This window comes from Pseudomonas psychrophila HA-4, from assembly GCF_000282975.1.
Taxonomy (GTDB): Bacteria; Pseudomonadota; Gammaproteobacteria; order Pseudomonadales; family Pseudomonadaceae; genus Aquipseudomonas; species Aquipseudomonas psychrophila_A.
In genome coordinates, this window is the sequence record NZ_ALJC01000073.1 from 1 (window position 1) to 50,414 (window position 50,414).

The window sequence follows — 50,414 nt, forward strand, 5'->3', positions numbered from 1 at the left end:
GAAGCGGCTTTGGCCCAAGCGTCAGACTTGTTGCGCTGCGCGGGGGCTTCGGCCTGTGAGGCGGGGAATGGGTTGAGCGGGCATGCGCGCCATCTTGTGTTGTCGGCCATGCACCTCGTGGAGCTGGCCAAGGCGTATGTCGATAAATCGCTGGATGGTTTAACGACGCACTAAGCAGCACGCACATGCCCGCGTAGCAGTTGCCGAGCCTTGCGAGGCTGCGTCCGGCGGCGCAGACGTCGTCAATGGGCTATCGCGGTGCACCCGTTAAATCCGGTACGCAGGATTTACGATCGCTTCGCAATCGGACGTAGCCTCGCAAGGCTCGGCAACTGCTACAGGGTGTATATGTCAGCGGAACACCAAGCCACCATCAATCAGCGGCGCTTGGCCGGTCATGTAGTCGGCGTCCGGGCTGGCTAGGTAGGCGACGAATGCCGCGACGTCTTCTGGGGTTTCAGCCCGGCCCAAGGCAATCCCATTAACGAATTTTTCGTAGGTTGCACCAATCGGTGCGCCGGTGATTTCGGACATGCGTTTGTCGATGTCGACCCACATGTCAGTCCCCACAACGCCCGGGCAGTAAGCGTTGACGGTGATGCCGTGCACCGCCAGTTCTTTGGCCGCCGCTTGGGTTAAGGCACGTACCGCGAATTTGGTGGAGGAATAAACCCCCAGCAAGGCATAGCCTTCATGGCCAGCGATGGAGCTGGCATTGATGATTTTGCCCTTGCGCTTAAGTGCCTGGAACTTGGCTGCCGCCGCCTGAATGCCCCACAGGGTGCCTTGGACGTTGATGCGGTAGATCCGCTCGACTTCTTGCGCGGTGACGTCAGCCAGCGGTTTAACCTGCGAAATGCCCGCGTTGTTGACCATGATGTCCAACCCGCCCAGCGTGCTATGTGCATGCTCTACGGCCTGGAACACTTGTTCGCGGTCACCGACGTCGGCCACAAAAGTGCTGGCTTTACGGCCCAGTGCTTGGACTTCTTCGGCCACTTGGCGCAGTTTGTCTTGGTTAAGATCGACCAGCGCGATGTCGGCGCCGTCTTTTGCGAGTCGCAATGCGATGCCGCGGCCAATACCCTGCGCCGCGCCTGTGATCAATGCCACCTTTCCAGTGAGTTTCATTCGTTGGGCTCCTTTCAACCGTTAGCAATCATTGCAGGCTTGAACCATAGACCAAGCCTGCTTCGGGGCTATTGATGCAGCGCACGATCTCGGGCCGCCAGCACCGCTTCGTGCATGGCCTCGCTGAGGGTTGGGTGCGCAAAAATCACGTCACTCAACTCAACGTCCGTGGCCTCCAGCGCTTGGGCGATGCCAAACCCCTGGATCTGTTCGGTCACATGCGGCCCAACCATGTGGGCACCGAGCAGTTCGCCGGTGTCCGCATCAAAAACCGTTTTTACGAAGCCTTTGCTTTCGCCCATGGCCAACGCTTTGCCGTTGGCTTGGTAGTCGAAGCGCCCCACGGCAATGTTGTGTCCGTTGCTGCGCGCAGCCGCTTCGGTGAGCCCCAGACTGGCGACTTCCGGTCGGGCATAGGTGCAGCCGGGAATGCGGTTTTTATTCAGCGGGTGTACGCCGTCGACCCCTGCGAGTTTTTCGACACACACCACGCCTTCATGGCTGGCCTTGTGGGCTAGGCACGGGGCGCCCGCCACGTCGCCAATCGCATACAGCCCGGCTACGCTGGTTCGGCACCATGGGTCGGTTTTGATAAAGCCTTTTTCAAACTCGACGCCCAACGCTTCAAGCCCCATGTCTTCAGTATTGGGTTGGATGCCCGCCGCCAGCAGCACTTGAGCCACCTGCACGGTCTGCTCGCTACCATCGCTGAGCGAGAGCGTGCAGTGCAGCGCGCCCACCTCGCCTTGTACCGCGCTGACGCGGGTCTGGGTCAGCACACGAATCGCGCGTTGCTCGAACTCGCGTTGCACCAGGTTCGCGACCTCGTGGTCTTCGACCGGCATGATGTGCTTGGCCACTTCGACCAGCGTGACCTGGCTGCCCAGGTCGCTGTATAAGCTGGCGAACTCCACACCAATGGCACCAGAGCCAATGACCAGCAAAGACGGCGGCACGCTGGTGGGCACCAGCGCGTCGAAGTAGCTCCAGATTTTTTGCCCGTCGGCCGCAAGCCCTGGCAACGGCCTCGGCCTCGCCCCGGTGGCCAAAATGATATGCCGCGCCTGATACACCGCCTCGCCCTGCTCACCACTGACGGTGACCACGCCTTTGGCGCTGACACGGCCACGCCCGTCGATGACAGTAACCGCGTTTTTCTTCAGCAAATAAGCAATGCCCGTGGTCAATTTGCGCGACACGCCACGGCTGTGGGCGACCAGTTGCGCAATATCAAACTGGATGTTGTCGGCGCTGAAACCAAAGGTGTCGAGGTGCTTCAAGGTATGCCCGACTTCAGCGCCCTTGAGCATGGCTTTGGTGGGGATGCAGCCCCAGTTCAGGCAAATGCCGCCCAAGTGCTGTTGTTCGACCAGCGCCGTGCTCAGCCCCAATTGGGCCGCGCGGATGGCGGCCACGTAGCCGCCAGGGCCGCCGCCGATGACGAGTACATCAAATTTATCGGTCATGGCGGCTCCTAAAGCATCATCAGGCTTGGGGTCTGCACCAGACGCTTGAGTTCCTTGAGGAACGTCGCCCCCAGCGCGCCATCAATCACCCGGTGATCACACGACAAGGTCACGGTCATTTGCGTGCGTACAGCGGCTTGACCGTTGTGCGCAACCACCCGTTGCTCGCCCGCGCCAATGGCCAGAATTGCACCTTGGGGTGGGTTGATGATGGCGTCGAATTGGCTGACGCCGAGCATGCCCAGATTGGAAATACTGAACGTGCCGCCCTGAAACTCCTCAGGCTTGAGGTTGCCCGCTTTGGCTTTGGTCACCAGGCTGAGCATTTCTTGGGAGATGCTCGACAGGCTTTTGCGATTGGCCTGACGCACGATGGGCGTAATCAAGCCTCCGGGCAGGGCCACGGCCACCGAAATATCGGCGTCGGCAAAGCGCAATACGGCCTGACTCGCTTCGTCGAACTGCACGTTGACGTCAGGCACTTTGATCAGCGCCAGCGCACAGGCTTTGATCAGCAAGTCATTGACCGACAGTTTGATCGCCGGGGCCGAGGCGTTGATTTCACTGCGCAGCGCCAGCAGCGCTTCAAGGTCTAGATCGGCCTGCAAGCGAAAGTGCGGAGCCGTACGCTTCGACTCTTGCAGACGGGCCGCAATCGCTTTGCGCATGCCGTTCATGGGCAGCACTTCGGCGTGCGGTGCTTGCGGGGTTGCTTGAACAGGCGCGGCCACCACCGGGTTTTGCACCGCGCTGACTTCCAGCACATCGGTCTTGCTGACGCGGCCACGGCTGCCGGTGACGCGGCAATCGTTGAGGTTGACGCCCAGTTTGGCGGCCAAACGACGCGCCACCGGCGTGGCCACAATGTGACTGTCATCCGCCCGCGAGCGCGCAGGGCCATCGGCTTTGAGCGCCGGTTGAAGCGTCGCGACCTTACCGCCGTTGTCCTTAACGGCGTGCTCAATGTCACTCACGCTGATTCGCCCTTGAGGGCCTGAGCCGCTGACACGGTTTAAGTCGATGCCCAGTTCTTTGGCCAAACGTGTGGCGTGCGGCGTCGCAAACACTGCCTCGGCACTTGCGCCGAGTAAGGCCTGCGGCACGTGCCAGCCGTGAGTGGTTTTTGCCGCCTGAACCGGTGCCGACTCTGGCGCTTTCGCTGCGACCGCGGGTGCGCCAGATGCTACCGGAGCAACCTCTGGCAGCGGGGCCGCAGCGGCAGGTGCTGCACCACGCTGAGCAATAAAGGCGTCAATCTCGGCATCGCTGACCGACGCATCGGCCACCACACCCAACAACCCGCCGACCGGCAAGGTTTGCCCTGGCTGCGCCACTTTGCGGCGCAGCACGCCATCAAACGGTGCTTCCAGCACGTTGGAGATTTTGCTGGTCTCGATGTCGCACAGTTCCTGATGCTGTTTGAAGCTGTCGCCTTCTTCAATCAGCCAATTATTGAGGGTGCCCTCTTCCATCGACAGGCCCCATTTAGGCACCTCGATGATTTTGATCTCGCTCATGTTCAGGCCTCCATCACTTTACGTACGGCGGCCTCGATGCGGTCGGCGCTGGGGATCCAGGCTTGTTCCAGCACGGGCGAGAACGGCACCGGGGTGTGTGGCGGGGTGACCATGATGATCGGGGCTTTGAGCTGATAAAAAGCTTTGGTGGCGATCAAGGCGGCGAGGTCGTGGGCAAAGCCCAAGCGCGCAGCCGACTCGTCGACAATCACCACACGGCCGGTGGAGGTCACGGATTCGAGAATGCCGTCTTCGTCCAGCGGCGATACGGTGCGCGGGTCGACCACTTCAACCGAGATGCCTTCGGCGGCCAACTTGTCGGCCACTTGGTTGGCTTTGTGCACCATGGCCGCGAGGGCGATGATGGTCACGTCGGTGCCTTCGCGGGTGTAGTTGGCCACGCCAAAAGGAATGGTGTAGGGCTCTTCGGGCACTTCGCCCTTGATGTCGTAGAGCGCTTTGTGTTCGCAGAACACCACAGGGTCGTCGTCGCGTATGGCTTGAATCAACAAGCCTTTGACGTCATACGGGGTCGACGGCACCACGACCTTAAGGCCCGGCGTGGTGGCGAAAATATGGTACGGCGACTGCGAGTGCTGAGCCGCTGCCGAGAAGCCCGCGCCAATCATGCCGCGCACCACCATCGGTGCCTTGGCCTTGCCGCCGAACATGTAGCGAAACTTGGCCGCCTGGTTGTAAAGCATGTCGTGGCAGACGCCAAAAAAGTCCATGAACATCAGCTCAGCCACAGGCCGTAAGCCAGTCATGGCCGCACCGGCCGCCATGCCGATAATGGCCGACTCGGTGATCGGCGTGTCGATGACCCGCGCCGAACCGAACTCGGTCCACAAGCCTTTGGTCACGCCCAACACGCCGCCGAACGCTTCGCCTTTGCTGCCCACTTCTGCGGTACCGGCCTGCCCGCCGCACACGTCTTCGCCGATCAAGACCACGCGATCGTCGAGTGCCATTTCCTGAGCCAGGGCTTCTTTGACCGCTTCACGATAAGTACGAATTGCCATGGTTTGAATCCTCAGTAAGACACGTAAACGTCAGTCAGCAAGCTTTCTACCGCAGGGAAATCTGCCGCGCGGGCCTTGGCCACGGCGTCGTCGACCAAGGCCTCAACCTCGGCGTCGATGGCGAGCAGTTCTTCTGCGGAAATTTGACCGCTAACGTGTTCACTGAAGATTTTCAACGGGTCGCTTTCTTGGCGCAGACGCTCAACTTCGCCATCGGCGCGATACAGCATCGGGTCGCCTTCAAAGTGGCCGTACCAGCGATGAGCCACCGCCTCGATTGCAGTCGGTCCGCCACCGTTGCGCGCCCGCTCGACGGCCACTGCGACAGCTTCATAGACGGCGAAGAAGTCCGTGCCGTCAACCTTGACCGCAGGCATGCCGAAGCCTGCCGCACGCTGGGTAATGTTGCGCCCACCCACCGCATAGTCGTGGCCGGTGGCTTCGCCGAAACCATTATTTTCGAACATGAAGATGACCGGCAATTGCAGCACCACGGCCATGTTCATGGCTTCGAATACCAGCCCCTGGTTCGAGCCGCCATCACCGGTAAACGATACAGCCACCCCGCCATTGCCTAAGGTTTTGGCGGTCAGGGCCGCACCAATGGCCAAGGGTGGAGCGCCGCCAACAATGGCGTTGGCACCGAGCATGCCTTTGCTCAAATCAGCGATGTGCATGGACCCGCCCTTGCCTCGGCAGAGCCCTGAATCCTTGCCAAAGATTTCCGCCATCATCCCGTGAATGTCACAACCTTTAGCGATGCAGTGGCCGTGACCACGGTGGGTCGAACCGATGTAGTCGGTGTCTTTAAGGTGCTCGCAAACCCCGACGGCAATCGCCTCTTCACCGCAATAAAGGTGAATGAATCCGGGGATATCGCCGGTGGTGTTCTCTTGGTGGAGGCGCTCTTCGAACACGCGAATTTCGCGCATTTTGCGATAGGCCTTAAGCAGTTCTGACTTGCTAAGCGACATGGGTTCGCCCTCTTGTCTTGGCTTTTTTATTGGGGTTATCGAACACCTGACGGCGTACGACGATGGCGTTCCCTTACGGTAAGAGTCTAAAGTCGCAGCCATAACTACCCGGATGGGGGGGCGCAACACCTGCTTGCGGGGGGGTACTCTTTACACACCCCAAGGGCAGCGTCAGCCAAACGCTAGAGGGATACATAACAACAATGACCCAGGCTAAATTTTCCACTCCGTTTAAGCGTCAGACTGCCTTTGGTCTTGACCACGGCTTACCGCTGATAGGCACCAAACTGGTACCGCCCCGCTCGGCCGGAACGGTCTTGGCGCGCACACGTCTATTGGAAAAAATCAATCTGGTGGAAGAACGCTGCATGGCGCTGGTCTGCGGCCCTGCCGGGTTTGGCAAAACCACATTGCTGGGGCAATGGCGCCAGCGCTTGCTCGAACAGGGGCACAGCGTAGCCTGGCTCAGCTTGGATGATCAGGACGACAACCCGCAGGTCTTTCGCCGCTATTTGCTGGCAGCTTTGAGCCAAGCCAGTGGCCAGCCGCTGGAGCAGGTCGATGGCTTGGCAGACAGCGTGGCGCAGGCGGACAGCCGCTTTGTCCGCGAGCTGATCAACCTGATGCAACACCGGCAAAACGCTCTGTATCTGGTATTGGACGACCTGCACCTGATCAACCACCCCGCCATCATCAGCGACCTCGAACAATTGCTTCAACATGCCCCGGACTGCTTTCACGTGCTGGTGGGCAGCCGCAGTGTTCCAGCACTGCCGTTGAGCCGCTTGCAGGCGCGCAATCAGTTGCTCGAAATCGACACTAACGCCTTGCGTTTCAACGTTGAAGAAACCCAAGACTACCTGGCAAGCGCCAACCCCCAGCGTTTTCCCGCGTCCGAGTTGCAACGGGTGCTGAACCTGACCGAAGGCTGGATCACCGGCATCCAGATGGCAGCGCTGGCGCCCAACGATCCGTTACGCAACCTCAACCGCCTGCACTTGGGCAACCGGCAGATCGGTCGTTACTTGTATGACGTGGTGTTGGCTCCATTGCCGGTGCCCTTGCAAGAGTTTCTGTTGAAAACGTCAATTCTCGGACGTCTGACGCCGTCGCTGTGTAACGCGGTCACCGGGCACGAAGACGCCCACGAGCGGCTGGCCGAGATCGAGCGGCACAACTTGTTTCTATTTTCGTTGGACAGCCAAGGGCACTGGTTTCGCTACCACACCTTGTTTGTCGAAACACTCAATGAGCGGTTGCAGCACAGCGATATTGCCGTGGTACACCTGCACGAGCGCGCCAGCAACTGGCTGGCCAAGCACCAGTACTGGGCCGAGGCGATCCGGCACGCACTGGCGGCGGGCAAGCTTGGCAGTCGCGACGACTGTGCCAATCAGGGCGCGCAATCGCTGGCCGAAGAAGGCGATGTCGGCACGCTGGTGCGCTGGTTGCAGCAACTGCCTGACATCGCCAGCCAACCGCTGGATGAACAGCGAATCGACCTGCAACTCAATCTGGCCTGGGCCTTGGGGCATCACTTTCATTTCTCGGCGTCTAGGGGGTTGCTTGATAGCCTGCGGCCCTTGTTCAACACCTCGCAGCCAAGCACTAGGCTGAGCATCAAATACCACGTCATTGGCGCCATTACCGAGGCCTTTGCGGAAAATATCAGCCAGAGCATCGAGCGCGTTGAGCCGTTGCTGGCGTACGTGCCGTGCGGTGATACGTGGGTCGACGGGTTGATCTGCAACATCCTCAGTTATGACTACATGACCCAAGGCCATTACCCACAGGCGCAAGCCGTGCAGCGCCACATGCCTTGCCCGACCACGCCGTCACACAACCTCTTTGTCACGGTTTACCGCGCTTTCGTCCTAGGTCTGAGCCACTTTCGGCAGGCAGACCTGCACAGCGCCGAGCAGTATTACCGCCAGGCACTCACCCCCGCCGAAGACCTGACAGGCCCGCAATCGAGTGGCAGCGCCACACTCGCAGCGCTCTTGGCCGAGTTGCTGTATGAACGCGGCGACTGGCCGGCCCTGCAAACACTCGTGGCGCAGCGCCTGAACCAGATCGACGTCATCGCCCCACTGGATGCGCTGTTTGGGGCGTACGCCAGCCTGGCACGTCGCGCCCTGCTGATGAACGACCCGACCCAGGCACGCTACCTGCTGGAGCACGCACAACAACTGGCAACGCTACGCCGCTGGCCACGGCTACAAGCTTGGTTGCTGGTCGAGGAAATACGCATTCACTTGGCCTGCGAGCAACTGCCACAAGCGCTGGAGTTGCAGGCGCAATTTGAAACCCTGGACCCGCTCACCGCTCATGCCGACATCAGCCGTGCTCGTACCGAGGCGCACTGCCATATTGCCGCCGCGCAAGAGCAATGGTCTGTGGCGGCCACATTGTGGCAAGGCTTGCTGGATAACGATGAACGCAAAGGCCAATTGCTGCGCGCTGCCCGCAGCCGTGCGGCATTGGCCTGTGCGTTATGGCCGGATGATCAGGCGAGCGCCGTAAAGACCTTGCAGCCTCTGCTTAATTTGGCGTGTCGGCAGAACCTGCGACGCAGCCTGCTGGATGCCGGTGCGGCCATCCCCGCGCTGCTCGAAGCGCTCTTGAAAAGCGCGCGTGGCGAGACCGCCGATTATGTGCGCAGCCTGCTCGAAGACACCGCCCCGCACATGCGTAGCGACAACAGCGCCAACCCTGAGCCGAGTTTGAGTGAGCGCGAGCGGCAAATCCTGCAATTGATTGCCCAAGGCCAGGCCAACAAAGAAATAGCCCGCAGCCTGGATATTTCAGCAGAAACAGTGAAATGGCATCTCAAAAACCTGTTTTGCAAACTGCATGTGACCAGCCGTATTCAGGCGATCACTCGGGCACAGAAACTTAAGGTATTGGATTAGAAGCCTCTGTAGGCGCGAACTTGCCTCGCGGCCTTTTGATCTTTAAACCCTCACGACGAGGCAATGAATTAACACATTTCTCTGTTAGTCAGTGGCTGTCTCTCTTCTACGCTGACGTCTATCAAGACAGGAGGTCTTGACTATAAAAAAGGATAAAAACATGAGTCGCCCATTCATATGCAAGCTGCATGACGCGTACAACATCAACACGGTAACTACGATGAGCTTCGCAGTGACTAGAAGGCTCTGGGACAACGGCAGCACACTGACTATTGCCTTTGTCAGCGACCCTTCAGACACGTTGAGACGCGCCATTATCTCGGCAGCCAGCCAATGGCTGCCTCACATCAATCTAACCTTTGACTTCGTTGAAGGTCATGAAGGCGATATCAGAATCGCAACCAACACGTTGGGTATTCATAAGTCAGTGCTGGGCAACTATGCGCTACAGATTGATCCGTCAGAACCAACCATGACTATCGGTGAAGATGAAAACCAACCGAGTTTCAATGCGACCGTATTGCATGAGTTCGGGCATGCTTTAGCGGCTGCCCATGAGCACTTGCACCCCGATTCCGATATACCGTGGGACAAGCCAAAAGTGTATGCCTATTACAGAACTCACGGATTAACTGACGAAGAAACCGACCGTATGGTGTTAAACAAACGGCCTCATTCAAGTGTGACCTACACCCCTTACGACCCAAAATCGATCATGCATTACTCGGTCCTCAATGAATTAACCCTCGGTGATTTTGAAATAGCCGAAAACACCGAAATCAGCCAACAAGACATTGCCCTGATGAAGCTTCTTTATCCCAAAAACGTTACCGAGACGCAGTGAAAACCGCGTTGAACGGTCGAGCATCTTGCACCATCGATGCCGTGATCCAGCCAAAGAATCACCGTATCCGCCAGGCCTGCTGCCAGATACGGATTGCCATCATCGACTGCCAGTACGTAGCGCTCCAGTATTTGCACCCAACTTTAACGTCCGTCGGTGCCACTTGGCTCAATCGCTTGCAGCTCGAGATCAAGGTCATCGCCAAACTGCGCGAAGCACCTGATGCCTAACCCCAGAACCCTGGTTTAACCGTCAGTGCCTCACGCAGTTGCGCAATGCTGACGCTGCGGTGTTCAGGGTCGAAACTCAGTGCCTTGCGCACGTACGGCCAAGCGTGCCGCGACAATCGCTTGGGCCGTTTTAGTTTTATTTTAGGCCGCATATCGCGGGCGGCGGTGGCTTGCATCCGGTTGAATGGATGCTTGCCACTGGCCAGTTCGTACAGCAAACAGCCCAGCGCATACAGGTCTGCTACGCGGGTCAGCGGCCCCCCTTCAAGGATTTCGGGTGCCGCGTAGCCTGGGGTCCAGGCGTTGACGCGGCTACGGCTCACAGACGCCAAGCCGCTTAATGTGCCCTCCTCCGCTTGCCCCAAGCCAAAGTCGAACAACCGGATACCGTCTTCACTGAGCAAAACATTGCTCGGTTTGATGTCGCCGTGCAGCACGCCTCGTTCATGGGCATGGCCCAAGGCATCCAGCAGCGGCAAAGCAATGTCGCGCAACTCATGCCACGCCATCCCCAAAGGTCGTTCACACAACAAACGGTCTAGGGTCGGGCCGCGCAACAGTTCCATCACCACAAACACCCGTTCATGCTCCGTGTCGACCTCAAAGCTGTACACGCGCAGCACGTTGGGATGACGCAAGTGCCGTATCAGCGCGAACTCATTGAACAGCAACGCGCTGGCGTCCGTTGAGTGTTCGTACGCTTCGCTGAGCACTTTGAGCGCGACGCAAGGCTGTGGGTCTGCGAATTGCTCATGCAGCAGGTCGCGCGCCCGATACACCGCGCCCATGCCACCCGCGCCCAGCAACCGTTCGATTCGGTAACGCTTGCCAAGCACGGTGGGCATTGCGCGAAAAACGGGAGTTGCCTGCGGCGTGTCCTCAGACCTTTCAAGGTCGCTCATTGACGAATTACCACCGCGCTCACGTTGTCACAGGCAGCACCGCGCAACACGCCATCAAACAAACGCGCCAGCGCAACCTGCGGTGAAATCAGGCTCAAGGCATTACTTAATTCGCTGTGACTAAGGCCTTGGTATAGACCATCGCTGCACAGCAAAAACACGTCATCGGGCAACACCTCAAGCTCGACCACACTCAGGTTCAAATGCTCGCTCGCCCCAATTGCACGGGTCAGAGCACGCGAACCCGGATGGGCACGCGCCTGCTCAAGACTCATGTTGTGCTCATCCATGAGTTGCTGTTGCAACGAATGATCGCGCGACAGTTGGTACAACTGCTGCCCACGCCATAAATAACAACGGCTATCCCCGGCCCAGACACACGCAGCACGCTTGCCCTCGAGCAGCAGCGCCACCACGGTGCTGCCCATGAGGCTGTCGACCTGCTGATCACTGACGGTCAGTTCCTGGCCCATCCGGCGGTTGAGCCAGTGCAGGCATTGACGCACCGCCTCAAGCCGCTGATCAAAGGTCTGTGGGTGTGTCAGTTCGCCCAAGCTGTCGACAATCAACTGGCTGGCAATATCGCCAGCCCGATGACCGCCCATGCCATCTGCCACCGCCCAGAGTCCGTGCTCCGGGCAGTCGAGAATGGCATCTTCATTACGTGCCCGAACCTTGCCTTGGTCGGTACCCGCCGCGCTGCGCCACTGTGGGGCTGCGTGCATCACAGTTGCTCAGGCAGACGGAAGCTGCGCAGCACGTCCATATCGAACGGGTTGGGGGTGCGTTGGCTCATCAACAGGTAATTGGCACGCAGCCCGCCGACTTCTGCTTTAAGGACCATCACATCGCGACCGCTCAGGTAATCCATCTGCATCAGGTCCAGTACCCGGAACAACGACCAAGGCCCGGTGCTTTTTTCTATGCCAACTGGGCGGCCGACCATTTTTTCCATGACCAGACTGGTGCGGCCGTTTTCAGCTTCGGTGGGCCACTGCAAGGTGACTGGCACAATCGGACCATGGCGGTACTCAATTGATTGGTTGCCGAAACGAAACTCGGAACGGCTGACACTGGAGTCCAGGCTGTAAGGCTCAAGGGTGAACTGGACCTGCGGCTCTGCCGGATTTTGCGCAAAGAAGCTTTGGCGAATCACCTGCACGGCGGCCATTTGCTCAAAGTAGGTTTTGGCCATCGGCAAGCCTTGGCCGTCTATGCTGCGCAGCCGGTAATTACCCGCCTCACCGCTGACGAAAGGCCGCATGTACCCATCAAAGAAGCGCTCGCTGATGCCTTGTGCCCGAAAGAACTCGCGAAAGTCATTCAGCGCCACGTCGCTGCTGCTGTGGGCGCTAAACGGGTAACGCTTTTTGATCGCCCGCACATAGAAGCTGTACAGCTCGCGCTGATAACGCTGATTGACGAATTGATACGAATCGTTAAGCACCAAGCGCCACGTGTCATCAGCCAGGCCGTTGAACCAGCCGTTAAGCGGACTCGGCAAACGCTGCGACGCCTGACGCAGTTGGCTCAAGGCATCACGTTGGCCGCTCATGCGCAGCTTGGCCATTTCAAACGCGGCTTGATCCGGGGCACTGGCGCGAGCCAGGCCCGCCAGTTGCAGTTGGACTTCATTGAGCCCTTGCAGGGCCGGTGTGAGGTCGGCGGTCGGACCATCGTTTTCATCCAGCAAGCGGTGCAAAGGTTCGAACCGACGCTGCAAGGCTTTTTTCGCGGTGTCCGGCAGGTTGGCTGCCACTGCATCCGAGACTTTCGCCGCCGCGACAGTCGCGACCTTGCCAAGCGCCCCCAGTTTAGGCGCAGCACTGTCATCCGCCGCCGGCAGGGCTTGCAGGTCTTCAATAAGGCTCGGGAAGCGGGTGTTGGCGCGCACTTCGAGTAACAGTTGCACCACTGCAGAATTGGCCGATGTCAGGCCTGCAAACTGTTCTGCGCCTTCACCGGCCGTGTCGAACGGTTGCAAGGCCAACTGGCCGACTGCTTCGCTCCAGTAGGTGGCGTAATCGCGAAAGTACAGTTGCTCAAGCTCAACCATCAGCTTGCGCATGTCCATCGGGCTGATGCTGTTGCCCTCGCCCAGCACCCAGTTGTCACGCAGGATTTCGCTGACCAGAGTGGCGCCCTGAACCGAGAAATACTGTTTGTAACCTTGCTCGGTATAGAACCCAGGGATCGCATAGTCGGCCCCGCTGAACACGCCGCCTTGCGGGCCAAGATGCTGGTCGAAACTATAAGGCGACAACGTGTGGGCCTGGTCCCGCAGCATGCGGTACACCACAGACGCCAACGTCTCATTGCGCAATGCCTGACGCGCCTGGGCTATCAGCGTGTCATTGAGTGGGTACTGAAAAGTCTGACCCAGCAAGCGGGCGAAGTGTTGATTCAGCCCATTCTGCACAGCGGTGTTGCCCGGATAACGTGCCGACCAGTCGGTGGCCACCCATGCCCGCAACCAGGCGTTGTCCCGTCGCTCGGGCATGCCGAGCATCAGGTACGCACGCACACTGTTGAGCAGCCGATCGCGATTATTCAGGTTGGCGCGGATCTGGCTTTCTAGTTGCTGTGCAACACGCGGCAGTAACAGCACATCAAGTTCACGTTCGTAGGCCTGCAAGACCACCGGATGACTCGCGCCGCCCTGATACAGGCCGGTACGTTCATGCAGTGCAGTATTGGTCAACGACGGGTAAACACGCGTGGCGGCGTATTGGGTGTCGAGGGTATTGAGCACCGCTCGGGCATCATCACGCGGGCTCAGTAACGAACGCTGTTTGGCCCCTTGCTGGGCCAATTCGCGCAGTGTGTCCAGACGATCAAGGTTGGATGAAAAGCTGGAGGTCCACACCAGCCCCAACCCGCTCAGCACCGCCAAAGCCCCGCCGTACATGGCCCGCTGACCCCAGCTGATTCGCCGACGCTCACGTTTATCCAGACCCGCCAGTTGCGCCTCGGGGAAAATCACCCGGCTTAGCAGGTGATTAATAAAGTGCGAGCGCCCACTGTGCAGGGTCGGCAGCACCTGGGATTTCACCCCAAATTCTGAGCCAACTTCGGCGGTGGAAGAGTCCAACTGTTGTTTCAGGTGCGGTGCGCTGGTCAGGTAAAAGCCCCGCAGCGGACTGGCACGCTGGTAACGATTACCGGTAAAGGCCATGTCGACAAACAGGCACAGACGCTCACCAATGCTGCCCAACTGGTGAGGAAAATCGAGAATCCGCCCACGACGCTGGCTGTCACGCTCTTGGTGCATACGCGTGATGACCTGACTGTTGAGACGCCCCAACAACGCTTCAAATTCCGTGCGCAGCAGCGACACATCTGAACCGCTCTGGCCTTTGGCAAAGCTGGCGCCGAAGACCTGATCGCTTTCTTCGCGGCTCAGTTGCTCGAAAAACTCGGTGAAGCCCAGCAGTTTGTCAGCCTTGCTTAGCACCAAATAAACCGGCACCTCGATGTGCAAGGTTTGATGGATGTCTTGCAGTCGCACACGAATCTGTTCAGCTAGGTCAGACAGTTTTTTTTCATCGCCTGAAAACAGGGTATCCACGGGCAAAGTGACCAGCACGCCATTCAGTGGCCGTTCGCGTCGGCGCTTGCGCAGCAAACCGAGCAACGTGCTCCAGCCAGTGGCGTCGGCATGGGTTTCATTCTGCGTCAGGTAACGCCCGGCAGTGTCTATCAGCACGCCGTGTTCAGCGAAATACCAGTCGCAGTGACGGGTCCCGCTGGTGTCGCGCGTCAGTTTGCGGTCAATTTTGTTCAGGGGGAAATCTAACCCTGAGAAGTCCAGCAGGCTGGTCTTGCCGCTGCCAGTGGGGCCGATCAACAAATACCAGGGCAACTCGTCGCGCCAGCGTTCACTGCGTCCGCGGTACACGCTGGACGTTTTGAGCGTGCGTAACGCTTCTTTGAAACGTGTACGCAGCTCTTTATGCGACGCATCAATCAGTGCTTCGCGGCGCAAGCGTTCCTTGCCGGTTTCACTGTCTTCGGCTTCTTTTTTACGCACCCCGGCGCGCCAACTGACGAACACCATGCTCAGGCCCCACAGCAGACACAGCCCACTGATGGTGAGGAGTCGAGCACTGGCATCGGCCCAAAATTTATAGTCATCAACCGCCAGCAACGGCCCAACCCACCAGATCAGCAGCGCACTCGACAGCAACAGTAGCAATGTCCAGACCCAGGTCTGGCACAGAAAGGCGCCAACCTTTTTAAAAGCGTTTTTCATCAGTTATTCCTTTTTACAACTGCGGCCGGACAGCCGGTGCGTCAAGCTGTTGATACGGTTGCAACACCGCCTCGCGCTGCTCGCCCAAGACCCAGGCAAAGCCCGAAAACATGACAGCCAGACACCCAGCCGTGATCAGTCCCATTAACCAACCCGGCACGATGCGGGTCAGGCTGCTGCGACGGGACTTGAGCCCTTGCCAGTGAGGGGACAGTTCACGCGGAACATCGCCGCGCAAGTGGCGGATCTGTCGGTACAGCGCATCGCGAATGCTGTCGAGTTCCAGAATGCCGCGCTCCACGATCCGGAACTTGCCCTCAAATCCAAGGGCCAAGCACAGGTACAGCAGTTCCAGAAGCGACAAGTTGTGAACCGGGTCTTTGCACAGTTGATCGAGCACTTGAAAAACCTTTTCACCACCAAAGGTTTCATTGTGGAAACCGCTGAGTAGGCTGTTCTGTGACCATTCGCTTTCCTTGCCCCAGCGCGTTGTCACCACCGCCTCGTCGACCACCGTGCACAGCACGTAGCGCGCTTTCATCATCTGCTGACTGTCGACGCCGTTGCGCAGGGCGTTGACTTCGAACGCTTGGAGCGCGGCTTTAAGATCCGCGTGCAGTCCGATCAAGGTGTCTGCACTGGTGCTGTGCTTAATACGCACCACGTGTGACAGCACTTCGCTGGCGGCGGCTACCAGCGGATTAACGCTCACCCTGAACGTGTCAGCCGTGCCTACTCGGGCCGAAAAAACCATGCGTTCTTCGAGCTGCTCGATTTTTGGCGGCGCCTGTCCATCGGTCAGTGCATCCGTTTCAGATGCCTTGCCCTCACGGAATGCCATCACCGTGAGGTCATCGGTTGGATGTTGTGTATCCGTACTCATGGCGGTCAGTTCCTGATGGCCCAAAATTGCAGTTCAAGCGCTGAAAACTCGCCCGACACGTGGAAGGCAAAACCACCGGAACGCTCCAGTTGTGCCAGATCTTCGTTGCCGAGTTCGAGGATGAAATAGGTTTTGTTGGAGTGAAACGGGATCTGCCGCGGCGCCACTGGCAAGGGTTTGACCTTGAAGCCCGGCAAGTGCAGGTTGACCAGTTGGCGAATGTTTTCGACCGGTCCGATCTTTAGATGCGCCGGTAAGCGATGACGCAACTCCTCGCTGTCGCACTGCGCATGTGCGGCCAATACAAATGAGGTGGTGGAGAGCAATGTGTGGTCGGTCAGCGGCGACACCAGAATCCCGTATTGACGGCTTTCTAGCACCAGCTCAATGGCGTGTTGTTCAAGTACCATCGACAGCACCTGGCGAATCGAGTCCATCAGGGCGCGAAAGCTTTCACCCTGGTTGCTGTGCTGATAGGTGCTCTGTAACTGAGGGCGCTTGCTCTCGCTGCCGAAGGTCGCCAGATCGCCCAACATCGCCAGCAACGAGCAGTACAACTCTTCGGGGTGCAGTTGTTCTAGGCTCAAATAGTGGCGCAACACCAGCTCTGTGCGGTTGACCAGTTGGAGCATCATGAAATCACCGACTTCAGCACCGCCAACCTTGCCATTTGAGCGAATGCGATCTGCGAGTGCATCACCCCGGTTGCTGATCATGCTGATGACTTCTTTGAGGCACGACAGCACATAGCCCGAAGCATGGGCGTGGATGAAGGTCGGTATGAATTGCTCATCGAGCCGAATCACGCCATCTGAGGTAGTGTCGAGGATGTGACACAACTGCAACTTGACGCAGGCTTGGTCGCTCTGTTGTTCGCCCAGCAATAGGCGAAAATCCGGGCGCGCACAGCTGACCTGGCTGCTGGAGTCATCACCGGCGTTGACGTCGGACACTTCTATGTCGTGCGCGGTGTAACGCGCCAGCACATCGGTCTGGTCGCTACGCCGGGTTTCAATGTGGTTGCCGGTGACCAACGGTAACGCGAGGTACACCGCCGTGCTCGCCGTGTTGCGCGGCACATCCAGAACCAACGGCGAGGTGCTGCCCCCCAACTCAAACAGGCTGCCATCGGGCAAGACACCCGACGCCTGGCTGATCACCAGTTTGCCCATGTTGAGAAATTGCACGTCGATTTCTAAGCGCAGAAACCCCCACGTGTAACGCCCCAGCAGTTGAGTGCGGGTTTTCATTTGATGGTCGTAATAACGGTCACTTTGTTGAAAGTGCTGCGGGCGCAACAGCATGCCCTCGCGCCAGATGACTTTGTGTGCATTCATGCTCAATCACCCGCCTGTACTAGTGCCCGGCTCGCGTTATGAATCCCGGCCTGATCGAAAATCAGACGGGCCTCGGTCCGTTCGCCTGCCGCCACCGGGACCACGTAGCGCCATTGCGTTTGCGGCAGATCGCGGTAAGCCGCGAGCACGCCTACATAGCGGCTACCCGGCTCGACGCTAAGCTTGAGTTCGACGGTTTCACCGGGGCGTATTTCCAGTTCTTCGCTGGTGACAAGGTCCGGTGAAAGAGAGGCTTTGGGTCGCTCATATAGGCTGAAAAAATCGGCGTTCTCGAAGGCAACCGGATGTTTGAGTTCCATCAAGCGGATCACCAGAGGCGACGGGCGGCCGTTCAGGTCGAGGTTGACCTGATCGCTTGCGCTCAAGCCGAGGTCGAGCTTGGTGACGCTGGAGTACGGCGACAAGGCCGAACATCCGCTCAACAGCAGCACCGTCAGAGCCAGCAAAGCGCGAAGGTAAAGGGGCGTATAACGCAACATGCGCTTCATCCTTGGGGGTCAGTGTGAAGGGTGGAAATCAACCGGACCTGCTCTTCGTAGGCTTGGGCAAAATCCCGGGCCAGCAAGCGTTCACACCAGTCATCGTCTTGTTGCAACGTCTGGTGATAACGACTGAATGCTCGCCAGCGACTGGCTGACGTCGCGATCCACGGTCGGTAGCCATCGCGCTCAAAGCGCAAGGTCAGTTGTTGCGGGGAGAAGTGTTCAAGGCTGCTGCGAACGGCCACGCGGCTGGCGCTCAGCAGCGCTACCTGATGCGCTTGTACGTCGCGAAACGCTCGCCAGACCACCTGCTCTGCCGGCAGTTGGTGAGGCTTTTGTGGCGCCAGTAACAGGCCTAAGGCTTCAACCGCGTCATGGGTTGATTTGAGCGGGTTTTGGCGTGCGTCCGGGGCCACCGTACGGGCCAGTCGCAGCTGGTTTTTGAGTTCACTGCGGGTCCACAGGCTTTGCTGCAAACCGGCAATGCTTTGCTTAAGCAGGCGGGCAGCCTTTAACGCCAGCGCTTCTCGGTCTGCCTGCGCCAAGGCCTGCACGTCGATGCCGAGCACTGCTCCGAACTGCCCCCAAAACGCTTCGTTACGCGGTGCTTCAACGGCTGCTGCCTGTACTGGTAATGGCGCCTGAGTGACTTCAATCAGGTTCGGCACCAGAAGGTTTTCATAGTCAATCTGAGCGAAATCTACCCGTTGCTCCCACGTGTCGGGTTGCCGGTGCTGCACCTCGGGCTGATCCAACACCGAAAACAGAATCTCGGGTAACTCAACCCGGTCGAGCGGGTCCAGCGTCAGAAAGGCGTCATCCGGAATGATGCTGCCCGCGGGCTGAGGACGACCCGCCTGATCCAGCAGCGCGTGCAGTTCGTGCTCCAGATGAGCGCGGATCTGAAAGTCGCCGAGAAAGAACACATGGCCGTGCTCAATACGTTGCACCTGGCCTTTGGTCAGGCAGGTTTTGCCGTGATCGAAGCCGGTGCCGTTGAAGCTTCTATCCGTGAAAAAAAACGCCCCGTCCCGGTAGCTTATTTCAGCGTGGTACTTGGATACTTTTTTCGACTCATCGATCAGCGCCCAGTCGCAATCTGCATTGCGTCCAATCATGCCGCCCTGCTCGGTGAAGATCTTGCGCATCACCTGCTTAGCGTCCTGCGACTTAGGATTGAGCAGGTCAAATACTAATTCCATATTGAGGCTCCTTGCGGTCACTTGCCGCGATTGACCGCTTGCGGATCACCCAATGGGCGATAGCTGTTGTCGTTAAATTTGTAATTGCCGCTACAGCCAGCTACGCCACCTGCAAGGGCGAAAGTCAGCAACACGGCGCACCAGAGACGAGCAGTCATCAAGGGAGTCTCCACGGGTTGGCCTGGTGCTCGTTGCGGTCCGTTGAGGGGCGCGCTGACACAGGCAAAAAGAATTGAAAAGGCATTACGACGCCCACCTTTTTATGTCGTCCACATTGATGTTCAGGCGGTCAAGGCGGTAGAGGAGCGTGCGGCGGGCCACGCCCAGTTCGTGGGCGGCCCGGGTTTGGTTACCCGCGTTTTTGCGTAAACAGTCGAGCAGTAGCCCCCGTTCAACCTGCTCCATGCGTTCACGCAAATTGAGATTGACGGGGTCGGGACGGGGATCGCAGGGCAATGCAAAATGCTCTGCGTGCAGCTCATCGCCGTCGCAAAGCAACACCGCACGCTCAACCAGCCCCTTTAACTCACGCACGTTGCCGGGGAAGGCATAGTTCGCCAGTTGGCTCAGCGCGCCGTCGGACAACAGCACCGGCTTACGCTGCAAAAACGCGCAGGCGTGGGTCGCAAAATGTCGGGCCAGATCAAGGATGTCGCCCTCGCGCTGACGCAATGCAGGCAGGGCGATGGGGAACTGTGCAAGCCGGTAATACAGGTCTTCGCGAAACAGCCCCTGCCCCACCAGTACGGTCAGATCTCGGTGGGTGGCGGCGATGATTCGCACGTCAATCTTGTGGGTGTCGTTGGAGCCCAGCGGACGAATCTCGCCCTCTTGCAACACCCGCAGCAACTTGGCTTGCAGCGCCAGCGGCATGTCACCGATCTCGTCCAGTAACAGGGTTCCGCCGTTAGCCGAATCAAACAGCCCGATCCGGTCACGGTCAGCACCGGTAAAGGCGCCCTTGCGGTAGCCGAACAGCTCGCTTTCGAGCAGGTCGGCGGGAAACGCCGCGCAGTTCTGCACAATAAAAGGCTGAGCACGACGAGGACCGCCGTCATGAATCGCCCGGGCCACGACTTCCTTACCGGTGCCGGTTTCACCCAACAGCAGTACCGTGTAAGCGCTGTACACAACCTTGTTGATTAGGTAGCTGGTCTGGCGCATGGCGGTACTGTTACCGATCAGCCCGGCGGAGCTGGCCTTTGGGCCAGACGGCATCACCGCCGGCACACGCTGTTGGCGCAAGCGAATTTGCCCCCACACAAAAGCGCCCAACGCCCCCAACGAAGGGGCATGCCCCGACAGTTCAATGGGCTCGCGACTGGCCACCAGTAGCACGCCTTCAACGGCCTGTTGCGCGTTCAACAACGGCGCGCACAACAGCGCACGCCACGGAACGCCCTGACTGGGTAAAAAACGGGTGTCGTGCAGGCCATCTTTGAGGTCATCAATACTGACCACTCGGTTTTGACACACGGAAAACTGCAGCAATTGATCGCCCGTGTAATCGACTGCAAGCCCCTTCGCGTGCACCGGCTGCACCTGCCCCTGAAACCACTCGGCCGCGAGCTCAAGGCGTTTGCGGGTTGCATCGAGCACATACAATTGGCTCAACTCGCAACCGCTCAGTTGCGCCGCCGCACGCGCGCAAAGCCCGGCAACGGCAGTGCCGTCGACAGCACGGGCCACGCTGGCAAAATGTTGCAGCAACGACTCGGCATAGGCCAAAGGGTCGGCTACGTGGGCGAACATGTGCCCCACCTTAGGCAAACTCACAGAGCACGCTGGCCTGCGAATCAAGCGTTGCATGAACGCGGGTGAGGGTTTGTGCGCTGGCCATCGCTTCAAGCAAGCGGTCAGCGATCAAGGGCAATACGTGCGCGTCGAGCAAGTAGTCGATAAGCCGCGCGCCACTGTCGCTTTGGCTACAGCGTTCGGCCAAGTGATCGACCAAGCGCTGGCAATAGCTGAACGCCAAGTGTCGGCGTTGCAGACGCTCACCCAGACGTTGCAGCTTGATTTCGATCAGTTCGCGCAATACCGAGCCGCTGACCGGGTAGTACGGCACCACGCGCATACGCGCCAGCAGTGCGGGTTTGAAGTGGTTGCTCAGGACCGGGCGGATGCTCTGTTCGAGCACCTCGGCACTCGGTCGCGCACCGTTCTCGCACAACGCATTGATGCGATCACTGGCAAGGTTGGAGGTCATCAGGATCAACGTGTTGCGAAAGTCTATTTCGCGACCTTCGCCATCGTTGGCCACGCCTTTATCGAAGATTTGATAGAACAGGTTGAGCACATCAGGGTCGGCTTTTTCGACCTCATCCAGCAGCACCACAGAGTACGGCTTTTGCCGTACCGCTTCGGTCAGCATGCCGCCTTCGCCGTAACCGACGTAGCCGGGTGGCGCACCGATCAGGCGCGAGACGGTGTGTTTTTCTTGGAACTCGGACATGTTGATGGTGGTGATAAAACGCTCACCGCCGTAAAGCAGGTCAGCCAGGGCCAGGGCAGTTTCGGTCTTGCCGACGCCGCTCGGCCCGACCAGCAGGAATACCCCCACCGGGGCATCCGGCTTGTTAAGGCCCGCGGCCGTGGCGCGCATTGAGCGATCCAAGGCGTGAATGGCCTGTTCCTGGCCACGAATACGGGTGCGCAAATCGCCAGCAAAACGTGTGACTTTGGCACTGTGCTCACGAGCCAGCTGCGACACCGGCACACCTGTCCAAGCACTGATGACCTCGGCCACCAGACGCGGGCACACTTCAAAACTGACCAGTCGCTCTTGGCTGTGAGCGTCGTTCAGAGCGCGCTGGGTTTGATTGAGGGCAGTTTCCAGAGCGGGAACGCTTCGACTGTTTTCTGCGTCAGTTTCTGGCGTGCTGGCTTCACGTGCTTTGGCCAGTTGTTGACGCAATGCCAGCAGGCGCTCGGCCAATATTCGTTGCTCAACCCAGCGTGCTTCTAGCGCCACCTGCTCGCGTTGGGCCTCAAGCAGACGCTCTTCCAGCGCGGTCAATTGCGCCTGGTCAATCCGCAGCCCCGCGTCGGCATCACGGCGCATGGCTTGGCATTGACGCCCGCCTTCGGCCAGCTCGCCGCGCAGCTTCTCAAGCTTTTCCGGGGCGGCGGCCAAACTGATGCGTACCCGGGCGCACGCGGTGTCGAGCACATCAACCGCTTTATCTGGCAATTGGCGCCCCGCCAGATAGCGGGCCGACAATTGTGCGGCGGCCACCACCGCGTCGTCGCGCAGGTAAATGCCATGGCTCTTTTCGTAGATGTGCGCCAACCCGCGCAGTATGGTGACGGCTTCATTGACGGTCGGCTCATGCAGTTGTACTGGCTGGAAGCGTCGGGCCAGCGCCGGGTCTTTCTCAAAGTATTTTTTGTACTCACCCCAGGTGGTCGCAGCAATGGTGCGCAACTCACCACGGGCCAGCGCAGGCTTGAGCAGGTTGGCCGCATCTGAGCCACCGGCATTGCCGCCCGCCCCAATCAGGGTGTGGGCTTCATCGATAAACAAAATGATGGGGTTGGGAGACGCTTTGACTTCGTCGATCACGCCTTTTAGGCGACGTTCAAACTCGCCTTTGACGCTAGCACCCGCCTGCAACAGGCCCATGTCCAGCGAGAGCAATTCAACCCCGAGCAGCACCGGCGGCACTTCACCGGCAGCGATGCGCAATGCCAGGCCTTCAACGATGGCGGTTTTACCCACCCCGGCCTCACCCACTACGATCGGGTTGTTTTTGCGCCTGCGGGCCAGAATGTCGATTATCTGGCGAATCGCGTCGTCGCGGCACAGCACCGGGTCAAGCTTTGAGGCCCGCGCCTGCTCGGTCAGGTTATGGGTGAAGCGATGTAGCAGGGACTCACCCTGCGCCGCAGGTTTGCCATTGATGGGCTGTTCTTGCTGCGACAACGCAAAGCCTTTGAGACGTTCGATGTCGAGTTTAGCCAACAGCGTTTGGTAAGCACTCCCGGCATAACGTAACGGGTTGCGCAGCAAAGCGAGAATCAGCGCGGCTTGCTCGATTTGGCTCTGCCCCAATTCAAGTGTAGAAACCAGCAAAGCATCCTGTAACCACTGCACCAGTTGCGGTGCAAACACCGGGTTGCGCGATGAGCTGTTTTCGCTGCGCGGCTGTAAGGCGGCGCTCAAGTGGCCCGCGTCGATTTGCGCATCCAGCAGCGCGCGCGCCAGCAACCCCTGCGGCCGTTCGAGCAATTGCAGCAACAGGTCTTCAACCAACACCTGCTCAGCTCCGCGTGCCACACAGCGCTCGGCACTGCCCTCCAAGTCACGCCGGGTATCGGCATCGAGTGCCTGTATCAGTTGTTGCAGGTCTACGTTGATCATGGCCATTGGTCCTTAATGTATTTTGCTGCCTAGGGTCACTACGCCGTCCGCGTGTTCGCGGCCCAACCAACTGGTCCACCCAAGGCGGCAGGGGTTGTGCTCGGCAATGCGCAGCTCACGGATTTCTTCGTGCCGCAACACCAGCCGAATGTCGTACTCAAGCGGGTCACGCAGGGTGAATCGCACCAGCGCGCACAGCGGCTGATAACCCGTGCCAATCGGCAGAAGCTCATGAAATCGGTCCCAGCTCAGTTGCCGGATATGGATGCGAAACTTTCCGCTGCGGTCGCGTACTCGTGTGCCCAACACCAAGCTTTCGCTCAGTTGATGATTGGCACTCCCCAGGCAGTTGCGCTGCTCTTGAAGTACCTCGACGCGCCGCTCAATGCATTGCTCAATCGTCAGTTCGGCGTGCTTGAAGTAGTAACGCAGCACGGACTCGATCAGAGCCGCCGAATGTGCACGCAGGCTCAACAAACCGAGGTAGGGCAGCAGGCGCTTCCAATTCAGTTCTTGGGCATTACGGATGGTCTCGCCACCCAGACCGATCAAAGCAAATAGATGGCTGGAAAATGGGTCGATGGCGCCAGTCTCAAAGCGCACGTGGTAGCGATATTTACGCCAGATCGGCAGCATCAGTCGCTGCAAGCGATGGTTGAACAGGTCCAGAAACTGGCGCGTCGGGTTGTTGCTGTCACTGTCGCCAAGCGCCTGTTCGCCATAGAACGCAGGTAACGGCGAAGCCGAGCCCATCAGCCCAATGAGGTTGAAACGCAGACGCGCGCGGTCTTGGCCGTGCTCGACAAAGAATTCCACCGTGTCGACATCGCTGCCCGGAAACCCGAGGCTCGGGTTAGCCGCAAACTCCACGCGGTCGTAGAGTTCATCTTGCGAGAGATGTGTGTTGCCGACACGCAGCCGGTCAATGACCAGCAATACGGCCTGAAACAGCGAGTACTCACGTATGCTCCTGGCCAACCCGCTTAAAGCAGGGGCTGCAACCCCATGCGAGGTGTCCATTGGTAGGTTTCTCCCTGTGTGCTGTTGACCCGCAGTTCGTGGTACGAATTGAGGCTGGCGTAAAGTGCGAAGAACTCGTTGAGCACCGAGGCAAACACGAACAGATCGCCCTCTCCGATGTAACCTTGCGGATCTATCGTCAGCTCAGTGCGCAGGCCTCTAAGCGGCAAGCCCCGCTGGAGCCGGTCAACGTGCTCGTGGCGAATCGACTTGAGGCCGTCTAGCAGTTTTTTGCTGACCCGCTCGGCGTGTTCGTCGTAGTAGCGCGGCAAGTCGTAGGTTTCGAGGATGACTTTCAGGGCATCCACGTTGGCCAGCGACAGATAGTTGAGCGACATATTGCTGATCAACTTCCAGAGGAAGTCGCGGGTGAGCGGCGGCGCATAGCTGGGGGTCACTGGTCCGATGTTGCGAAACACCAGAAACTCGGGCGTCCCTTCGCTGGGCAGGCAGATATCCCCCTGGTTAAGGCGCAGGGGAAGGTTCTGGTTGGTGCAGGTCAGCTCAATCGACAGGGTTTCACTGGCATCGGGCTGGCAGGTGCCAAAGCTGAGGTAGGTGTCGAGCCCCTCATGCAGAAGGGCTGAACGCTGGCGGACGCTGTAATGCGCCTGTTTATTGAGCACATCAAAACTGGGATCGTGTTCGAATGACTCGAACGGCACATAGATCTGCGAGCCCTTGCCGTCAGCACGCCAACCGGTCACACCGTCAACCGAAAACACGCCGCAGTGCTCAAGCCCGAGCTTGGAGGGCATCAGCAGATATTCGTCCTGTTTACCGTCCAGGCGCACCGGCATTGCATCATGCGCGAACAGGTTGACGATGGGCGTGCAGTAAAGCTTGACGTTATCCAGGGTCGGGCGCAGGCGCTGTGCGCTGCTTTTGCGAATGTCGAAGCGCAACTCCAGCCCGCGAACCTGTTTGAGGGTGTCTTCGGGCAGCGTGTTAATTCGCTCAAGGCCATTGAGGTCAACAAATAGAAACTTGTCCTGAAAGGCGAAGTACTCCTGCAAATAGCGATACCCGCGAAAGGTATTCAGCGGGTATGGGATTAGCGCTTCTTCTTCAGCAAAACCCACTGGCTGAACGCAGTTAGGGGCTAGGGTGAACGCGAGGCTTTCGTCGCTTTTCAGGACGTTGCCTTCGCCATCCAAAGGGACCACCACGACGTCGTGCAAGTGGCGCAACAATCCGAGATAAAGCATTTGGCTGATGTAGCGCTCACCCGACAGATGCAAGCGCAGGCGACTCATTGCCAGTTCGCCAAGATGACCGTCGCAGGTCATGTTCAGGCGCAGGCTCAGCATGGAGCCCTCACCGTTCAACGAGTGTTTCAGCTCAACCAGTTGCAGCGGCAAGACGTCGGTCGGGTAACAGGTTCTGAACTGGCAACTCACGCCCTCAATGGGCTTACTCGCCACACGGGTTTCGCGCTCAACCTGAAGAGCAGGCCCGGGACGGTCCAGAGGGTCAAATTGCAGCATGCTGAATGCAGGCAGCGGGCGCATGTAGTTGGGCCACAGCAAATGCATCAACGAGTGCGTGAGCTCCGGCAGTTCGTCATCGAGCTTTTGACGCAGACGCCCCGTCAAGAAGGCGAACCCTTCCAGCAGCCGTTCGACATCCGGATCACGCCCAGCCTGGCCCAAAAACGGTGCCAACGCGGGGTTACGCTCGGCGAAACGACTTCCCAACTGACGCAATGCAGTGAGTTCGCTTTGGTAAAAATGATTAAAGAACACAGTGCTACCTGTTAATTGTCGACGGCATCAAATGCGGGACAGCAGATCGAGGTTGAGCGCAGCCACCGCGCGGTCTAGCGCACCTTGACTTGGCCACTGCCATCTAGGTGCGCGGTGAAGCTGACCTGACGCTTGATCCCTTCCACTTCCAACCACCCTTGCAGACTAAAAGCGAGCCGCAACGAATCGCCGTCATTGGGTAAGGTGGTGACCTGTACCTGACTCATGCGCGGTTCATAGCGCTCTATAAATTCTTCGATGGCCTCGCGCGCCTGCGTCAGCGCGTCATGCAGGCTCAAACGCATGTCGTTGAGGTCTGGGAGCCCATAGTCGGGCAGCGTTTGCACGCTGCCCGCTCGGGTACTGAGCATTTTGGCCAAGTGAGCAGCCACGGATGCTTGGGCGCTGGCTTCTCGACTCCAGCCCCGGCGTTGATCCGCCTCCCCACCCAAGCGCTCAAAAAGGCTGCCATATGCCGTCATGCCCAGCTCCCGTTACTCTTTGTCCAGCTTGCCAACCAGCGACAAGGTGAAGTCAGCACCCATGTACTTGAAGTGAGGGCGTACGTTGAGGCTGACGCGGTACCAGCCAGGCTCGCCTTCGACGTCACTGACGGCGATTTGCGCCGCGCGCAGAGGGCGACGGCCACGGACTTCGGCACTAGGGTTTTCTTGGTCAGCTACGTACTGGCGAATCCACTTGTTGAGCTCAAGCTCGAGGTCGGAACGCTCTTTCCACGAGCCCAACTGCTCGCGCTGCAAAACCTTCAGGTAATGAGCAAGGCGGTTGATGATCATCATGTAAGGCAGTTGTGTGCCGAGTTTGTAGTTCAGCTCTGCGTTTTTGCCTTCAGCGCTAATGCCAAAGAACTTCGGCTTTTGCACGGAGTTAGCCGAGAAGAACGCGGCGTTGTCACTGCCTTTGCGCATGGTCAGGGAGATGAAACCTTCCTCAGCCAATTCGTATTCGCGGCGGTCGGAAACCAGCACTTCGGTCGGAATCTTGGTTTCGATTTCGCCCATGCTTTCGAAGTGGTGCAGCGGCAAATCTTCAACCGCACCGCCGCTTTGAGGGCCGATGATGTTCGGGCACCAGCGAAACTTGGCAAAGCTGTCGGTCAGTTTTGAGGCGAAGGTGTAGGCGGTGTTGCCCCACAAATAGTGCTCGTGGCTGTTGGCGACGGTTTCTTTGTACACGAAAGATTTGACCGGGTTTTCTTCCGGGTCGTACGGGTTGCGCAGCAGGAAACGCGGAACGGTCAACGCCATGTAGCGCGAGTCTTCGGACTCTCGAAAGCTCTGCCACTTGGCAAATTGCGGACCGGAGAAATGGTCTTTCAGGTCTTTCAGATTGGGCATGCCGGTGAAGCTGTCGAGCCCGAAGAACTTAGGGCCGGCCGCCGCAACGAACGGGGCATGGGACATGCACGCAACGCTCGACACGTATTGCATAAGCTTCACGTCAGGCGAGCTTGGGGTCATGAAGTAGTTGGCGATAATCGCGCCGACCGGCTCACCACCGAACTGGCCGTACTCAGCGGTGTAGATGTGTTTGTAGAGGCCGGACTGCATGACCTCTGGCGAATCTTCAAAATCTTCAAGCAGGTCTTCTTTCGAGACGTTGAGGATTTCGATCTTGATGTTTTCGCGGAAATTGGTGCGCTCAACCAACAAGTGCAAACCACGCCATGCCGATTCCAAGGATTGGAACGCCGGGTGGTGAAGGATTTCGTCCATCTGGTGGCTGAGCTTGGCATCGATCTCGGCGATCATGCGATCGACCATGGCCTTCTTGACCGGCTCACCCTGGTTTTGTGGTTTCAGCAGCTCTTCGATAAACGCCGCCACACCACGCTTGGCAATGCCATAGGCGTCGTCGTCGGGGGTCAGTCGGGTTTGCGCAATGATGTCGTCAAGAACGCTATACGTGGTGCTTTTATCGTCTTTTTGCTGTGCGGCACTGGTGCTCATTGTGTGAATTCCTTTACTGATGGGGGGCTCAAACGTCCAATGCCGGAAGCAAATCCAGCTCGCTCAGGATTCGGGCGCGTGAGACGTCGTCGGCCAGTACGCCTTCAATCGCCTTGCGAAAGCTCGGCGCGTTGCCCAGCGGGCCTTTAAGCGCAACCAAGGCATCACGCAGCTCCATCAGTTTTTTTAGTTCAGGGATTTGCTCAACCAGGCTTGCCGGGTTGAAGTCCTTCATCGCGCTGACGCGCAACGCAATTGCCAGCTCATCGGTGCTGTCTTCGCCCTGCAAACGGTTGGGCACGCTGAGGGTCAGTTCCAGGCCTTGCTTGGAAAGCACCTCATCAAAGGTCATTTTGTCGATGGCAATTGGCTTGCGGTCCTCAAGCTTGCGCTCGTCAAAACGATGGATGTAGTCACCCAGCACCAACAGCTTCAACGGCAGTTCGATTTCTTCTTGAGCGCCGCCAGTAGCGGGTTTGAACGTAATGTTGATCCGTTCCTTGGGGGCTACCGAGCTTTCTTTGGCCATGACGTTTTTTCCTTGCGTGTGTGTGGCCCTGAGGCCTATTCGAGTACCACTTCAAGATCGAGGTGGCACAACCTGCGATACATCTCTTCCTTGCGTTCTCGCACTTCGTGGTTTTGCGGTAGCAGCTCGCAGCAGCGATGCAAAAGACGCAAAACTTGCAGTACCAGATCTGGTTCCCAGGTCTGTAACCCGGAGCGATGAAGCACTTCGTCGAGCATTTCGAGCTGGGTCTTGGCGAGCTCGTATTTCTTGGCTTGGAAGCACAATCGGGCGAGGGTCAGTTGCCAGAAAAAACGCGTACGTTCCCCGTGGGCACTGGTTAATCCACGCTTGATCAACTGCACGGCCGGCTTGAAACCACTGATACGAAACACCTCTTGCGCCTCTTCTAGGGCAAGGTCCCAGGCGGGTAATGCGGTGTCCGATTCGGCCGTGTCCGGCTCGCTTCTGGTGAGATGAGGCATGACCTGGGCGGTGATCCAGGCACGGGTCTGAAGGTCGGCAAACGGCACGCTGTCGCTAAAACGAAGGTCCACAAGGTTTGGTAAACGCTGAAGCAGCAAGGCGAAATGAAGCTCCACCTCACGCATGGCCAACTCGGCCTTCAAGCCGTTCAGGCACTCCCAGACCATGCGCTGCCCGTCGAACCAAAACGGGGCCTTGGCCAGACTGGCTTCAAGGTCCACCACCAGATCGGCAAATTGCCCCTGCTCGAATCGCTCTCTGTAGCGTTTAAGCATGTCGACCGATAGCCCACGCAGGGGGGTGATCTGTTCGGCATTTCGCTCTGGAGCGACGTCGATTGGCAGCCAGGTCAGGGTACGATTCAGGCGCAATGCACGCAGGTCTGTCGCCTTTTGTTTCAACCACCAGACGCACAGTGCCCGCGCGCTGTCTTGCTGCTGACGCAACGCTTTGAGGGCATCTTTTTCGTTGTCGATGACCGCATTGGGCTCCATCAACTGTGTGGCAACGTGCCTGACCTGCGCCACCGCAGCCGCAATCACACCTGTTTCGGGCTGGCTGTCTATTGCACGCTGGACCATTCGGGTTAGGCGACGACAGATCGGTAGCAACAACGGCACGTCATCGCCCAGATGCCTGGACAGCGTGCTCTCCAGTTCAATCAGTAATTGGACCATGTGTCGAAAGAGCGGCAATTGCTCTTTGATCGGGATGTTTTCGTTGAGTGCGCGATCAAGACGCCCCACCAGCCAACTAATAGCGGCAGCACGGGTGCGCAATTTGAGCGGGTGAATGTGTGCCCATTGCTCGGTACACAGGTGATGCAACAACCCCAAACCTGCCAGCAATCCCGCAAAGGATTCGCGCTGGTAAAGCGCCCATGTCAGCCAGACAGCGGCGCGCAGATCCTTGGACTGATCCCGCAGCAGAGACTCGCTTTGCTCATGAACGACGAACCAGTCGATCTGGTTGTTCTCGGACATGGAGTGCGCTTTGCCCATCTCGCGTTCAAGGGCTTCGAACTCATTCGAGAAACGCACGTCGTTACCGGCAAAGCTGTCTTTGAAAACAGGGGCTTTGGCCAAAGCAACAAGGCGGGCAAATAACTGGCTGGAATACGTCATTGCTGCCAGCACCACAATGCGCAAGGCAGTACAAGCGCGTCAGAGGGATAAAAAAAACGTGTCACTGCGTGCTACCGAGTCCATTCAAGTGGCGAGACCATAAGTGATCGAAAAAAGGAAAAATGTCAGACGCATCCTCAATCCCCAGAGAAAATTCCTCACTTTAAGAAATCAGAAAAAAACCACTTCAATTGGCTATAAAAAATAGAAGACATGCACTCGTTTGAACCATGCCGATGAGGCAGGCATCGAATCAGATGCAATAGGCTGAACAATCGTTAAAACGTGTCGACAAAAGCCAGGCACTAAACAGATTTGTCGCACGCGGCACTGGCTTAAACAGACCCTCGATTTGCCCCGAAACCCGCTGTCTGCTAGTGTCAGCCGGTTTTAACGCCTACCGAGAACGCTGCCATGGCCCGCAAAAAAGCTTCCCTGGATTTCGAGCAGTCCCTTGCTGACCTGCAAACGCTGGTTGAGCGCCTGGAAAACGGCGAACTGTCACTGGAAGACTCACTGACCGCCTTTGAACAAGGCATTCGCCTGACCCGTGAGTGCCAGGGAGCACTGGCTCAAGCGGAACAGAAAGTTCAGATACTGCTTGAGCGTGATGGAGAGATCGCGCAAGAGCCCTTTGATGCGGAACAGCCAGAATGATTGATGCCTACCAGACCAGCAGCCAGGCTCGCGTCAATGCGGCTCTTGAGCACTTGTTTGCTGCTCCGGCGCCGCAATTGGCCCGTCTTTACGAGGCCATGCGCTATAGCGTGATGAATGGTGGCAAACGCGTTCGACCGTTGTTGGCCTATGCTGCCTGCGAGGCTTTGGGCAGTGCGCCAGAGCAGGCCAACGGCGCGGCCTGTGCAGTGGAACTGATCCACGCCTATTCGCTGGTGCATGATGATTTGCCAGCAATGGACGATGATGATCTGCGACGCGGCCAGCCAACGACCCATAAGGCGTTCGATGAAGCGTGTGCGATTTTGGCCGGCGACGGACTGCAAAGCTTGGCCTTCAGCGCCCTGCTTGACCCCACACTCAATACCCTGGACGCCGAAACGCGCTTGCGCATGGTGTCGGCCCTGGCCTTAGCAGCAGGCCCGGCGGGGATGGTGGGTGGACAAGCGATTGATCTGGGTTCCGTCGGGCTCAAGCTGGATCAGACCGCACTGGAATACATGCACCGGCACAAAACCGGCGCCCTAATAGAAGCCAGCGTACAACTGGGGGCTCTGGCCAGTGGTCGTGCACAACCGGCTGATTTACAGGCGCTGAGTGTCTATGCGCGGGCCATTGGTCTGGCGTTCCAAGTTCAGGACGACATTCTGGATGTTGAAAGTGACACCGCCACTCTGGGCAAACGCCAAGGTGCTGATGTTGCGCGCGATAAACCCACGTACCCGGCACTGATGGGCCTAGAGCAAGCCAAACACTATGCCCTTGAGCTGCGCGATCAGGCACTCGCTGCCCTGCGACCTTTTGATGCAGCCGCAGAACCTTTGCGAGAATTGGCACGCTATATCGTGGAACGCCGCCACTAAGACTGTCGCAAGCGATTATTTCGCACAGCATGTAATGCCAAGGTCTGACTAAGGAATACCAGACTGCGTGGGCAGCTTACGTTCGTTAAGGTAAACTGCCGCCTCTTTCTATACCTATAACGATTCGCCTGATGCCAACGACGTTTCAAGAGATTCCCCGCACGCGCCCAACTACGCCCCTGCTCGACCGAGCGGGCACGCCTGTTGGCCTGCGCAGATTAGCGGAAGCCGAGCTGGAAACCCTGGCCGATGAATTGCGCCTGGAATTGCTCTATACCGTTGGCCAGACAGGCGGGCATTTTGGTGCCGGTCTTGGGGTCATTGAGCTGACCATCGCGTTGCACTACGTGTTTGACACCCCGGATGACCGTCTGGTGTGGGACGTGGGTCATCAGGCGTATCCGCACAAGATCCTCACGGGTCGTCGCGACCAGATGGCAACACTGCGCCAGAAGGACGGCATTGCGGCATTCCCGCGCCGCGCCGAGAGCGAGTACGACACCTTTGGCGTCGGCCATTCCAGCACCTCCATCAGCGCAGCCTTGGGCATGGCCATTGCGGCCCGCCTGCAAAACAGCGAGCGCAAGGCCATCGCGGTGATTGGCGACGGCGCACTGACCGCTGGCATGGCCTTTGAGGCACTGAACCATGCGCCCGAAGTGAATGCCAACATGCTGGTGATCCTTAACGACAACGACATGTCGATTTCGCGCAATGTCGGTGGATTGTCCAATTACCTGGCCAAAATCCTGTCGAGCCGCACCTACGCCAGCATGCGTGAAGGCAGTAAAAAAGTGCTGTCGCGCCTGCCCGGCGCCTGGGAAATTGCCCGGCGCACCGAAGAGTACGCCAAAGGCATGCTGGTGCCCGGCACCCTGTTCGAAGAGCTGGGCTGGAACTACATCGGGCCAATTGATGGCCACGACCTGCCGACCCTGATTGCGACGCTGCGCAACATGCGTGACCTCAAAGGCCCGCAGTTCCTGCATATCGTCACCAAAAAGGGCAAAGGCTTTGCTCCTGCCGAAGCCGACCCGATTGGCTACCACGCCATCACCAAACTTGAACCACTGGATGCGCCAAAAGTCGCGCCAAAAGTCTCGAGCGGGCCGAAGTACTCCGCGGTGTTTGGCGACTGGCTGTGTGACATGGCCGAAAAAGATCAACGCTTGGTAGGCATTACGCCAGCCATGAAAGAAGGCTCGGATCTGATCAAGTTCAGTGAGCGCTTCCCGTCGCGTTACTTCGATGTTGCGATTGCCGAGCAGCACGCCGTCACCTTTGCTGCGGGCATGGCCTGCGAAGGCTCCAAGCCGGTTGTCGCGATTTATTCGACGTTCTTGCAACGTGGTTACGACCAACTGGTGCATGACGTTGCGGTGCAAAACCTGGACGTGCTGTTTGCCATCGACCGCGCCGGCTTGGTGGGCGAAGACGGCCCGACCCACGCTGGCAGCTTCGACCTGTCTTTTCTGCGTTGCATCCCGGGCATGGTCATCATGACCCCGAGCGATGAGAACGAACTGCGCAAAATGCTCACCACCGGCCATCTGTACAACGGCCCGGCGGCGGTGCGCTACCCGCGTGGTACAGGCCCTAATGCGCCAATCGAAAAAAACCTTGAGCCGCTGGAAATCGGCAAAGGGGTGATTCGTCGTCAAGGCCGAAACGTGGCGATGCTGGTGTTTGGCGTGCAGTTGGCCGAAGCCCTGCACGTTGCGGAAAAAATCGACGCCACCGTGGTCGACATGCGCTTTGTGAAACCGATGGACGAAGCTCTGGTACGCGAAATGGCTGACAGCCATCAGTTGCTGGTGACCCTTGAAGAGAACGCCATCATGGGCGGCGCAGGCGCGGCGGTCAGTGAGTTCTTGGCCCGTGAGAACGTGCTCAAGTCGGTGCTGCATCTGGGCTTGCCGGACGTGTACGTCGAACACGCCAAGCCGAGCCAGATGCTGGCTGAGTGTGGTCTGGATGCGGCCGGCATTGAAGCGTCGGTACGCCAGCGCATGCAATTGCTGGGGTTGTAAAAAAACACTGTTGTCGCTGCCGCAGGCTGCGAAGGGTTGCGTAATAACCCGTTTCTCGAAGACCCTGCGGTTCTTATCGCAGCCTGCGGCAGCGACTACAGAGTTCGGACTCCATGAAACATCTACGTTTAGCTTTATTCCTCGGTTTTATCCCTGCCAGCTCTTTATTGGCCGACACCCTTGAGCGCGAAGATGCGCTCAAACTCCCGCAAACATTGATCACCGGCAGCCGCCAGGTTGAAGCACGCTCTGACAGCAGCAGCGCCAACACGGTATTCACCCGTGACGACATCGACCGCCTACAACCCTCCAGCCTCACCGACCTGCTAAGCCGGGTGCCGGGTGTGCAAGTGGCCAGCAGTGGCGGGCGCGGTTCATTGCCGGGCATCTATATTCGCGGGACCAAATCGGCACAAAGCTTGGTACTGATCGACGGCCAGCGCATGGCCAATGCCACGTCGGCCGACAGCAACCTGCAATACCTGAACATCGATCAGATTGAGCGTGTGGAAGTGCTGCGCGGCTCTCGTTCGGTGATCTACGGCAGTGATGCGATAGGAGGGGTGATTCAGATTTTTACCCGCCGGGGCGCCGATCAGCCGCCGCAGTTACGTTTACACAGCGCGGTGGGCAGTTATGGCAGCACAGAAAACAGCCTTGGCGTGTCAGGTGGCGACGCACAAACCCGCTACAACCTGAGCGGCAGCCTAGAAAACACGGCGGGCGTCAATCGGACCCACGAATCCTTCCCCAGCGACAACGACCATGACGCGTACCGCAACAGGTCCTTAAACCTGAACCTCAGTCACTTCCTGAACGAGGATCTTGAAGTCGGCCTGACGGCAATCAAGAACACCGGCAAAACCGAGTTCGACAATCCGTTTGGGCGCTGGGACCCAGACACCATGACCGTCAGTGGTCAGCAACCGTACAGCGACTTCGATATCAGCAGTCTCGGCAGCTTTATCGACGCGCAACTGACGGATCGCTGGAGTTCACGCGTGGAGTTGGGCCACAGCGAAAACCGCGAAAAGACCCGCGACAAACTCAGTGATGACATTTATAGCTTCAACACCTATCGCGACTCAGTGAACTGGCAAAACAACCTGACATTGGATGAGCAGAACAGCCTGACTCTCGGCGTTGATGCCTATCAAGACAGAGTACGCAGCAGCACGGTGTTCGACGAAGACAGCCGTTGGAACCGTGCCGCGCTTATCCAACACCGTTTTCATGGCGACCGCTTTTCGACCGAGATCGGCCTGCGCCACGATCAAAACCAGCAGTTCGGCAGCCACAACACGTGGAGCGCCAGCCTGACGCTGCCCTTAAACATGAACAACGACGTGTTGCTGTCTTACAGCGAGGGGTTCCGGGCGCCAACCTTTAACGATTTGTACTACCCGAACTACAGCAACCCGAACCTTAAACCTGAGTCTTCCAAGACCTACGAAGTGCAATGGCGCAGTCAGTTGAGCGATACCAGCCGACTGGAAACGTCGCTTTATCGCACCGATATTCACGACGCGATTGTGGCCGATGCTGACTTTATCCCGCAGAACATCGGTGCGGTGCGGATTACAGGAGTTGAAAGTGCTTTGCGCCAAGAATGGTTCGGCTGGCAAAGCAGCCTGGGCGTTGCGTTGATCGACCCCCGAGACCGTGACACCGGCCATACCTTGAGCCGCCGCGCACGCCGCACATTGAGCGTGGATCTGGATCGCCAGTTCGACCGATTCGGTGTTGGCGCCACGTGGCAAGCGGTGAGCAGCAGTTTTAATGACGAAGACAACAAACAGCCGATTGGCGGTTACGGATTACTGGGGCTGCGCGGCAACTGGAAAGCCAGCTCAGAAGTCCGGCTCGACTTGAAAGTCGACAACCTGCTGAACAAGACCTTCACCCGCGCACTGTACAGCTATGACGGTACCTATTACGGCTATCGCGAAGAGCAGCGCAGCGTGCAGTTGGCTGTTACTTGGACGCCTACTTTTTAAGCCCAAGACTCAAAAACGGGGCCGCTGCGCAGCTCATCGCAGCCTGCGGCAGCGACTACGGGGTTTCGGCGTTTTTCAGTTGCTCGCACAACTTGCCTGTGGCTTCTAGCATTTGCCCGCTAGGGCGCTCCAGACCTTTGTCGTTCAGTAGCAACAAGCGCCCATGCTTGACCGCATCAATCTGCGGCCAGGCTTTCCACACGTCCAGTTGGGCCTGAGTTCCGGCAATAATCACTTCTGGATTACGCTGCAACACGGACTCGATGCTGACTTGTGGCGCTGGCAGTTTTAAATCAGCGAATACATTGCTCGCTCCGCACACGGCCAGTGCGTCACTGATGATTTGCCCGCCGCCAATGGTGTACAACGGCTGATCCCAAACCTGATAAAACACCCGCAACGGCTTATCGCGCTGGTACTGCTCACGCAGTTGGGCCAAGCGTTGACGCAGTTGTCCAGCCAGTTCATGCCCACGCTCCGGGCGCCCCAAGGCATCCGCCAACGTTTGGACTTGGTCAGCCAGTTGATCGAGGTTTTTCGGTTCTGCGCTGTAAGTCGGGATGTTGAGGCGGCGCAATGGTTCGCGCTGTGCAACGCCAATGCTGCCGGGCCACAGCAAGATCAAGTCGGGTTGCAGGCTGAGCAAACGCTCCATGTCGATCTGGCCATAACGCCCTACAGAAGGTACTGCGGCGAGTTCAGGGGAAGACTCGCCAGCCTCGAGACGCCCGACCAACAGATCGGTAGCACCCAGCTCGACCACTATTTCAGACAAGGACGGCGCCAAGCTGATAACACGGGTGGCGGCCATGCAGGGCAGGCCCACGGCCAGTAGCACGAGCGCCAGCCAGAGGCGCATCAGCCCACCTGACGCGGGACGCGGTACAGGTAAAACAGCACCAGCGTGGAGAGGGTCAGCAGAAACAACGGCACACCTTCGAGCCCGACAAATACCGCCAGCGCAGCGATCCAGCTCGGCAAGCCTGCCACCAGCAAAGCCGTGCGGCGAACACGCGCCAGCTCAGCCCAAGCGGCGGGTTCTTGCGGGGTATCGAGGGCTTTTTGCAGGGCGATCAGGCCGTGTTTGTACGGCCCGAAAAAGCGCAGGGTGACAAACATCGAGGCCACGCCAGCGATAAACAACGGCATGGCCAGTGTCGGCTGCAACGGTTCAGATTTGCCAAACACAAGGATGACCAGCAACAAGGGCAGCAGCGTAAGGAGTAACTGCTGCCACCAACTGAAGCTAAGACGGCGGCGGATTTGGCCCCGGGTCACGCCGGATCAGCCTCGCTTTGGTGCTGATTGCCCATCATGTGCCCGAGTTTGTTGGCCTTGGTCGCCAGGTACAGTTTGTTGTGCGGGTTGTGCCCCGTGTGCAGCGGCACGCGCTCAGCGACATTGATGCCCATGTCGGTCAAGGCGTTGACCTTGCGCGGGTTGTTGGTCATCAGACGTAGCGACTTCACGCCGAGGTGTTCAAGCATCGGCAGGCAGATCGCGTAATCACGCTGATCGGCCGCAAAGCCCAATCGCTCGTTGGCTTCAACCGTGTCAGCGCCACCATCTTGCAGCTCGTAAGCGCGGACTTTGTTTAGCAAGCCAATGCCGCGTCCTTCCTGGCGCAGGTACAGCAGCACGCCACGGCCTTCACGGGCGATGGCCTGCAAGGCGGCTTCAAGTTGCGAGCCGCAGTCACAGCGCTGGCTGAACAAGGCATCGCCGGTCAGGCACTCAGAATGCACTCGCCCCAATACGGGAGCGCCGTCCGCCACGTCGCCCAAACTGAGCACAACGTGTTCACGACCCGTGGCAGTCTCGAGGAAGCCATGCATGGTGAATTCGGCAAAGGGGGTGGGTAACTTGCAAGCGGCAACGAAAACGACGGGCACCGTGTGCTCCTGATCAGTGTAAGGACTGGGGATTCGCAGAGGCGGCATTGTAACAGGAGGTTCCTGGGGACGCTTAGGCTGAATTATCGGAGATAAAGATCAAAAAGTTTGATGGTTGTCCTGTGGAAGCGGGCTTGCTCGCGAAGGTATCAACGCGACCTGCCTGCCGGACCGCGTTGTCTGAATCGCGAGCAAGTCCGCTCCCACAGGGGACAATTCACACTGCGTGAAAGTGCTGGTAACCGCGAATGGCCGGGGTGATGTCGTGGCCGTGTTTGTCGATCAGGCTGACGCCCTGCCCTTCAGTCACGCGGCCTATCACGTGGATCGGCCAACCATCGGCAAGCAGGGTCGGCAACTCCACGGCTGGCAAGGTGAAAGCCAGTACATAATCGTCGCCGCCACTCAACGCTGCCTGCTGTGCACCCGCGTCGCCCAAAAACGCTTGCAGGGCTAACGAGGTGGGTACGCGATCGTTGTCGATCTGTAAGCCCACCTGTGAGGCCAGTGCAATATGCCCACAGTCGGCGAGCAGGCCATCCGAGATGTCCAGTGCCGAAGTGGCTTTGTTGCGCAAGGTCTGGCCCAGCGCAAATTGCGGCTGTGGCGACCAGTAATGCGCCAGCAACGCTTCGGCGATGGCCGGTGTGGCGCTGCGCTGGCCCAAGACCAGCGGCAGAGCGCCAGCGGCATCGCCCAGTTCACCGCCCACACACAGTAAGTCACCTGGGCGCGCACCGCTGCGACTCAAGGCCTGGCCTTTAGGCACACGCCCAAACACCGTCACGGTCAGGCACAGCGGCCCACGCGTGGTGTCGCCCCCGATCAGGCGCAGGTCGCATGCCTGAGCCATGAGGTTTAAGCCGCGCGTAAACGCCTCCAGCCAAGCGGCTTCAACCGTCGGCAATGTGAGGGCAAGGGTAAACGCGAGGGGTGTAGCGCCCATGGCCGCCAAATCACTGGCCGCCACTGCCAGCGAACGCTGACCGAGCAAGAAAGGGTCGCAAGGATCTGCGAAGTGCACCCCGGCTACCAGGGTGTCGGTGGAAATCGCCAGTTGTTCCCCGAAGGGAACATCCAGCAGGGCGCAGTCATCGCCGATGCCCAAGGCAACGCCAGCGCCGCCTTGCGCGCAAGGCGCGGCGGCGAAGAAGTTGCGGATCAGCTCAAACTCGCCCATGGCCAACAGCGCAGGTTAGCGCTTGAACGCCTTGACTTCAGCTTCACGCAGGCGTGGCGCCAGTTTGTCCAGCACACCGTTGACGAACTTGTGGCCGTCAGTGGAGCCGTAGACTTTAGCCAGCTCGATGCCTTCGTTGATCACAACGCGGTAAGGCACGTCGACACGCTTGATCAGCTCCCAGGTGGACAGGCGCAAAACGGCCAGTTCAACCGGGTCCAGCTCTTCGATGGTGATGTCCAGGCACGGGGTCAGGGCCGCATCAATTTCGCCACGGTGTGCAGGTACGCCGTGCAGGATTTCACGGAAGTAAGCCGCATCAACGTCAGTGAAGTCGTTATCTACGCGAAACTGCGCTTCAATCTCGTTCAGCGAGTGCTTGGCCATGTGCCACTGATACAGCGCTTGAGTCGCGAGTTGACGCGCTTCGCGACGTTTGGCGCTTTTGGAAGGCTTGCCAGCATCCGCAGGTTTTGGATCGCGCGGGTTGAAACGATCGCTTTCGTCGGAAATCACTTGGCCTCCAACTGTGCCAACAGGCTGACCATTTCGAGGGCGGACAGCGCAGCTTCAGCGCCTTTGTTGCCCGCTTTGGTGCCGGAACGCTCGATGGCTTGCTCGATCGAGTCTACGGTCAGCACACCGAATGCAACCGGTACGCCGAACTCCATGGACACCTGAGCCAAACCTTTGGTGCACTCGCCTGCAACGTATTCGAAGTGCGGAGTACCGCCACGAATCACAGCGCCCAGGGCGATGATGGCGGCGAATTCGTTGCGTTGAGCAACTTTTTGCGCAACCAGCGGAATTTCGAACGCACCCGGTGCACGGATGATGGTGATGTCGCTTTCGCTCACACCGTGGCGAACCAGGGCATCAACAGCACCACTCACCAGGCTTTCGACGACGAAGCTGTTGAAACGGCCAACGACTAATGCGTAGCGACCTTTGGGGGCGATGAAGGTACCTTCGATGGTCTTCAGGGTCATTCGGTATGTCTCGTATTAAAGAGCCAGAACGCACTCACGCGCGTTCTTTAAGGGTATAGGGCCACGAATTGGGGACTGGAAATGTCCGGTCATTATTCGGAGGGCACGTATTCTACAACTTCCAGATCGAAACCGGATATGGCATTGAACTTCATTGGTGAACTCATCAGGCGCAATTTGCGCACACCGAGGTCACGCAAGATCTGCGAGCCCGCACCGACGATGCTGTAAGTGGTCTGCTTTTTAACCGGCAAGGCATCGGCGGTTTCACGAATCTGCGCCAGCAATACATCGCCGTCCAGCGGGTGACCCAACAACAGCACCACGCCACTGCCCGCCTCTGCCACGGCGGTCATAGCAGCGCGCAAGCTCCAGCGGCCGGGCTGCTTGACCATCAGCAGGTCGCGCAGCGGGTCCATGTTATGCACCCGTACCAGCGTTGGCTCTTCGGCGCAGATTTTGCCCAGGGTCAGTGCCATGTGCACGTCGCCTTCGACTGAATCACGATAGGTCACCAAATTGAATTGGCCCAGTTCGCTGTCCAGTGGCTGCTCGGCAATCCGCTGAACGGTACGTTCATGGATCATCCGATAGTGAATCAGGTCGGCGATGGTGCCGATTTTGATGCCGTGTTCGGCCGCAAAGGTTTCCAGCTCCGGGCGGCGTGCCATGGTGCCGTCATCGTTCATCACTTCGCAGATCACGCCGCTTGGCTCGAAACCGGCCATGCGCGCTAGGTCGCACGCCGCTTCGGTATGGCCTGCACGGGCCAAGGTGCCACCGGCTTGTGCCATCAGCGGAAAGATGTGGCCGGGGCTGACGATGTCTTCAGCCTTGGCGTCTTTGGCAGCAGCGGCTTGCACAGTACGGGCACGATCAGCCGCCGAAATGCCGGTGGTCACACCGGTGGCGGCTTCAATCGAGACTGTGAATTTGGTGCCAAAGCCGGAACCATTGCGCGGCGCCATCAACGGCAACTTGAGCAACTCGCAGCGCTCACGGCTCATGGGCATGCAGATCAAGCCACGGGCAAAGCGCGCCATGAAGTTGATGTGCTCGGCCTTGCAGCACTCGGCGGCCATGATCAGGTCGCCTTCGTTTTCGCGGTCTTCGTCATCCATGAGGATGACCATCTTGCCTTGGCGGATGTCTTCAACCAGTTCTTCGATGCTGTTGAGCGCCACGCGGCACCCCCTTAATTCAGGATTTTAGGTAGCCGTTGGCGGCCAGAAAACTTTCGCTGATGCCACCCGAGGTTGGCTCGGCAGCCTTGTCGCCCAGCAGCAGACGTTCGAGGTAGCGCGCCAGCAAGTCAACTTCGAGGTTTACCCGGCGGCCCGGACGGTAGTCGTCCATGATGGTTTCGCTCAGGGTGTGCGGAATGATGGTCAACGAGAACTCGGCGCCATTGACCGAGTTGACCGTCAGGCTGGTGCCGTCCACGGTGATCGAGCCTTTATGAGCGATGTACTTGGCCAGCTCTTTGGGGGCACGGATACGGAACTCGATGGCTCGGGCGTTTTCCTCGCGGGAAATCACTTCGCCCACACCGTCAACGTGACCGCTAACCAGATGACCGCCCAGACGCGTGGTCGGGGTCAGGGCCTTTTCCAGGTTGACCCGGCTGCCGCTTTTCAAGTCGTTGAACGCGGTGCAATCGAGGGTCTCGCGGCTGACGTCAGCCATGAAACCATTGCCAGGCAGTTCAACCGCAGTCAGGCACACGCCATTGATGGCGATGCTGTCACCGAGTTTGACATCGCTCAGGTCGAGCTTGCCGGTGTCTACGTAAACCCGCACATCGCCACCCTTGGGGGTCAGTGCACGGATGCTGCCGATGGATTCGATGATGCCGGTAAACATGGACGCTCCCCTTGAAAACAAAACCTGCGTAAAACGATGGCTGAGAATTATACGCTCGCTGAAGGCACTGGTATGGCGGTGACTCGCCAGTCATCCCCCACGGCGCGCATTTCAGTAATTTTGAGCAATGGCGCTTCGCTCATGTGGGTCAGCGGCAGCTCAAGCAATGGCCGTGCAGTCGACCCCAAGAACTTGGCGGCAATAAAAATCTGGTATTCGTCGACCAAGCCTTGTTCGGCAAAGGCCCCGGCCAGACGCGGCCCAGCTTCAACCAGTACTTCGTTGACGCCCCGGGCGGCCAGCGCCACCAGCAGTTTGCGGATATCAACTTGGCCGTTGGCGCCATGAATCACTAGGCATTCTGGGCCGGTACGGTATTGCTCGGCCGGGGGCACGCAGGTCGCAACCAGTGCCGGGCCGGCCTTGAAAAACGGTGCATCCAGCGGCACGCGCAGACGCCCGTCGATCAGCACTCGTAGCGGCGGGCGACTGAGCGCCAGCGCCGTCATTTCAGGGTTCAAGCCCAGCTCAGGCCCGCGCACGGTGAGCCGGGCGCCATCGGCCAGCACGGTGTCAGCGCCGGTCAGCACGACGCTGGCCTCGGCGCGCAAGCGTTGAACCGCAGAACGCGCAGCCGGGCCGGTGATCCATTGGCTTTCGCCGTTGGCCATCGCGGTGCGGCCATCTAGGCTCATCGCGAGTTTGACCCGCACAAACGGCAGGCCGTGTTCCATACGCTTCAGAAAGCCTGGGTTCAGCGCGCGGGCTTCTTGTTCGAGTACGCCGCTGCGCACGTCAACACCCGCGTCGGCGAGACGCTTGAGACCACGCCCCGCGACCTCCGGGTTGGGGTCTTGCATGGCCGCAACCACGCGAGCAATGCCCGCGTGGAGCAAGCCATCGGCACACGGCGGCGTGTGGCCGTGGTGGCTGCAAGGCTCTAGCGTGACGTAGGCCGTCGCGCCACGCGCCAATTCGCCTGCTGCGCGCAAGGCATGAACTTCAGCATGGGGTTCACCCGTTCGCACATGCCAGCCTTCACCGACAATCTGCCCGTCGCGCACGATGACGCAGCCAACACGCGGGTTGGGATGAGTGGTGTACAGCCCATTGCGCGCAAGTTCGATGGCGCGCGCCATGTAATGGGCATCGAGGATGATTTGCTCAGTGGACACAGTCATTCTTTGGAGGGCTCACGGGCGAGTCGGTCGATCTCTTCACGGAACTCGTTGAGGTCCTGGAAGCGCCGATAGACAGAGGCAAAACGGATATAGGCCACTTCGTCGAGCTTTTGCAGCTCGCCCATGACCAGTTCACCCACGACCAGCGATTTGACTTCGCGTTCGCCGGTGGCGCGCAGCTTGCTTTTGATATGGGCCAGCGCCGCTTCAAGACGCTCGACACTCACTGGACGTTTTTCCAGCGCGCGTTGCATGCCGGCGCGCAGCTTTTCTTCATCGAAAGGCTGACGACTGCCGTCTTGCTTGATCAGTCGCGGTAACACCAACTCGGCTGTTTCAAAGGTGGTGAAACGCTCACCACAGGCCAGGCATTCACGCCGACGGCGCACCTGATCGCCCTCGGCAACCAAACGCGAGTCGATGACTTTAGTGTCGTTGGCACCGCAGAAGGGACAGTGCATGGTGGCAGCCAACAAAAATGGGGAGCGCCATGGTAGCGCATCCCACTGGCAAGACAAGCCATAGGCTTTACGGTATACAGTCCGCCTACTACCTTTTTATACAATTTGATACGTCGACTGACCTGCCGCTGGAGCTATCCATGTCACTACGAACGTTTGTGTTGCTGTGTTTGGCCAGCGTGCTGGTCGCCTGCAGCAGTGGCCCCTCTAAAACGCAACAAACCCAAGTCTTGGTCCAGCCAAAAACTGACGCCCCGGTCGACCAAGGCCCGTTGCCGGCCTATCAGCGTGAGTTGAGCGGTGTGCTGACGGGTGCTCCGGCGGGGGCCGAGGTTGAACTGGCGATGCTGATCGTCGACGAGCGAGGACGCCCGCAAGGGCTGATGGCCAGCAGCAAGATCACTGGCAACAACCAGCCATTGCCCTTTACGTTGCGCTTTAACCCTGACGCCTTCCCGGCTGGGGCGCGCGTTGAATTGCGCGGTCGTGCCAGCCAGTCCGGGCAATTAATTCTGCATCTGCCTTCGCGAATCATCGGTCAGCCGACCACGCAGGCCTTGGGCACCTTGGCCTTTGTCAGCGCACCATGAACACACCGCTCGGCCTGCAAGAGTCGTTGGCGGCGTTACTCGGTGATGCGCGGCTGGTGATCACCGACTTACCTGAGACCTCACTCAAGTTGTGGCTGATTGATGCGCGCAACATGGACCGGGCGTTCACCCCGGACGAAACCCGGCGCATTCTTTACGAACCTCCGTACTGGGCCTTTTGTTGGGCCAGCGGGCTGGCATTAGCGCGTTATCTCGCCGCGCAACCGGACTGGGTACAAGGCAAGCGGGTGCTGGATTTTGGCGCAGGTTCGGGTATCGCGGCGATTGCTGCGGCCAAGGCGGGCGCGCTGGAGGTGGTGGCGTGCGACCTTGATCCCTTGGCGCTGGCTGCCTGCCGGGCCAATGCTGAACTCAATGAGGTGCATCTCAGCTACTCCAGCGATTTCTTCGCAGAGGCCGATCGCTTCGACTTAGTCCTAGTGGCAGACGTTCTGTACGACCGTGAAAACTTACCGCTGCTGGATCAGTTTTTAACCCGCGGCCAGCAGACACTGGTAGCCGATTCTAGGGTGCGGGACTTCAGGCATCCCGGTTACCGGCAGTTGGATAGCCTCAAGGCGCTAACCTTGCCCGACCTGGCCGAACCCCATGAATTTCGTAACGTGAGCCTGTATCACGCGCAACGTACTCACGCCGCTTTCAGCCAGACTGCACAGCCTTTATAGTTGCCCTCATTTACCTGTTTCGAGACGCACGATGACTCAAACTACGCCTTCTTATAGCTTCGACGTGACTTCCGCTGACTTCGACAAGCTGGTCGTTGAGGCCTCTTTCGAGCAACCAGTGCTGGTGGATTTTTGGGCTGATTGGTGTGCACCGTGCAAGGTGATGCTGCCGATTCTGGAACAGATCGCCGTGGACTATCAGGGCGAACTGCTGCTGGCCAAGGTCAACTGCGACGTTGAGCAGGATGTGGTGGGCCGTATTGGCATTCGTACATTGCCGACAGTGGTGTTGTTCAAAGACGGCAAAGTGGTCGATGGCTTCCAGGAAGCACAACCCGAATCAGCGATTCGCGCCATGCTTGAGCCGCACGTTGAAATGCCTGCGCCAGCGGTGGCAGATCCATTGGTTCAGGCTCAGGCATTGTTTACTGAAAGCCGTTTTGCCGATGCCGAAGCGCTGCTAAAAAGTATCCTGACTGAAGACAATACCAACGCCAAGGCGCTGATTCTGTATGGCCGCTGCCTGGCCGAGCGTAACGAACTGGCCGAAGCCCAAGCGGTATTGGACGCGGTTAAAAGCGACGAGCACAAAGCCGAACTGGCGGGTGCAAAGGCGCAATTGACGTTCCTGCGCCAAGCGGCAGATTTGCCGGATGTGGCCGATTTGAAAACCCGCGTTGCGCAAAATCCGCAGGATGATGAAGCCGCGTATCAATTGGCGATTCAACAATTGGCGCGCCAGCAGTACGAAGGTGCTCTGGATGGGCTATTGAAGCTGTTTACACGCAACCGCAGCTACAACGAAGGCATTGCCCACAAGACCTTGCTGCAAGTGTTCGACTTGCTGGGCAATGACCACCCGCTGGTGACGACTTACCGTCGCAAGCTGTTTGCGGCGTTGTACTAAAACCTCAACCAAAAACGCTGTAGGTGCGAGCCTGCCTCGCGATTTTTTGATCATCAAAAGCAAAATATCGCGCCTACAGAGGGCGGTTTTGCGGTCTTATTCAATCCAGCTGTAGAGCGGTGAATCTGCGCCGCTCTCGACTTTGACCTGGCTGCAATGGCGCAGGCGCACTAACAGCCGTTTGCCCGCGCCGGTGCTGCCGGTCAACGCTTCCAGTTGCGCCAGCAGTTCAGGCCCGCTGATCTGTCCGGCTTTACGCAACACGTCTTTGGTCGTTTCCCACACGGCATCGTCCGGATTCTGCGGCTTAATCGGCGCAGGGCTGCTCGGCGCGTCACTGATGGGTAATTGCGCGCCCAGTTTCGCCCAGTCACTCTCATCCAGCTCTACGGTCAAATCCACCGGCCAGTCACCAATCGTTCCGCGAATACGCACCATCGTCCTGCTCCTTAAGTTTCATGAACGCATGCTCCCATGCAGCTTGCGGAACGCCAAGCACACGGGCAAACTCTCGCAACCCTTGTTATAAGATTACATAACAACTCTTTATCTCTATTGCTGGAGTCGTGCTATGCGCCGTTTGCTTCTTGCTTTGCCGTTTGCTCTGTTGCCGCTGGCCATGGCTCACGCCGCCGACGAGCACGACCATGAACACGGCAGCCTTGGCGCCCATGAGCATGGTGTAGGAACGTTGAATGTGGCGCTCGATGGTCCGACGCTTGAGTTGGATCTCGATGGCCCCTCGGTAAACTTGGTGGGTTTTGAACACATCGCCACCACCGATGCCGACAAGGCTAAAGTCGCGTCTGCCCGCGCTCAATTGGAAAACCCGCTGGTGCTGTTCAGCTTGCCCAAGGCGGCTGAGTGCGTAGTGGAAGCGCAAGACCTGGAAAGCCCATTGTTCGAGGCCACACCCGAAGAAGCTGCCGGGACGAAGACAGAACACCATCACAGCGATATTGAAGCCCACTATGCGTTCACCTGTGCCAAACCCGATGCGTTGAAAGCCCTGGACTTGGCTCAGTTCTTCAAGACCTTCCCCGGCACTCAGAAAATCAAGGTGCAAGTGATCGGTTCCAGTGGCCAACAGGGCTCAGAGCTGACGCCGAAATCGTCAAGCCTGAAGTTCTAAACGCCCCCTACTTTTGTAGCCGTTGCCGAAGGCTGCGGCTACAAAGTCCACCTTCTCATTTGCAGGCGATAGCTCTTCTCCATGACCCAAGCACTCATCGAACTCTGCGACCTGAGTTTCAGTTGGCCCGGGCAGCCGGTACTGCTGGATATTCCTGCATTCCGTCTTGAACCCGGCGAAACCCTGTTTCTGAAAGGACCCAGCGGCAGCGGCAAAACTACGTTGTTGGGTTTGCTGGGCGGTGTACAAAAAGCCAACCGCGGGACTATTCGTTTGTTGGGCCAGGAACTGAGTGAACTGAGCTCGGGAGCGCGGGATCGTTTTCGGGTTGATCACACAGGCTATATTTTCCAGCAGTTCAATTTGCTGCCGTTTTTATCCGTACGCGAGAACGTTGAGCTCCCGTGTCACTTTTCCAAACTGCGCGCCAGCCGCGCCGCACAACGCCACGGCAGTGTCGATAAAGCCGCGCAAACCCTGCTCGCGCATTTGGGGCTTAAAGACCCGACGTTGCTGGAGCGGCGGGCCGATTCTCTGTCGATCGGCCAGCAGCAACGTGTCGCCGCCGCTCGCGCACTAATCGGTCAACCCGAACTGGTGATCGCTGACGAGCCAACTTCCGCCCTCGACGCCGACGCACGCGAAGCCTTTATCCAATTGCTGTTTGCCGAGTGCCGCGAGGCCGGCGCCAGCTTGCTGTTTGTGAGTCATGACCAAAGCTTGGCCCCGCTCTTCGACCGCAATCTGTCGTTGTCTGAACTTAATCGTGCCGCCACCCCGGCAGAGGTCTGAGATGTATTTGTTTCGTCTAGCGCTGGCCAGTCTGGCCAACCGGCGTTTCACCGCACTACTCACCGCGTTCGCCATCGCCCTGTCGGTGTGCTTGTTGCTGGCGGTCGAACGGGTGCGTACTGAAGCCCGCGCCAGCTTTGCCAGTACCATCAGCGGCACCGACCTGATCGTCGGCGCACGCTCGGGCTCAGTCAATTTGCTGCTGTATTCGGTGTTTCGCATCGGCAATGCCACCAACAATATTCGCTGGGACAGCTTTGAGCATTTCGCCAACAACCCGAAAGTGAAATGGGCAATACCGATGTCGCTGGGCGACTCCCACCGCGGCTACCGAGTGATGGGCACGAGCGAGGCGTACTTCGAACACTATCAATATGGTCATCGGCAAAATCTTGAGTTGGCCACTGGCCGTGCATTCCAGACCGATCCTTTCGAGGTAGTGCTAGGCGCCGAAGTGGCGCAGGCGCTGCATTACACGCTAGGCGACAAGTTGGTGCTGGCCCATGGCGTGGCCGCGATCAGTCTGGTGAAACATGACGACAAGCCCTTCACCGTGGTCGGCATTCTTAAGCGCACCGGTACGCCGGTCGATCGCACGCTGCATATCAGCCTCGGCGGCATGGAGGCGATTCACATCGACTGGCACAACGGCGTGCCCGCCCATGGCGCAGCACGCATCAGCGCCGATCAAGCCCGTAACATGGACTTAACCCCGCAAGCGATCACCGCCTTTATGCTGGGCCTGAACAGCAAGATCTCAACCTTTGCCTTACAGCGCGAGATCAATGAGTTCCGTGGCGAACCGATGATGGCGATTTTGCCCGGCGTTGCCCTGCAAGAACTCTGGAGCTTGATGAGCACCGCCGAAAAAGCCCTGTTTGTGGTGTCGCTGTTTGTGGTGCTGACCGGCCTGATCGGCATGCTGACCGCCATTTTGACCAGTCTCAATGAACGGCGCCGCGAGATGGCGATTCTGCGTTCGGTCGGCGCGCGGCCTTGGCATATCGCAACCTTGCTGGTAGTTGAAGCCTTGGCGTTGGCCTTGGCTGGCGTGGTGGCAGGTGTCGGGTTGCTGTACCTATGTATCGCTCTGGCTCAAGGCTATGTGCAATCGAACTACGGGATCTATTTGCCGCTGGCGTGGCCAAGCGAATATGAATGGACGCTGCTCGGCGGTATTCTGGCTGCCGCCCTGCTGATGGGCTGCGTGCCGGCATGGCGTGCCTACCGACAATCGCTGGCCGATGGTCTGTCCATTCGTTTATGAGCTTAGGTTGATGAAAAGAGCTGCGATGTCCCGCGCGCTGTTTGCGCTATTACTGCTGGTGAGCGCGCCGCTGTGGGCGGCCGAGCCGAAAGAACTGACATGGTCAGAGATGATCCCGGCTGGCGCGCCGCCTGAAGTCCCAGACATGGCGCCGCTACATGACTTGTCACAAATGGGCGACATGGAGGCCGCTCCGGCAGCCAAACAGGATTTGCCCAATGCGCCTGTCGTCCCGCAGTTAAACGGCCAACTGATTCGTTTGCCGGGGTACATCGTGCCGCTGGAGGTCAATGAAGATGGGCGTACCACCGACTTTCTGCTAGTGCCGTACTATGGCGCATGCATCCATGTGCCGCCTCCGCCCTCGAATCAGATCGTGCACGTGACCAGTAAAGTCGGGGTTCAACTCGATGAGTTGTATCAGCCGTACTGGATCGTCGGCGAAATGCAGGTCAAGCCCAGCACCACCGAGATGGCAGACGCGGGCTATCAGATGGATGCGCAAAAGATTGTGGTGTACGAATTGCCGGATTGATCCCGTCGGCATCCGACTGGCAGCTCCTACGCAATTAGTTCACGAATTTTTCACAAATTTACCGGACTTCACATTTTCATTGAGCTGGGTCAACTGAGCAGGCCCGGCGGCTCATTACCATTGGTCATATAAATTTTAAATATCCCAATGGAGCTCCCATGCACAAGTCTCTGCTCAGCGCTGCCGCCCTCGCGCTCGCCGTTGTAGCCCCGCTCGCCCAAGCACACACCGAGGGTGACATCATCCTCCGTGCCGGCGCCATTACGGTAAACCCGAAAGCCGACAGCTCCAGCGTCAAAGTGGATCGCGGCTCGTTGTCGGGTACCGACCTGGGTGGCAAGGCGACCATGAGCAGCGACACGCAACTGGGTCTCAACTTTGCCTACATGATCACCGATCACGTGGGTATCGAACTGTTGGCCGCCACGCCGTTCGAGCATGACGTCAAACTCAAAAACACCGGTCTGCCTCAAGCCAACGGCAAACTGGGTACCCTCAAGCACTTGCCGCCAACCTTGAGCGTTGTTTACTACCCGCTGGACCCAAAATCGGTGTTCCAACCTTACGTTGGCGCCGGTATTAACTACACCTGGATCTACGACGAACACGTTGGCAGCCGTGCCACCGCTGAAGGCTTTGATAACTTCCGGGCGTCCAACTCGTGGGGCGTGGCCTGGCAGATCGGCGCGGACTACATGCTGACTGACAACATCATGATCAACGCCCAAGCGCGTTACATCGATATTGATACCCATGCCTACGTGAATAACTCGGCCGTGGGCGATGGCACCCGTGCCAAAGTGAACGTTGACGTGGATCCATTCGTTTACATGGTCGGCTTGGGTTATAAGTTTTAAGCGCGGAGCGCTCAGCTGAAGGCTATAAGCCTCAAGCGGCAAGAAAAAGGCGCCTTTTTAGGCGCCTTTTTTGTTTTACATGTCTAGTCCTGAAATAGGTTTACACCTGTTTCAGTCTAAAAA

Annotated in this window: 47 protein-coding genes and 1 pseudogene; 15 read left to right on the plus strand and 33 right to left on the minus strand. The window is 58.5% G+C overall.

The annotated features are described in order from the left end of the window. The first annotated feature begins 9 nt into the window (after window positions 1-9). Window positions 10-174 carry a DUF6124 family protein gene (locus B347_RS25870; RefSeq protein WP_272942647.1) on the plus strand — a complete coding sequence of 55 codons (165 nt, stop codon included), beginning with the start codon at window positions 10-12 and terminating at the stop codon, window positions 172-174. Between the two features lie 177 nt (window positions 175-351). Here B347_RS25870 and B347_RS0109100 read toward each other — a convergent pair whose 3' ends face one another. The 5 genes from B347_RS0109100 to B347_RS0109120 all read right to left on the minus strand — a co-directional run bounded on the left by B347_RS0109100 (window position 352) and on the right by B347_RS0109120 (window position 6,110). Then, window positions 352-1,131 (minus strand): acetoin reductase, encoded by a 780-nt coding sequence (locus B347_RS0109100; RefSeq protein ID WP_019409397.1) that lies wholly within the window; start codon window positions 1,129-1,131, stop codon window positions 352-354. A 68-nt stretch (window positions 1,132-1,199) separates the two neighbouring features. Continuing rightward, window positions 1,200-2,597 carry a dihydrolipoyl dehydrogenase gene (lpdA, locus tag B347_RS0109105; protein WP_019409398.1) on the minus strand — a complete coding sequence of 466 codons (1,398 nt, stop codon included), beginning with the start codon at window positions 2,595-2,597 and terminating at the stop codon, window positions 1,200-1,202. A gap of 8 nt (window positions 2,598-2,605) precedes the next feature. Then, on the minus strand, window positions 2,606-4,114 hold the full coding sequence (locus B347_RS0109110; protein WP_019409399.1) for a 2-oxo acid dehydrogenase subunit E2: 1,509 nt from the start codon (window positions 4,112-4,114) through the stop codon (window positions 2,606-2,608). A gap of 2 nt (window positions 4,115-4,116) precedes the next feature. Continuing rightward, complete coding sequence (locus tag B347_RS0109115; protein ID WP_019409400.1) at window positions 4,117-5,136, minus strand: alpha-ketoacid dehydrogenase subunit beta; 1,020 nt, start codon at window positions 5,134-5,136, stop codon at window positions 4,117-4,119. Window positions 5,137-5,147: 11 nt separating this feature from the next. Beyond that, on the minus strand, window positions 5,148-6,110 hold the full coding sequence (locus tag B347_RS0109120) for a thiamine pyrophosphate-dependent dehydrogenase E1 component subunit alpha (protein ID WP_019409401.1): 963 nt from the start codon (window positions 6,108-6,110) through the stop codon (window positions 5,148-5,150). Between the two features lie 203 nt (window positions 6,111-6,313). On the opposite strand from B347_RS0109120, the gene B347_RS0109125 reads away from it, so the two are divergent. After that, entirely contained in the window at window positions 6,314-9,022 is a 2,709-nt protein-coding gene (locus tag B347_RS0109125) for a LuxR C-terminal-related transcriptional regulator (RefSeq protein WP_019409402.1), read from the plus strand. 160 nt (window positions 9,023-9,182) lie between these two features. Continuing rightward, entirely contained in the window at window positions 9,183-9,866 is a 684-nt protein-coding gene (locus B347_RS24810) for a M12 family metallopeptidase (RefSeq protein WP_019409403.1), read from the plus strand. 41 nt (window positions 9,867-9,907) lie between these two features. On the opposite strand, the pseudogene B347_RS26890 reads toward B347_RS24810, so the two are convergent. The 17 genes and pseudogenes from B347_RS26890 to tssA all read right to left on the minus strand — a co-directional run. Next, window positions 9,908-9,988, minus strand: a pseudogene (locus tag B347_RS26890) (hypothetical protein); the annotation flags it as partial. 104 nt (window positions 9,989-10,092) lie between these two features. Continuing rightward, window positions 10,093-10,998 carry a serine/threonine-protein kinase gene (locus B347_RS0109140; protein WP_100218025.1) on the minus strand — a complete coding sequence of 302 codons (906 nt, stop codon included), beginning with the start codon at window positions 10,996-10,998 and terminating at the stop codon, window positions 10,093-10,095. After that, the gene (locus B347_RS0109145) at window positions 10,995-11,723 is read right to left on the minus strand and encodes a PP2C family protein-serine/threonine phosphatase (RefSeq protein WP_019409406.1); all 729 of its coding nucleotides are present in this window, start codon (window positions 11,721-11,723) and stop codon (window positions 10,995-10,997) included. The genes B347_RS0109140 and B347_RS0109145 overlap by 4 nt, the downstream gene beginning before the upstream one ends. Beyond that, window positions 11,723-15,250: a type VI secretion system membrane subunit TssM gene (gene tssM, locus B347_RS0109150; RefSeq protein ID WP_019409407.1), complete on the minus strand. Its 3,528-nt coding sequence runs from the start codon at window positions 15,248-15,250 to the stop codon at window positions 11,723-11,725. Before tssM ends, B347_RS0109145 begins: the two co-directional genes overlap by 1 nt. 13 nt (window positions 15,251-15,263) lie before the next feature. Continuing rightward, window positions 15,264-16,133 (minus strand): type IVB secretion system protein IcmH/DotU, encoded by an 870-nt coding sequence (gene icmH / locus B347_RS0109155; protein ID WP_019409408.1) that lies wholly within the window; start codon window positions 16,131-16,133, stop codon window positions 15,264-15,266. Window positions 16,134-16,138: 5 nt separating this feature from the next. Then, window positions 16,139-17,470 carry a type VI secretion system baseplate subunit TssK gene (gene tssK / locus B347_RS0109160; protein ID WP_019409409.1) on the minus strand — a complete coding sequence of 444 codons (1,332 nt, stop codon included), beginning with the start codon at window positions 17,468-17,470 and terminating at the stop codon, window positions 16,139-16,141. 2 nt (window positions 17,471-17,472) lie between these two features. Further along, the gene (tssJ, locus tag B347_RS0109165) at window positions 17,473-17,970 is read right to left on the minus strand and encodes a type VI secretion system lipoprotein TssJ (RefSeq protein WP_019409410.1); all 498 of its coding nucleotides are present in this window, start codon (window positions 17,968-17,970) and stop codon (window positions 17,473-17,475) included. Between the two features lie 5 nt (window positions 17,971-17,975). Beyond that, window positions 17,976-19,175 (minus strand): type VI secretion system-associated FHA domain protein TagH, encoded by a 1,200-nt coding sequence (tagH, locus tag B347_RS0109170; RefSeq protein ID WP_019409411.1) that lies wholly within the window; start codon window positions 19,173-19,175, stop codon window positions 17,976-17,978. 17 nt (window positions 19,176-19,192) lie between these two features. Next, window positions 19,193-19,333 carry a hypothetical protein gene (locus B347_RS0109175; protein ID WP_019409412.1) on the minus strand — a complete coding sequence of 47 codons (141 nt, stop codon included), beginning with the start codon at window positions 19,331-19,333 and terminating at the stop codon, window positions 19,193-19,195. A gap of 85 nt (window positions 19,334-19,418) precedes the next feature. Beyond that, window positions 19,419-20,927 (minus strand): sigma-54 interaction domain-containing protein, encoded by a 1,509-nt coding sequence (locus tag B347_RS0109180; RefSeq protein ID WP_019409413.1) that lies wholly within the window; start codon window positions 20,925-20,927, stop codon window positions 19,419-19,421. Between the two features lie 10 nt (window positions 20,928-20,937). Then, window positions 20,938-23,544, minus strand: a complete 2,607-nt coding sequence (tssH, locus tag B347_RS0109185; protein ID WP_192812366.1) for a type VI secretion system ATPase TssH — start codon at window positions 23,542-23,544, stop codon at window positions 20,938-20,940. A gap of 6 nt (window positions 23,545-23,550) precedes the next feature. Next, window positions 23,551-24,558, minus strand: a complete 1,008-nt coding sequence (tssG, locus tag B347_RS0109190) for a type VI secretion system baseplate subunit TssG (RefSeq protein WP_019409415.1) — start codon at window positions 24,556-24,558, stop codon at window positions 23,551-23,553. Then, complete coding sequence (gene tssF, locus B347_RS0109195; RefSeq protein WP_019409416.1) at window positions 24,522-26,303, minus strand: type VI secretion system baseplate subunit TssF; 1,782 nt, start codon at window positions 26,301-26,303, stop codon at window positions 24,522-24,524. The genes tssG and tssF overlap by 37 nt, the downstream gene beginning before the upstream one ends. Before the next feature lie 74 nt (window positions 26,304-26,377). After that, on the minus strand, window positions 26,378-26,785 hold the full coding sequence (gene tssE / locus B347_RS0109200) for a type VI secretion system baseplate subunit TssE (protein ID WP_019409417.1): 408 nt from the start codon (window positions 26,783-26,785) through the stop codon (window positions 26,378-26,380). Between the two features lie 12 nt (window positions 26,786-26,797). Then, complete coding sequence (gene tssC / locus B347_RS0109205; protein ID WP_019409418.1) at window positions 26,798-28,273, minus strand: type VI secretion system contractile sheath large subunit; 1,476 nt, start codon at window positions 28,271-28,273, stop codon at window positions 26,798-26,800. 28 nt (window positions 28,274-28,301) lie between these two features. Continuing rightward, window positions 28,302-28,802, minus strand: a complete 501-nt coding sequence (gene tssB / locus B347_RS0109210; RefSeq protein WP_019409419.1) for a type VI secretion system contractile sheath small subunit — start codon at window positions 28,800-28,802, stop codon at window positions 28,302-28,304. 35 nt (window positions 28,803-28,837) lie between these two features. Next, window positions 28,838-30,391: a type VI secretion system protein TssA gene (tssA, locus tag B347_RS0109215; protein WP_026014085.1), complete on the minus strand. Its 1,554-nt coding sequence runs from the start codon at window positions 30,389-30,391 to the stop codon at window positions 28,838-28,840. Window positions 30,392-30,805: 414 nt separating this feature from the next. Between tssA and B347_RS0109220 the strand changes: the two genes are divergently transcribed. From B347_RS0109220 to B347_RS0109235, 4 genes are all read left to right on the plus strand, one after another. Beyond that, window positions 30,806-31,048, plus strand: a complete 243-nt coding sequence (locus B347_RS0109220; protein ID WP_019409421.1) for an exodeoxyribonuclease VII small subunit — start codon at window positions 30,806-30,808, stop codon at window positions 31,046-31,048. Beyond that, the gene (ispA, locus tag B347_RS0109225; RefSeq protein ID WP_019409422.1) at window positions 31,045-31,932 is read left to right on the plus strand and encodes a (2E,6E)-farnesyl diphosphate synthase; all 888 of its coding nucleotides are present in this window, start codon (window positions 31,045-31,047) and stop codon (window positions 31,930-31,932) included. The genes B347_RS0109220 and ispA overlap by 4 nt, the downstream gene beginning before the upstream one ends. 131 nt (window positions 31,933-32,063) lie before the next feature. Further along, a complete protein-coding gene (gene dxs / locus B347_RS0109230; RefSeq protein ID WP_019409423.1) occupies window positions 32,064-33,962 on the plus strand; it encodes a 1-deoxy-D-xylulose-5-phosphate synthase in 1,899 nt (632 codons plus the stop codon). A gap of 113 nt (window positions 33,963-34,075) precedes the next feature. Beyond that, window positions 34,076-35,959, plus strand: a complete 1,884-nt coding sequence (locus tag B347_RS0109235; protein ID WP_019409424.1) for a TonB-dependent receptor domain-containing protein — start codon at window positions 34,076-34,078, stop codon at window positions 35,957-35,959. 55 nt (window positions 35,960-36,014) lie between these two features. On the opposite strand, the gene B347_RS0109240 is transcribed toward B347_RS0109235, so the two are convergent. From B347_RS0109240 to nrdR, 10 genes are all read right to left on the minus strand, one after another. Beyond that, window positions 36,015-36,818, minus strand: a complete 804-nt coding sequence (locus tag B347_RS0109240) for a cobalamin-binding protein (RefSeq protein WP_019409425.1) — start codon at window positions 36,816-36,818, stop codon at window positions 36,015-36,017. After that, the gene (locus B347_RS0109245; RefSeq protein WP_019409426.1) at window positions 36,818-37,237 is read right to left on the minus strand and encodes a hypothetical protein; all 420 of its coding nucleotides are present in this window, start codon (window positions 37,235-37,237) and stop codon (window positions 36,818-36,820) included. Before B347_RS0109245 ends, B347_RS0109240 begins: the two co-directional genes overlap by 1 nt. Continuing rightward, the gene (gene ribA / locus B347_RS0109250) at window positions 37,234-37,851 is read right to left on the minus strand and encodes a GTP cyclohydrolase II (protein ID WP_019409427.1); all 618 of its coding nucleotides are present in this window, start codon (window positions 37,849-37,851) and stop codon (window positions 37,234-37,236) included. The genes B347_RS0109245 and ribA overlap by 4 nt, the downstream gene beginning before the upstream one ends. Before the next feature lie 217 nt (window positions 37,852-38,068). Then, window positions 38,069-39,031: a thiamine-phosphate kinase gene (gene thiL, locus B347_RS0109255; RefSeq protein ID WP_019409428.1), complete on the minus strand. Its 963-nt coding sequence runs from the start codon at window positions 39,029-39,031 to the stop codon at window positions 38,069-38,071. Window positions 39,032-39,046: 15 nt separating this feature from the next. Beyond that, the gene (gene nusB, locus B347_RS0109260) at window positions 39,047-39,547 is read right to left on the minus strand and encodes a transcription antitermination factor NusB (RefSeq protein ID WP_019409429.1); all 501 of its coding nucleotides are present in this window, start codon (window positions 39,545-39,547) and stop codon (window positions 39,047-39,049) included. Next, window positions 39,544-40,020: a 6,7-dimethyl-8-ribityllumazine synthase gene (gene ribE, locus B347_RS0109265; protein WP_019409430.1), complete on the minus strand. Its 477-nt coding sequence runs from the start codon at window positions 40,018-40,020 to the stop codon at window positions 39,544-39,546. Before ribE ends, nusB begins: the two co-directional genes overlap by 4 nt. Window positions 40,021-40,112: 92 nt before the next feature. Then, window positions 40,113-41,204: a bifunctional 3,4-dihydroxy-2-butanone-4-phosphate synthase/GTP cyclohydrolase II gene (gene ribBA / locus B347_RS0109270; RefSeq protein WP_019409431.1), complete on the minus strand. Its 1,092-nt coding sequence runs from the start codon at window positions 41,202-41,204 to the stop codon at window positions 40,113-40,115. A gap of 16 nt (window positions 41,205-41,220) precedes the next feature. After that, complete coding sequence (locus B347_RS0109275) at window positions 41,221-41,883, minus strand: riboflavin synthase (RefSeq protein WP_019409432.1); 663 nt, start codon at window positions 41,881-41,883, stop codon at window positions 41,221-41,223. A 47-nt stretch (window positions 41,884-41,930) separates the two neighbouring features. After that, window positions 41,931-43,064 (minus strand): bifunctional diaminohydroxyphosphoribosylaminopyrimidine deaminase/5-amino-6-(5-phosphoribosylamino)uracil reductase RibD, encoded by a 1,134-nt coding sequence (ribD, locus tag B347_RS0109280; RefSeq protein WP_019409433.1) that lies wholly within the window; start codon window positions 43,062-43,064, stop codon window positions 41,931-41,933. Continuing rightward, entirely contained in the window at window positions 43,061-43,525 is a 465-nt protein-coding gene (gene nrdR / locus B347_RS0109285) for a transcriptional regulator NrdR (RefSeq protein ID WP_003444283.1), read from the minus strand. Before nrdR ends, ribD begins: the two co-directional genes overlap by 4 nt. Before the next feature lie 140 nt (window positions 43,526-43,665). Here nrdR and B347_RS0109290 point away from each other — a divergent pair, with 140 nt between their 5' ends. From B347_RS0109290 to B347_RS0109300, 3 genes are read left to right on the plus strand one after another with little or no spacing between them, the layout of a single operon-like run. Beyond that, the gene (locus B347_RS0109290; protein ID WP_019409435.1) at window positions 43,666-44,115 is read left to right on the plus strand and encodes a YbaY family lipoprotein; all 450 of its coding nucleotides are present in this window, start codon (window positions 43,666-43,668) and stop codon (window positions 44,113-44,115) included. Further along, window positions 44,112-44,801, plus strand: a complete 690-nt coding sequence (locus tag B347_RS0109295; RefSeq protein WP_019409436.1) for a class I SAM-dependent methyltransferase — start codon at window positions 44,112-44,114, stop codon at window positions 44,799-44,801. The genes B347_RS0109290 and B347_RS0109295 overlap by 4 nt, the downstream gene beginning before the upstream one ends. A 31-nt stretch (window positions 44,802-44,832) precedes the next feature. Further along, entirely contained in the window at window positions 44,833-45,708 is an 876-nt protein-coding gene (locus tag B347_RS0109300) for a thioredoxin family protein (protein ID WP_019409437.1), read from the plus strand. Between the two features lie 96 nt (window positions 45,709-45,804). Here the strand turns inward: B347_RS0109300 and B347_RS0109305 are convergent, their stop codons facing one another. Then, window positions 45,805-46,146, minus strand: a complete 342-nt coding sequence (locus B347_RS0109305) for a hypothetical protein (protein ID WP_019409438.1) — start codon at window positions 46,144-46,146, stop codon at window positions 45,805-45,807. A gap of 133 nt (window positions 46,147-46,279) precedes the next feature. Between B347_RS0109305 and B347_RS0109310 the strand changes: the two genes are divergently transcribed. From B347_RS0109310 to B347_RS0109330, 5 genes are all read left to right on the plus strand, one after another. Continuing rightward, the gene (locus tag B347_RS0109310) at window positions 46,280-46,840 is read left to right on the plus strand and encodes a DUF2796 domain-containing protein (protein ID WP_019409439.1); all 561 of its coding nucleotides are present in this window, start codon (window positions 46,280-46,282) and stop codon (window positions 46,838-46,840) included. An 81-nt stretch (window positions 46,841-46,921) separates the two neighbouring features. Continuing rightward, window positions 46,922-47,632 (plus strand): ABC transporter ATP-binding protein, encoded by a 711-nt coding sequence (locus B347_RS0109315; RefSeq protein ID WP_019409440.1) that lies wholly within the window; start codon window positions 46,922-46,924, stop codon window positions 47,630-47,632. A 1-nt stretch (window position 47,633) separates the two neighbouring features. Continuing rightward, complete coding sequence (locus tag B347_RS0109320) at window positions 47,634-48,899, plus strand: ABC transporter permease (protein ID WP_019409441.1); 1,266 nt, start codon at window positions 47,634-47,636, stop codon at window positions 48,897-48,899. Window positions 48,900-48,924: 25 nt separating this feature from the next. Further along, window positions 48,925-49,434, plus strand: a complete 510-nt coding sequence (locus tag B347_RS0109325) for a DUF3299 domain-containing protein (RefSeq protein WP_019409442.1) — start codon at window positions 48,925-48,927, stop codon at window positions 49,432-49,434. 158 nt (window positions 49,435-49,592) lie between these two features. Beyond that, on the plus strand, window positions 49,593-50,291 hold the full coding sequence (locus B347_RS0109330; RefSeq protein WP_019409443.1) for an OmpW/AlkL family protein: 699 nt from the start codon (window positions 49,593-49,595) through the stop codon (window positions 50,289-50,291). The last annotated feature ends 123 nt before the right edge of the window (window positions 50,292-50,414 follow it).

Bases quoted from the DNA above. Each gene is read 5' to 3' on its own strand.
- B347_RS0109100 (WP_019409397.1), bottom strand. From the start codon at position 1,131: ATGAAACTCACTGGAAAGGTGGCATTGATCACAGGCGCGGCGCAGGGT.
- lpdA (WP_019409398.1), bottom strand. From the start codon at position 2,597: ATGACCGATAAATTTGATGTACTCGTCATCGGCGGCGGCCCTGGCGGC.
- B347_RS0109110 (WP_019409399.1), bottom strand. From the start codon at position 4,114: ATGAGCGAGATCAAAATCATCGAGGTGCCTAAATGGGGCCTGTCGATG.
- B347_RS0109115 (WP_019409400.1), bottom strand. From the start codon at position 5,136: ATGGCAATTCGTACTTATCGTGAAGCGGTCAAAGAAGCCCTGGCTCAG.
- B347_RS0109120 (WP_019409401.1), bottom strand. From the start codon at position 6,110: ATGTCGCTTAGCAAGTCAGAACTGCTTAAGGCCTATCGCAAAATGCGC.
- B347_RS0109125 (WP_019409402.1), top strand. From the start codon at position 6,314: ATGACCCAGGCTAAATTTTCCACTCCGTTTAAGCGTCAGACTGCCTTT.
- B347_RS24810 (WP_019409403.1), top strand. From the start codon at position 9,183: ATGAGTCGCCCATTCATATGCAAGCTGCATGACGCGTACAACATCAAC.
- B347_RS0109140 (WP_100218025.1), bottom strand. From the start codon at position 10,998: ATGAGCGACCTTGAAAGGTCTGAGGACACGCCGCAGGCAACTCCCGTT.
- B347_RS0109145 (WP_019409406.1), bottom strand. From the start codon at position 11,723: ATGCACGCAGCCCCACAGTGGCGCAGCGCGGCGGGTACCGACCAAGGC.
- tssM (WP_019409407.1), bottom strand. From the start codon at position 15,250: ATGAAAAACGCTTTTAAAAAGGTTGGCGCCTTTCTGTGCCAGACCTGG.
- icmH (WP_019409408.1), bottom strand. From the start codon at position 16,133: ATGAGTACGGATACACAACATCCAACCGATGACCTCACGGTGATGGCA.
- tssK (WP_019409409.1), bottom strand. From the start codon at position 17,470: ATGAATGCACACAAAGTCATCTGGCGCGAGGGCATGCTGTTGCGCCCG.
- tssJ (WP_019409410.1), bottom strand. From the start codon at position 17,970: ATGTTGCGTTATACGCCCCTTTACCTTCGCGCTTTGCTGGCTCTGACG.
- tagH (WP_019409411.1), bottom strand. From the start codon at position 19,175: ATGGAATTAGTATTTGACCTGCTCAATCCTAAGTCGCAGGACGCTAAG.
- B347_RS0109175 (WP_019409412.1), bottom strand. From the start codon at position 19,333: ATGACTGCTCGTCTCTGGTGCGCCGTGTTGCTGACTTTCGCCCTTGCA.
- B347_RS0109180 (WP_019409413.1), bottom strand. From the start codon at position 20,927: ATGTTCGCCCACGTAGCCGACCCTTTGGCCTATGCCGAGTCGTTGCTG.
- tssH (WP_192812366.1), bottom strand. From the start codon at position 23,544: ATGGCCATGATCAACGTAGACCTGCAACAACTGATACAGGCACTCGAT.
- tssG (WP_019409415.1), bottom strand. From the start codon at position 24,558: ATGGACACCTCGCATGGGGTTGCAGCCCCTGCTTTAAGCGGGTTGGCC.
- tssE (WP_019409417.1), bottom strand. From the start codon at position 26,785: ATGACGGCATATGGCAGCCTTTTTGAGCGCTTGGGTGGGGAGGCGGAT.
- tssC (WP_019409418.1), bottom strand. From the start codon at position 28,273: ATGAGCACCAGTGCCGCACAGCAAAAAGACGATAAAAGCACCACGTAT.
- tssB (WP_019409419.1), bottom strand. From the start codon at position 28,802: ATGGCCAAAGAAAGCTCGGTAGCCCCCAAGGAACGGATCAACATTACG.
- tssA (WP_026014085.1), bottom strand. From the start codon at position 30,391: ATGACGTATTCCAGCCAGTTATTTGCCCGCCTTGTTGCTTTGGCCAAA.
- B347_RS0109220 (WP_019409421.1), top strand. From the start codon at position 30,806: ATGGCCCGCAAAAAAGCTTCCCTGGATTTCGAGCAGTCCCTTGCTGAC.
- ispA (WP_019409422.1), top strand. From the start codon at position 31,045: ATGATTGATGCCTACCAGACCAGCAGCCAGGCTCGCGTCAATGCGGCT.
- dxs (WP_019409423.1), top strand. From the start codon at position 32,064: ATGCCAACGACGTTTCAAGAGATTCCCCGCACGCGCCCAACTACGCCC.
- B347_RS0109235 (WP_019409424.1), top strand. From the start codon at position 34,076: ATGAAACATCTACGTTTAGCTTTATTCCTCGGTTTTATCCCTGCCAGC.
- B347_RS0109240 (WP_019409425.1), bottom strand. From the start codon at position 36,818: ATGCGCCTCTGGCTGGCGCTCGTGCTACTGGCCGTGGGCCTGCCCTGC.
- thiL (WP_019409428.1), bottom strand. From the start codon at position 39,031: ATGGGCGAGTTTGAGCTGATCCGCAACTTCTTCGCCGCCGCGCCTTGC.
- ribE (WP_019409430.1), bottom strand. From the start codon at position 40,020: ATGACCCTGAAGACCATCGAAGGTACCTTCATCGCCCCCAAAGGTCGC.
- B347_RS0109275 (WP_019409432.1), bottom strand. From the start codon at position 41,883: ATGTTTACCGGCATCATCGAATCCATCGGCAGCATCCGTGCACTGACC.
- ribD (WP_019409433.1), bottom strand. From the start codon at position 43,064: ATGACTGTGTCCACTGAGCAAATCATCCTCGATGCCCATTACATGGCG.
- nrdR (WP_003444283.1), bottom strand. From the start codon at position 43,525: ATGCACTGTCCCTTCTGCGGTGCCAACGACACTAAAGTCATCGACTCG.
- B347_RS0109290 (WP_019409435.1), top strand. From the start codon at position 43,666: ATGTCACTACGAACGTTTGTGTTGCTGTGTTTGGCCAGCGTGCTGGTC.
- B347_RS0109295 (WP_019409436.1), top strand. From the start codon at position 44,112: ATGAACACACCGCTCGGCCTGCAAGAGTCGTTGGCGGCGTTACTCGGT.
- B347_RS0109300 (WP_019409437.1), top strand. From the start codon at position 44,833: ATGACTCAAACTACGCCTTCTTATAGCTTCGACGTGACTTCCGCTGAC.
- B347_RS0109305 (WP_019409438.1), bottom strand. From the start codon at position 46,146: ATGGTGCGTATTCGCGGAACGATTGGTGACTGGCCGGTGGATTTGACC.
- B347_RS0109310 (WP_019409439.1), top strand. From the start codon at position 46,280: ATGCGCCGTTTGCTTCTTGCTTTGCCGTTTGCTCTGTTGCCGCTGGCC.
- B347_RS0109315 (WP_019409440.1), top strand. From the start codon at position 46,922: ATGACCCAAGCACTCATCGAACTCTGCGACCTGAGTTTCAGTTGGCCC.
- B347_RS0109320 (WP_019409441.1), top strand. From the start codon at position 47,634: ATGTATTTGTTTCGTCTAGCGCTGGCCAGTCTGGCCAACCGGCGTTTC.
- B347_RS0109325 (WP_019409442.1), top strand. From the start codon at position 48,925: ATGTCCCGCGCGCTGTTTGCGCTATTACTGCTGGTGAGCGCGCCGCTG.
- B347_RS0109330 (WP_019409443.1), top strand. From the start codon at position 49,593: ATGCACAAGTCTCTGCTCAGCGCTGCCGCCCTCGCGCTCGCCGTTGTA.